Origin of the sequence: Pseudomonas sp. Je.1.5.c (genome assembly GCF_051129895.1) — a bacterium.
Classification (GTDB): Bacteria; Pseudomonadota; Gammaproteobacteria; order Pseudomonadales; family Pseudomonadaceae; genus Aquipseudomonas; species Aquipseudomonas urmiensis.
Window position 1 is genome coordinate 1 of record NZ_JBCPSP010000021.1, and the last position, 57,671, is coordinate 57,671.

A 57,671-nucleotide genomic window follows, 5' to 3' on the forward strand; every position below is an offset into this window, starting at 1 on the left:
TCGCCTTTGCCGCAGACTTCCAGGCGCACCCGTACGTGGTCGCCCAGGTAGATGAACTCGGCCACCCGCCCGGAGAAACGGTTGACGCAGCTTTCACTGTGGCCATTGAGCCGTACGCGCTCGGGGCGGATCGACAAGGTCACCGGATCGCCCGCCTCGCCAACGTTGACCGCCAGCGCCTCGACCCGCTCGCCACGCGCCAGCTGCACCTGGCAACGCTCGCCATTGCGCGCCAGCAGGGTGCCGTTGAGGCGGTTGTTCTCGCCGATGAAGTTGGCGACGAAGGTGTTGCGCGGCTCTTCATAGAGGGTGCGCGGGTCGGCGATCTGCTGGATTTCACCTTGATGGAACACCGCCACACGGTCGGACATGGTCAACGCTTCGCCCTGGTCGTGGGTCACGTACACCACGGTTACGCCAAGGCGCTGGTGGATGTGCTTGATCTCCATCTGCATGTGTTCGCGCAGTTGCTTGTCGAGCGCGCCGAGTGGCTCGTCCATCAGCACCAGCTGTGGCTCGAACACCAGCGCACGGGCCAGGGCCACCCGCTGTTGCTGGCCACCGGAGAGCTGGCCTGGGTAGCGCTTGGCGAAGGCATCGAGCTGGACCATGCCGAGCACGCGCTTGACCCGCTCGCTGATGTCGGTCTTGCTCAGGTTGCGCACGCTCAAGGGGAAGGCCAGGTTCTCGGCCACGGTCATATGCGGGAACAGCGCGTAGTTCTGGAACACCATGCCAATGTCGCGCTTGTGCGGCGGCACGTTGTTGATCGAGCGACCCGCCAGCTGGATCTCGCCAGCGGTGGGCGTTTCGAAGCCGGCTAGCATCATCAGGCTGGTGGTCTTGCCCGAACCGGAAGGGCCCAGCAAGGTGAGGAACTCGCCCTTGCGGATGTCCAGGTTGAGGTCTTTGACGATCAGCGATTCGCCGTCGTAGCTCTTCTGCACACCACGGAAACTGACCAGCGTCTCGCTGGTGGCAGCGTTCGAATTCGCCTCGCTCATGCCTGCACCTTCTTGTTGGATGACTGCGTGAGTGAAGGTTAGAGAAGGCGCAAGTGCCCGCAAATCGGGGGTGCTGAGAGAATGCCATCATCCAGTTGGAAGATTGCGTGTAGGGATTGCCCTACAAGGCTGACGCCCACAGATAAATCAATGGCTACGTGGGAGCGGGCTTGCCCTGCGATAACGCCGGCGCAGCCTCCTCTATTGCCTGGCTTTGCGCCATCACGGGGCAAGCCCGCTCCTACGGGTATGGGGCGAGCCGGGAACCTGGCCATGTCGCAAGCAGAACACTCACACCAACTTGTGCTCCATGGCGTACTTGACCAGCTCGGCCAGCGAGTTGACCTTGAGCTTCTGCATCAGTCGCGCCTTGTGGGTGCTGATGGTCTTGCTCGACAGCGCCAGTTGCTGGGCGATGTCGTTGACGTTGGCGCCTTGGGCGAGGCGCTCGAAGACCGAGAACTCACGTTCCGAAAGCAAGGTATGCAGCGGCCGGGTCTCGGTCAGGCCAACCTCGAAGACCATCCGGTCGGCCAGCGATGGGTCGATATAGCGCCCGCCTCCGGCTACCCGGCGAATAGCGGTGAGCAACAGCGCCGGATCGCTGTCCTTGGTGGCATAGCCAGCGGCGCCCGCTTTCAAGGCGCGGGCGGCCATCTGCGCTTCATCATGCATCGACAACATCAGGATCGCTGGCGGGTTGTTCAACGCGCGAATCCGCGGGATCGCCTCCAAGCCATTAACCCCAGGCATGGAGATATCCAGCAATACCACTTCACAAGGGGTGTGGCGCAGGGTCTCGAGCAGTTGCTCGCCATTGCCGGCCTCCCCCGCCACCTGCATGTCCTTGGCCAGGCCGATCAACTGCTTGATGCCTTCACGAACTATGGTGTGGTCTTCGGCCACCAGCACTCGAATCACGCTTACTCTCCTAATCCAGAGGAATGCTCACGCTCAGGCTACTGCCTTCACCTGGCTCACTGTCCAGAGTCATGCTGCCGCCAAGCATCAGGACCCGCTCGCGCACTCCCACCAGGCCAAAGGACGTTGGCCTGGCCTGATCGGTGCAAAATCCTACCCCATCATCGATGATGCTCATGCGCAGTACGTCATGCTCGTGCACCAGTTCGATCTGCACGGTATGAGCCTGAGCGTGGCGCATCACGTTGGTCAATGCCTCCTGGAGGATGCGAAATAGCCCCGTGGCCTTGGCGTCACTCAAGGCTGGCAGATGCTCCGGCACTTGCACCAGGCAAGGAATCTGCGTGCGCGCCTCGAAACGCCGCGCCTGCCATTCGATGGCCGAAGCGATGCCCGCATCCAAGATCGGCGGACGCAGGGCGGTGGCTACGTCACGCACCAGCTGGAACAGCTGGGCGATCAGGCGCTTCATGCTGGTCAGGCGTTCGTTGAGCCCAGGGTCGAGTTCGGCATAGGCCAGCTCGCACATCGACACCTCTAGCTTGAGCACGGTGAGCATCTGCCCCAGCTCATCGTGTACCTCTCGGGCGATGCGCGCCTTCTCTTCCTCGCGCACGCTTTCCAGGTGCGCCGACAACTCGCGCAACTGTCCTTGGGATTGCGCCAGGGCCAGCTCGGCCCGCTTGCTCTGGGTGATGTCCCAGACCACACCGTCCCACACCACCCGGCCATCGGCCAGGCGCCGGGTACTGGCCTTGATATCGGCCCAGCGCTGCTCGCCCTGGCGGGTGAGGATGCGCCCCTGCCAGGACCAGTCCTGATTGTTGGCCAGGGCCAGGTCCTGGACGCGGTGATAGTCGGCGCGGTCCTGCGGATGGACCAAGTTACGCAGGCCCATCTCAGGGTGTTGGATCACTGCCGGCGCGTAGCCCACCAACGCCTCGCTGCCTTCACTGATGTAGGGAAACTCCAGATCGCCCTCGGCCGGATCACGCTCCAGGCGGAACACCAGCCCCGGCACGTTGCCAGCGATGCCCTTGAGCCGCGCCTCGCTTTCGCGCAGGGCGGCCAGGGCACGGCGGCGCTCGGTAACATCGGTGAGGAACACCACCAGGTACTCGGCATCGCGAAAACGCAGAAAGCTCAGCGACAGGTCGACCGGCAGCAGGCTGCCGTCGGCGCGCAGGCACTGGCTTTCGAACTGCTGGGCGCCGCCATCGCCGGTGCGGGCACGCTTCCACAGTTCAAGCCAGCGATCCATTTGCAGATTCGGCTCGAAATCGATCAACGGCCGCTCGAGCAGTTCGCCTTCGCCATACCCCAGCATGCGTTCTGCGGCATGGTTGGCGTAGCGCACATGACTGTCCCAATTGACCCAGAGAATGCCCACGGTGCTCTGGTCGATAGAGAACTGGCTCAAACGCAGCGCTTCTTCCCGCGCCTGGCGTTCATGCAGGTTATCCCTGGCCGCCAGCAGGCTGCGCTCCAACTGCCGCTGCTGGCGACGCTGCCAGACCAGCGTGGCGATGGCGCACAGCAGCAGCATGCCGAACAGCAGCGCCAAATTCTGCCAGAAGCCTGTGCTGTCACTCAGGCGCGGATACTTCGGTTGCAGCCAGCGCTGGTGCAACTGCTCCAGTTCTTTGGCTGGCATGGCCTGTAGACCGCGCTCCAGCACATCGGCCAGTAACGGCCAATCACGCCTGGAGCCAACCCGCAGCAACTGTGGCAGGCCGATATCGCCGACCACCGCCAGATCACTGAACTCACTCTCGCGCGACAACCGGCTGAGCTGGGCCTCGTCCAACACGGCATAGCTCGCCTGCCCGCCAAGCAGCAACTGCAGGGCCTGGCGTTCGTTAGGTACACCCTGCAAGTTGAGGTTGGCGTAGTTGCCCCGCAGGTAATCGGCCAGGGCGCTGGGCATGCGCACCGCAACCCGCTCACCCGCGCCAAGTTTTTCAAGCTCGACCGCCACCGCGCCGGTACGCGGGCCGACCATCAATTGCGGGACGCGCATGTAGGGATCGCTGAACAACCACAAGCGCAGACTGGCTGGGGTTTGCGTAAGGCCTGGGGCGAAATCGATCTCACCGGCCTGCAGCGCATGCTCCAGCGCCGCTTGGTCGGCGAAGTTGCGCCAGGTCAGATCCAGGCGCAGCGCCTGGGCCAGCCAGTTGACCAACTCGACATTGGCCCCATATAGCTGCTGCAGGCGCCGGTCGAACTGCGCGTACGGCGCTTGCAGCACCAGGCCAACACGTAGGCTGCGATGCTCTTCCAGCCATTGCTGCTGGTCCGGTTCCAGCGCCACCGTCGGCGCAGGCGTGGGCCTGGCCAAAGCGATCAAGGGCAGGCACAAGCAGCCGATAACCAACAGGCGACGCATTCGCTTCATCTCTACGCTCGTCTTGGCAAGCGCGGCCATCACTCGTGGCCGTCGCGGACAAATACTATTAGGCTGCCGGTATCATTCTGGCCTTGGGTTGATTCATGTTGACACTTTATCGCACGACGCTGGCAATGTTCTGCCTGGCCTCGATCCTACCGCTGGGCGCACAGGCCGAAGACGCCGAAAAGGCCGCACCGGCCGCTGAAGCTGCCGCCCCCAGCCCGCGCGCTGCGCTGCTCGAACGTAGCCAGGAAGATGCCCAGGCGCTCGAACGCCGGGTGGCCAAAGCTGAGCAGCAAACACTGCAAGCCGGTAACGAGAGTTTCCTGGCATTGTGGAAGCCGGCCAACGACAGCGACCCTAAAGGTGCGCTGATCATCGTGCCGGGCGCTGGAGAAAATGCCGATTGGCCAACCACGGTCGGCCCTCTGCGAAGCAAATTCCCTGATGCGGGCTGGCACACCCTGAGCGTGAGTCTGCCGGACTTGCTCGCTGACAGCCCCCAGGCGCGCGTCGAGAGCACGCCTGCGCCGCAGCCTGACAAAGGCACTGGCGAAAGCGCTCCAGCCAAGGACACCCCTGCCGATGCCAATGCCAATGTCGCCCAGGCCACCGCGCCCGAGGCCGATACCGCGCAGAGCACCGATGCCGTCGAGGCCAGCGAACACAACGATCAGGCCGACGCCGAGCGGATCTTTGCCCGGCTGGACGCGGCCGTGGCCTATGCCCAGGAGCAGAAAGCCCGCAGCATCGTGCTGTTAGGTAATGGCAGCGGCGCCTATTGGGCGGCGCGCTACCTGAGCGAAAAGCAACCGCCGCAGGTGCAGAAGCTGGTGATGGTCGCGGCGCAGACCCCGGCCCGGGTGGAGCATGACCTGGAGAGCCTGACGTCGACGCTCAAGGTGCCAGCCGCCGATCTCTATTACGCCACCCGTACTGGCGATCGGCACGCAGCCCAATTGCGCTTGCAAGCCAGCAAGCGGCAGAAGGACAGTCAATATCGGCAGTTGTCGCTGATTGCCATGCCAGGCAACAATGCCGCAGAGCAAGAGCAGCTGTTCCGGCGGGTTCGAGGATGGCTGTCGCCGCAGGAGTAACCTGGCGGATTCAATGGCCTCATCGCGGGGCAAGCCCGCTCCCACGCCGAATTTTCTATACGGGGGGGCGTGGGAGCGAGCTTGCCCCGCGATAAGGCCAGCAGCGACCACCCAGGCCCTACAACCCACGACGCTTGCGAATCAACGCATAGGCCTGATGCAGCTCCCGGGTTTTCTCGGTCGCCTCGCGCACCTGCGCCTCACTGGCGCCATTGCCCACCAACTTGTCAGGATGGTGCCGGCTCAGCAGGCGCCGATAAGCCTGTTTGACCTTGTCCCCCGCGGTATCCGCCTCAACCCCGAGCAGGCGCAACGCCGCCGCATAGGTCAAGGTCGCGCCCTCGGCGGTGGTCTTGCGCGGTTCGTACTCCAGCGACAGCGCTTGCGCCTGGCGCCGACTCAGCCCCAGCTGTTGCCCCCAAGTCAAGACCAGATCACGCTCCTGGCGCCCGGCCTTGCCATCGGCCCACACCATCCGCCAGCACGCACGCAGCGTACCTTCTGCGGCATGTGGCTGCTGCTTGATGCGGTGCAGATAGCGGCCTAGCCGGTCCTTGCCGGACTTGCCACGATTGAATGCGGCAATCGCCCGCAATCGGGCTGGCTCGGCCATGTCCAGCCGCGCCATCTCCTGACGCGCCTGCTGGATATGCCCGTCCGCTACCCGGCCATCGCTCTTGGCCAGCCGCCCGAGCAGCACGAACAACAGCTCTTCATCGCGCAGCGCCGGGCGCCCGCCCAGGCGCTCGCGCACATCCTCCCAACCGCGCAGCCGCAGGCGTCGGTCCATGGCCTGACCTAGCAAGGCGCCCAGCAATGCGCCAGGGATACTGGCCACTGCAAAGCCCGCTCCAGCACCAATCACTGTGCTCGGCCACCACATGTCAGGCGCGCTCGCCAATCAAGCGCTCAACCTCGGCCAAGCGCTCCAGGGTGCCAACGTCGACCCAGAGGCCGCCATGACGTTCACCGGTTACCTTGCCCTGGGCCATCGCTTGACGAAGCAACGGCGCCAGTTTGAAAGCACCAGGCTGGCAACCTGCGAACAACGCCGGATCCAGCACCGAGATGCCGCTGAAGGTCAGCGTCCCCGGGGCATCGTCGCCATCGACCACCTGCGCGCCCTGCAAACGGAAGTCGCCCCGGCCGTGGTGCCCTGGGTTGTCGACCAGCACCAGATGAGCCAAACCCTCGAGCGGTTTATTCAACTGGCGAAAATCGTAGTCGCTCCAGACATCGCCGTTGACCAACAGAAACGGCGCCTCGCCCAGCATCGGCAGCGCCTTGAAGATTCCGCCACCGGTCTCCAGCGGCTCGCCTTCGGCCGAATAGCGGATGGTCAAGCCAAAGCGGCTGCCATCGCCCAGGTGATCTTCGATCTGCTGCCCCAGCCAGGCGTGGTTGATCACCACTTCGCTGACACCGGCTGCAGCCAGGGCGCGCAGGTGATACTCGATCAGCGGCTCTCCCGCCACCGGCACCAGTGGTTTTGGAGTGTGCAGGGTCAGCGGGCGCATGCGCTCACCCTTGCCCGCCGCCAGGATCATTGCCTTCATGGACGAGCTGCCTTCAGTTCAGCGATCAGTGCACCCAGCTCAGCCAATTCCGGCCGGCGGCCGATCACTTCATCTATATAGGCGAAGAAACGCGGAACGTCGCCGAGGTAACGCGGCTTGCCGTCGCGGTGGCAGATGCGCGCGAAGATACCGATCACCTTGAGGTGACGCTGCACGCCCATCAGGTCGCTGGCGCGGTGAAATGCCGCGAAATCGGATTGCACTGGAATGCCAGCGACCCGCGCCTTCTCCCAGTAATCACCCAACCAACCCTCTACCCGCGCCTGCGGCCAGCTGAGGAAAGCATCCTTGAACAGGCAGGTAATGTCGTAGGTGACTGGGCCGTAGACCGCATCCTGGAAGTCCAGCACGCCAGGATTGGGCTTGCTGTGCATCAGGTTGCGCGGCATGTAGTCGCGGTGTACCAGCACCTTGGGCTGAGCCAGAGCGCTGTCGATCAACAGTTGGCTGACGCGCTGCCAGGTAGCTAGCTGCGTTGCAGTCAGGGCGACACCGAGCTCGCGGCCGACGTACCACTCTGGGAACAGCTCCAGCTCACGGCGCAGCAAGGCATCGTCATAGCTGGGCAGCGGCGCGGTCATGGGCAGGCGCTGCAAGGCCAACAGGGCGTCGATGGCATCGGCGAACAGGCCATCGGCATTCTCAGAGTTAATAATGTCCAGGTATGTCTGGTGGCCGAGATCGCCGAGCAACAGGAAGCCGCGCTCCAGGTCCTGGGCATGAATCAGCGGCACATGCACATCGGCGCTGGCCAACAAGTGGTCGATCTCGACGAAGGGACGGCAGTTTTCCTGCGGTGGCGGTGCATCCATGACCACAAAGCTGCGATTGGCGCCCTGCCAGCGGAAATAACGACGGAAGCTCGCGTCACTGCTGGCGGCGGTTAGAGTACCTTCGGGCACCTCGCCCCAGCCGTTTATCTGGAACAGGGCGAGCAGTTGCTGTTTGAGCCAGTCTTTGAGCAGTTCAAGGCGTAGATCATGATCAGGCATTACAAGGGTCTCCGACGGCCCTAGCCGTCAAGCGGGTCATGCTTTATTATCCAGCATCTTTTTCAGACCATCGAGAGGCGTGCGGCCCCACACGCGGGCAGATGGCACGCAGGAAGCCCGGACTAATAAGATGGCATTGAAATCCCCCGCGTTTCGTAGAAAGTTTCCGTTGTTGGTCACTGGCGGTTTGCTGGTACTGCAACCACTGGCCACCTCGTACGTGGTGGCTGCCGAGCAGTTTGACTGCCAAGTGTCCGCCTCCGGTGGTTGGGACTGCAAGCCCAAAACCTCTGTCAGCAACTTGCCGCCGCGCCCTGTGCACGATGGCGCTGCGCTCAGTTCCGGCACCGAAGCCGAGGCCACTGAAGTCGGCGCCGATGGCGAGCCCAAGCCGATGCTGGTCACCGAGGCCAAAGGCCGTGGCCTGAAAACCCGCAGCGAAGACTACAGCCATCTGGACTGGGTCCCGCGCGAGAAGCTCACCGCTGCCCAGCTGGCCGAGACTGGTCCGTACTGCGCTGGCGCCTATGTCGAGCCGATCCGCCCTGGCATGGATGACACCACGCCCAAGGACGAGTCGCCGACCTATATCAATGCCAAGGTCTCCAAGTACCAGCAAGAGCAGCAGATCGCTACTCTGGCCGGTGACGTGGTCATGCGCCAGGGCAGCATGCAGGTCGAAGCCGACGAGGCCAACCTCTACCAGACCGAGAACCGTGGCGAGCTCAAGGGCAACGTCAAGATCCGTGACAACGGCTCGCTGGTAGTTGGCGACGAGGCGCAGATCCAGCTCGATACCGGTGAAGCCCAGGTCGACAACGCCGAATACGTGATGCACAAGTCGCGCATCCGCGGTAACGCGCTGTACGCCAAGCGTGGCGAGAACGCCATCATCCGCCTCAAGGATGGTACCTACACCACCTGTGAGCCTGGCAGCAACGCCTGGCAGCTCAAGGGCAACAACATCACCCTGAACCCGGCTACCGGCTTCGGTACCGCGACCAACGTCACCCTGCGGGTCAAGGATTTCCCGGTGTTCTACACACCGTACATCTACTTCCCGATCGACGACCGTCGCCAGTCCGGCTTCCTGCCACCTTCGTTCAGCACCAGCAGCGACACCGGCTTCATGCTGGTCACGCCGTACTACTTCAACCTGGCGCCGAACTACGACGCCACGTTGTACCCGCGCTACATGACCAAGCGCGGCTTGCTGATGGAAGGCGAGTTCCGCTACCTGACCAAATCGAGCGAAGGTCAGTTCGGTGGCGCCTACCTGAACGACAAGAACGACGATCGTAAAGACCAGACTGACTACAAAGAACAGCGCTGGATGATCAACTGGCAGCACAAAGGTGGCCTCGATGAGCGCCTGATGACTGAAGTCGACTACACCGACATCAGTGATCCGTTCTACTTCCAGGATCTGGAGTCGGATCAGATCGGCGTGGAAAGCCGTGATGTGGTCAACCAGCAAGGTGCTGTGACTTACCGTGGCCAAGGCTACACCGCGCGTTTGAATGCGCACGCCTATGAAATGGCGACGCTGTCCCGGATCACCCCATACGACAAGCTGCCGCAGATCACCTTGGACGGCATGCTGCCATACCATCCGGGCGGCTTCGATTTCAGCTACCAGACCGAAGCTGTGCGCTTCGATCGAGACCTGAGAGACGACTTCGTCTTCGATGAAGATGGCAACCCGGATCTTTCCGCAGGCGCGCCAGGCCGTCGCCTGGATGAAAACGTCTTCGGTCTGGCCCGTGCCAACGGCACCCGTCTTAACGTTGCGCCCGCTATCAGCTTGCCCATGGAAGCCAGCTACGGCTTCATCAAGCCGAAGCTGAAGTACGTCTACACCCATTACGACCTTGATCTGGACGGTGAAGGCAAGGCAGACCTGGCTGCTGCCAGCGATGCCACCCGTGACCTGCGCGGCGATTTCTCGAGCAGCCAGGACCGTAGCGTTCCAGTCTTCAGTGTCGACAGCGGCCTGTACTTCGACCGCAATACCCAGTGGTTCGGCAAAGATTACCGCCAGACTCTGGAACCGCGCTTGTTCTACCTTTACGTCCCATATAAGGACCAGAAGGACATCCCGGTATTCGACACCAGCGAGAGCTACTTCAATTATTCCTCGCTGTTCCGTGACAACCGCTTCAGCGGCTCTGATCGCATCGGCGACGAGAACAAGCTGTCGCTGGGCGTGACCAACCGCTGGATCGAAGAGAACGGCTTCGAGCGTCAACGCATCAGCGTCGGCCAGGCGTTTTACTTCAAAGACCGCAAGGTGCAGATGCCAGGCATCGACTGGCGTACTCGCCAAGACTCGCAGTCGGACGTCTCGCCATACGCGCTGCAGTACCAGTTTGCCTTCAACCGCGACTGGCGCCTGAACGCCGACTACAACTGGGACCCGGACACCCGCAGCCCACGTTCGGGTAGCGCGATGTTCCACTACCAGCCGGAAGACGAGCCGAACAAGATCGTCAACCTGGGCTACCGCTATCGCAACGACTTGGTGCGCTACGACTCGCTCACCGGCACCTGGCAGGTCGGCGGTGGCGACTATGGCACCCCAGGCAGCCCGAACTACGTCAAGGATTACTACAAGATCCAGCAGCACGATTTCTCGGTCATCTGGCCGATCGTGCCGCAGTGGAGCGTCATCGCACGCTGGCAGCATGACTACAACCGCAACCGCACCCTGGAAGCCATGGGCGGTTTCGAGTACGACAACTGCTGCTGGAAACTGCGTCTGATCAACCGTTACTGGATCGACTACGACGACTTCAGCCAAGCACTTCCACAGAACGAAAAAGGCGACCATGGCATCTTCCTGCAGATCGTGCTGAAAGGCCTCGGTGGCGTGGTGGGCAACAAGGTCGAATCTTTCCTCGACGAAGGCATTCAAGGTTACCGTACACGTGAAGACCAAGCTTATTGATCGTCTGCGCCCGCTGATGCTGGGCGCTGTAATGCTGAGTGGCGCGGTGCATGCCGCGGTACAACCTTTGGACAGTGTCGTGGCCATCGTCGATAACGACGTGGTCATGAAGAGCCAGCTGGACCAGCGCGTCCGTGAGGTCGAGCAAACCATCGCCAAGCGCGGCGGCGGCACTCCACCTCCGGGCGCACTGGATCAACAGGTCCTGGAACGCCTGATCGTCGAAAACCTGCAATTGCAGATTGGCGAACGCTCGGGCATCCGCATCACCGATGAAGAACTGAACCAGGCCATCGCCACCATTGCCCAGCGCAACGGCATGTCGCTGGATCAGTTCCGCGCCGCCCTGGCCCGTGACGGCTTGTCGTTCGAAGACGCTCGCGAGCAGGTCAAGCGCGAGATGATCATCAGCCGTGTGCGCCAGCGTCGGGTAGCTGAGCGCATTCAGGTTTCCGAGCAGGAAGTGAAGAACTTCCTCGCCTCGGACCTGGGCAAGATGCAGATGTCGGAAGAGTACCGCCTGGCCAATATCCTTATCCCAACCCCGGACGGCGCCAACTCGCAAGCCATCCAGGCGGCCGCTGGCAGGGTTGGCGATATTTACCAGCAGCTCAAGCAAGGCAAGGACTTTGGCCAGATGGCCATCGAGCATTCGGCCAGCGAGAACGCCCTGGAAGGCGGCGAAATGGGCTGGCGTAAAGCCGCCCAGCTGCCGCCAGAGTTTGCCAAGCTGCTCAGCAGCATGGCCGTTGGCGACATCTCCCAGCCTCTGCGCATACCTAGCGGCTTCCTCATCATCAAGCTCGAGGAGAAGCGCGGCGGCAGCGAAAGCGTGCTGCGTGACGAAGTGCACGTGCGCCACATCCTGATCAAGCCGAGCGAAATCCGTAGCGAAGCGGCCACCGAACAACTGGCCGAGAAACTCTACGACCGCATCCAGAACGGTGAAGACTTCGCCACCCTGGCGAAAAGCTTCTCGGAAGATCCAGGTTCGGCGCTCAACGGCGGCGACCTCAACTGGGTCGATCCGAACAGCCTGGTGCCAGAGTTCCGCGAGCAAATGGCCAATGCCCAGCAAGGCCAAGTCACCAAGCCATTCCGTACCCAGTACGGCTGGCATGTGCTGGAAGTGCTGGGCCGTCGCGCCACCGACAGCACTGAACAGGCTCGCGAGCAACAAGCCCTGACCGTCCTGCGTAACCGCAAATACGACGAAGAGCTGCAGACCTGGCTGCGCCAGATCCGCGACGAAGCCTACGTTGAGATCAAGCTGCCTGGCGCTGACCAGGCCGCCCAGTGAAGCCCCTGCGCTTCGCCGTCACGCCCGGCGAGCCCGCTGGCATAGGTCCTGACCTGTGCCTGCTGCTCGCCACCGAGGCCCAGCCTCATCCCCTGATTGCCATCACCAGCCGTGACCTGCTCGCCGAGCGGGCCGCGCAGCTGGGGCTGGCGGTCAGTCTGCTGCCGGTAACCCCCGACACATGGCCCGACCAGGCAGCGCCTGCCGGGAGCCTCTACGTCTGGGATACGCCACTGGCCGCAAGCGTGGTGCCAGGGCAGCTGGACAAAGCCAACGCGGCGTTCGTACTGCAGACCCTGACCCGGGCTGGCCAAGGCTGCCTGGACGGACACTTCGCGGGCATGATCACCGCCCCGGTACACAAGGGCGTGATCAATGAAAGCGGGATTGCCTTCTCCGGGCATACCGAGTTTCTCGCCGAACTGACCCACACCAGCCAAGTGGTGATGATGCTCGCCACCCACGGCCTGCGCGTGGCACTGGTGACCACTCACCTGCCCCTGCGCGATATCGCCGATGCCATCACTGGCGAGCGCCTGGAGCGGGTCACGCGCATTCTGCATGCTGATCTGCGCGACAAATTCGGCATTGCCATGCCACGCATCCTGGTGTGCGGGCTTAATCCGCACGCCGGTGAAGGCGGCCATCTGGGCCGCGAAGAAATCGACATCATCGAGCCTGCACTGCAACGCCTGCGCAATGAAGGAATGGACCTGCGCGGCCCACTGCCTGCCGATACCCTGTTTACCCCCAAATATCTGGAGCACTGCGACGCGGTGCTGGCGATGTACCACGACCAAGGCCTGCCGGTACTCAAGTACAAAGGTTTCGGCGCGGCCGTCAACGTCACCCTGGGCCTGCCGATCATCCGTACCTCGGTTGACCACGGCACGGCTCTGGACCTTGCCGGCACTGGCAAGGTCGACACCGGCAGCCTGCGCGTCGCGTTGCACACCGCCTACCAGATGGCCGAGAACCGACCATGAACGAGCACTACCAACACCGGGCGCGCAAGCGCTTCGGCCAGAACTTCCTGCACGACGCCGGCATCATCGACCGCATCCTGCGCGCCATCCACGCCAAGCCCGGTGAGCACCTGCTGGAAATCGGCCCAGGCCAAGGTGCCCTCACCGAAGGCCTGCTGGGCAGCGGTGCGCAGCTGGACGTGGTCGAGCTGGACAAAGACCTAGTGCCGATTCTTCAGCACAAGTTCGCCGGTCGCGACAACTTCCGCCTGCACCAGGGTGACGCGCTGAAGTTCGACTTCAATCAACTGGGCGTGCCGCAGCGCAGCCTGAAAGTCGTCGGCAACCTGCCCTACAACATCTCCACGCCATTGATCTTCCACCTGCTCAGCCACGCTGGGCTGATTCGCGACATGCACTTCATGCTGCAAAAGGAAGTGGTCGAGCGCATGGCCGCAGGCCCAGGCGGCGGTGATTGGGGCCGCCTGTCGATCATGGTGCAGTACCACTGCCGGGTCGAACACCTGTTCAACGTCGGCCCAGGGGCGTTCAACCCGCCGCCAAAAGTCGACTCGGCCATCGTGCGCCTGGTCCCGCATGAAGTGCTGCCGTTCCCCGCCAAGGATCCGCTGCTGCTTGAGCGGGTGGTGCGCGAAGCCTTCAACCAGCGCCGCAAGACCCTGCGCAACACCCTCAAGGGCCTGCTCGACAGCCAGGCCATCGAAGCCGCTGGCGTAGACGGCAGCCTGCGTCCCGAGCAGCTCGACCTAGCCGCGTTCGTGCGCCTGGCCGACAAGCTGGCTGAGCAACAGCCGAGCAACTGACCGCGACTGATCGCGGGGCAGCCCCTGCCCCGCGATCGACTGCCCAAGGGCAATAGTTCCACAACTGGCTTCCAGCCCCTCCAATGGCCTAGACTGCATCCATTGCCGCAATTGCGTGTTTGCTCAAGGCCCTTGCATGTCCGACCCCCGCTATCAGATCGACGTCAGCGTCGTCACCCGCTATCTCAAAGAACAATCCGATCCCGACAACGAGCGTTTCGCCTTCGCCTACACCATTACCGTACAGAACAACGGCACGGTATCCGCCAAGCTGATGTCCCGGCACTGGCTGATTACCAATGGTGATGGTGAAGTCGAAGAGGTTCGCGGCGCAGGCGTAGTTGGCCAGCAGCCGCTGATCGAGCCGGGCCAGAGCCATACCTACAGCAGTGGCGCTGTGATCAGCACCCGCGTCGGTGCCATGCAGGGCAGCTACCAGATGTTCGCCGAAGACGGCAAACGCTTCGACGCCGCCATCGCGCCGTTCCGCCTGGCCGTACCCGGGGCCCTGCACTGATGGCTGTGTACGCTGTCGGTGACCTGCAAGGCTGCCTGCAACCGCTTAAATGCCTGCTCGAACGTGTGCACTTCAACCCTGCCGTCGACCGCCTGTGGCTGGTCGGCGACCTGGTCAATCGCGGCCCTGAGTCGCTGGAAACCCTGCGCTTTTTGTATTCGATCCGCCAATCGCTGGTATGCGTGCTGGGTAATCACGACCTGCATCTGCTGGCCGCCTGGCACAATATCGAGCGCCTGAAGAAAAGCGATACCCTGCGCGAAATTATCGAAGCGCCCGACGCCGACCAACTGCTCGACTGGTTGCGCCAGCAGAAGCTGTTGCATTACGACGAGCCGCGCGGCGTTGCCCTGGTGCATGCCGGCATTCCGCCGCAATGGACCCTGGGTAATGCCTTGGAGCTGGCCGCAGAAGTTGAAGAGGTGCTGCGTGACGATGCCCGCCTGAAGCTCTACCTGGATGGCATGTACGGCAACGAGCCGAACAAGTGGAGCAACAAGCTGACCGGCGTCGAGCGCCTGCGGGTAATCACCAATTACTTCACCCGCATGCGCTTCTGTACCGCCGAAGGCAAGCTCGACCTCAAGAGCAAGGAAGGCCTGGACACCGCGCCCAAAGGTTACAAGCCCTGGTTCGCCCACAAAGACCGCCGTTCGCGCCACGTGAAGATCATCTTCGGTCACTGGGCGGCCCTCGAAGGGCGCGTTCATGCGCCCGGCGTGGTAGCCCTGGACACCGGCTGCGTATGGGGCGGTGCCTTGACCTTGTACAACGTCGACAGCGGCGAACTGCACCGCTGTGACTGCGCCGACGACGGCACTCCACGTCAGCCAGCACAACCCACTAGAATGAACGATCAGTCCTGAAGGAAACCGCCCCCATGAGCGAATTCAAGCGCATCCCTCCCGAGCAGGCCCAGACCCTGCGTGAGCAAGGTGCGGTGGTCGTCGACATTCGCGACCCGCAAGCCTTTGCCGCTGGCCATATCAGTGGTGCCACGCATCTGGACAACCACTCGGTCGCCGATTTCATCCGCAATGCCGACCTCGACAAACCCACCGTGGTGGTCTGCTATCACGGCAATTCCAGCCAGAGCGCAGCCGCCTACCTGGTCGGCCAGGGCTTCTCCGAGGTCTATAGCCTCGATGGCGGCTTTGAGCTGTGGCGTGGTACTTATCCGGCCGAGATCGCCCAAGGCAGCACCGAATAATTTTTTCATTTCCCTCGCAGCCCGCGTCCCGTGCGGGCTCGCGCCAGACCTGACGAACGGTCGTGGCAAACTTCTGGGCCTTGCGCCCTTGACCTCTCGTAGAACCAACTATCCTTAAGCCCAGGCCATCCAAAAAGGGGAGAGCCGGTACACCGGCGTGCGGGTCATCGGTAGCGTTTCAAGGGTGTTCTGGGGGGTATACAGCAATCGGCGAACCCGGTTGCATGCCAGCATCAGCTGACTGATCCGGCGTCGGCTCCACGTATCGAGCGAGGTGACGTCATGAGTATCTTTAGCCACTTCCAACAACGTTTCGAGTCAACCCGCCAGGAAGAACTCTCGCTGCAGGAGTACCTTGAGCTGTGCAAACAGGATCGCAGCGCCTACGCTTCGGCGGCCGAACGGCTGTTGATGGCCATCGGTGAGCCGGAACTGATCGACACCTCGAGCAACTCCCGACTGTCGCGAATCTTCTCCAACAAAGTGATCCGCCGCTATCCCGCGTTCGAAGACTTCCATGGCATGGAAGAATGCATCGACCAGATCGTCTCGTACTTCCGGCATGCCGCGCAGGGCCTGGAAGAGAAGAAACAGATCCTCTATTTGCTGGGCCCGGTGGGTGGCGGTAAATCGTCGCTGGCGGAAAAACTCAAGCAACTGATGGAGAAAGTGCCTTTCTACGCGATCAAGGGCTCGCCGGTCTTCGAGTCGCCATTGGGGCTGTTCAACGCCACCGAAGATGGGGCCATTCTCGAAGAAGATTTCGGCATCCCGCGGCGCTACCTCAATACCATCATGTCGCCTTGGGCGACCAAACGACTGGCCGAATTCGGGGGCGATATCAGCCAGTTCAAAGTGGTCAAGCTGTACCCTTCGATCCTCAACCAGATTGCCGTGGCCAAGACCGAGCCGGGCGATGAGAACAACCAGGATATCTCCGCGCTGGTGGGCAAGGTGGATATTCGCAAGCTTGAGGAATTCCCGCAGAACGACGCCGACGCCTACAGCTATTCGGGCGCGCTGTGCCGGGCCAACCAGGGCCTGATGGAATTCGTCGAGATGTTCAAGGCGCCGATCAAGGTGCTCCACCCACTGCTGACCGCCACCCAGGAAGGCAACTACAACAGTACCGAAGGCCTCGGTGCGATCCCCTACTCCGGGATCCTGCTGGCCCACTCCAACGAATCGGAGTGGCACACCTTCCGCAACAACAAGAACAACGAGGCGTTCATCGACCGGATCTACATCGTCAAGGTGCCGTACTGCCTGCGCGTCAGTGACGAGATCAAGATCTACGACAAGCTGCTGTTCAATAGCTCCCTGGCCAAGGCCCATTGCGCGCCTGACACCTTGAAGATGCTTGCCCAGTTCACTGTGCTGTCGCGCCTCAAGGAGCCGGAAAACTCGAATATCTATTCGAAAATGCGCGTGTATGACGGGGAAAACCTCAAGGACACCGATCCCAAGGCCAAGTCGATCCAGGAATACCGCGACTCAGCCGGCGTCGATGAGGGCATGACCGGCCTGTCGACTCGCTTCGCCTTCAAGATCCTCTCCAAGGTGTTCAACTTCGACCCCCATGAAGTGGCCGCCAACCCGGTGCACCTGCTGTATGTGCTGGAACAGCAGATCGAGCAGGAGCAATTCCCGGCCGAGGTGCGCGAACGCTACCTGCGCTTCCTCAAGGAATACCTGGCACCGCGCTACATCGAGTTCATCGGCAAGGAGATCCAGACCGCTTACCTGGAGTCCTACAGCGAATACGGCCAGAACATCTTCGACCGCTACGTGCTGTACGCCGACTTCTGGATCCAGGACCAGGAATACCGCGACCCGGAAACCGGCGAGATCCTCAACCGCATCGCCCTCAACGAGGAGCTGGAGAAGATTGAGAAGCCTGCCGGCATCAGCAACCCGAAAGATTTCCGCAACGAGATCGTCAACTTCGTCCTGCGTGCCCGCGCCAATAACAATGGCAAGAACCCGACCTGGCTGAGCTACGAGAAGCTGCGGGTGGTGATCGAGAAGAAAATGTTCTCCAACACCGAAGACCTGCTGCCGGTCATCAGCTTCAACGCCAAGGCCAGCAAGGAGGATCAACAGAAGCACAACGACTTCGTTACCCGGATGGTGGAACGTGGCTATACCGACAAGCAGGTGCGCTTGCTGTCGGAATGGTACCTGCGAGTCAGGAAATCGCAATAAAGCGGCAAGCTGCACGCCGCAAGCCGCGGGCTGTCCAGCGCAACGTTAAGACGATGCGCCACAGCTTGCGGCCGTGGGGGCTGCTGTTTCTTGCAGCTTGATGCTTGACGCTTGCAGCTGTTTTTAGCGGAGAGACCATGAGCTACGTTATCGACCGACGCCTGAACGGCAAGAACAAGAGCACGGTCAACCGCCAGCGCTTTTTGCGCCGGTACCGTGACCACATCAAAAAGGCCGTCGAAGAGGCCGTAAGTCGCCGCTCCATCATGGACATGGAACACGGCGAACAGATCAGCATTCCCGGCCGCGATATCGACGAGCCGGTGTTGCACCATGGTCGCGGCGGTAAGCAGACCATCGTTCACCCAGGCAACAAGGAATTCACCGCCGGCGAACACATCGCCCGCCCTCAAGGTGGCGCGGGCGGCGGAGGTGGCCGTGGCAAGGCCGGTAATTCCGGCGAGGGCATGGACGACTTCGTTTTCCAGATCACCCAGGAAGAATTCCTCGAATTCATGTTCGAAGACCTGGAGCTGCCCAACCTGGTCAAGCGTCACCTGGCCGGCACCGACACCTTCAAGACCGTGCGCGCCGGGATTGCCAACGAAGGCAACCCTTCGCGCATCAATATCATCCGCACCCTGCGCTCGGCCCATGCCCGGCGCATCGCGCTGACCGGCAGTAGCCGCGCACTGCTGCGCGAGGCCAAGGCCGAGCTGGCACGGCTGAAGGTCGAAGAGCCTGATAATTTCACCGACATTCAAGCCGTAGAGGCCGAGATCGAGCGCCTCAGCGCCCGCATCAACCGCCTGCCGTTCCTCGACACCTTCGACCTCAAGTACAACCTGTTGGTCAAACAACCCAATCCCAGCTCCAAGGCGGTGATGTTCTGCCTGATGGACGTGTCCGGCTCGATGACCCAAGCCACCAAGGACATTGCCAAGCGCTTCTTCATCCTCTTGTACCTGTTCCTCAAGCGCAATTACGACCGCATCGAAGTGGTGTTCATTCGCCACCACACCAGCGCCCGCGAGGTCGACGAGGAGGAATTCTTCTATTCCCGCGAGACCGGCGGCACCATCGTCTCCAGCGCGCTGAAATTGATGCAGGAGATCATGGCCGAGCGCTACCCGACCAACGATTGGAACATCTACGCGGCGCAAGCATCGGACGGTGATAACTGGAACGACGACTCACCGATCTGCCGCGAGATCCTCTCCAAACAGATCATGCCGCATGTGCAGTACTACACTTACGTGGAGATCACCCCACGCGAACACCAAGCGCTGTGGTACGAGTACGAGCGCATCGGCGAGTCTTTCCCTGACACCTTCGCCCAGCAGCAGTTGGTTTCGGCCGGCGATATCTATCCGGTCTTCCGTGAACTCTTCCAGCGCAGGTTAGCCACATGACCGCCAGAGCACAGAGACGCCAACCCATATCCACCGGGTCCGAGTGGACGTTCGACCTGATCCAGACCTACGATCGGGAAATCAGCCGGCTGGCCGAGCGTTACGCGCTGGACACCTACCCCAACCAGATCGAAGTGATTACCGCCGAGCAGATGATGGATGCCTACGCCTCCGTCGGCATGCCATTGGGTTATCACCACTGGTCCTACGGCAAGCAATTCCTCAGTACCGAAAAGTCCTATAGCCGCGGCCAGATGGGCCTGGCCTACGAGATCGTGATCAACTCAGATCCGTGCATCGCCTACCTGATGGAAGAGAACACCATGTGCATGCAGGCACTGGTGATTGCCCATGCCTGCTATGGGCACAACAGTTTCTTCAAGGGCAATTACCTGTTCCGCACCTGGACCGACGCCAGTTCGATCATCGACTACCTGGTGTTCGCCAAGCAGTACATCGCCCAGTGCGAAGAGCGCCACGGTATCGATGCCGTGGAAGACCTGATCGACTCTTGCCATGCCCTGATGAATTACGGCGTAGACCGCTACAAGCGGCCTTACCCGATCTCCGCTGAAGAGGAACGGCGCCGGCAGAAAGAGCGTGAAGAACACCTGCAGAAGCAGATCAACGACCTGTGGCGAACCATCCCCAAGGGGGCGGAGAAAGGCAGCGACCGCGACGATGCGCGCTTCCCCGCCGAACCGCAGGAGAACATCCTCTACTTCATTGAAAAACACGCTCCGCTGCTCGAGCCCTGGCAGCGCGAGGTAGTGCGCATCGTGCGCAAGATCGCCCAATACTTCTATCCACAGCGCCAGACCCAGGTGATGAACGAAGGCTGGGCCACCTTCTGGCACTACACGCTGATGAACGACCTCTACGACGAGGGCCTGGTAACCGAAGGCTTCATGATGGAGTTCCTCCAGTCGCATACCAGCGTGGTGTTCCAACCCGGCTTCGACAGCCCGTACTACAGCGGCATCAACCCCTATGCCCTGGGCTTTGCCATGTACACTGACATTCGCCGCATCTGCGAACATCCAACCGAGGAAGATCGCCGCTGGTTCCCCGACATTGCCGGCAGTGATTGGCTTTCTACCATCAAGTTCGCCATGAGCAGCTTCAAGGACGAGAGCTTCATCCTGCAGTACCTGTCACCCAAGGTGATCCGCGATCTGAAGCTGTTCAGCATCCTCGATGACGATCAGCGCGACGACTTGCTGGTGCCTGCGATTCACGACGAATCCGGTTATCGGGTCATCCGCGAACAGCTGGCTGCGCAATACAATTTGGGCAATCGCGAACCCAATGTGCAGATCTGGAGCATCGACCGCCGAGGCGACCGCTCGCTGACCCTGCGCCACCAGCAGCACAACCGCAAACCGCTGGGCGACTCCACCGACGAGGTGCTCAAGCACCTGCACCGTTTGTGGGGCTTCGACATCCACCTGGAAACCGTACAGGGCGACCAGATCATGAAGACCCATCACATGCCGCCACGCGGCGAGCATGGCGAGGCCGGCGACTACGGACGCATGGACCTGGCCGTGGTTCATCACCTCTAGCCAAGCCCCTCCCTTGCTGTCGACAGGTTATCCTGTGGGCAGCAAGGGAGATTTAACATGCAGATTTATAAAGTTGGCGGCGCGGTGCGTGACCGCCTGCTCGGGCGTCCTGTCAGCGATGTCGACTGGCTGGTGGTGGGTGCCACTGTTGAACAGATGCAAGCCTTGGGCTATCGCCCGGTCGGGGCCGACTTCCCGGTCTTCATTCATCCCAAGACTGGCGAGGAATATGCGCTGGCGCGCACCGAGCGCAAGAGCGGGCGTGGCTATGGCGGTTTTACCTTCCATGCCAGCCCTGAGGTCACCCTGGAACAAGACCTGATCCGCCGCGACCTGACCATCAATGCCATGGCCGAGGATGAGCACGGCAGCCTGTGCGATCCCTACCACGGCAAGACCGATCTGGATAAGCGCATACTGCGCCACGTTTCCCCCGCGTTTGCCGAAGATCCTCTCAGGGTTCTGCGCGTCGCCCGCTTCGCCGCTCGCTATGCCCCGCTGGGTTTCAGGGTGGCTGAAGAAACCCTTGAGTTGATGCGACAGATCAGCGATTCGGGTGAATTGCAGGCTTTGACTGCCGAGCGCAGCTGGAAAGAGATCGAGCGCGCCTTGATGGAAGATCAGCCGCAGGTATTCATTCAGGTGCTGCGTGATTGTGCTGCGCTAAAACAGCTGATGCCCGAGCTAGATACCCTGTTGGATAGCGACCAGCGAACCTTGGCTGTGCTCGAACAGGCCGCCCTGCATCAGCAGCCCCTGCATGTGCGCTGGGCGTGTTTGACGCATGACCTGGGTGGAGCGATCAAAGCCATCAACCAACGCTTCAAAGCGCCGCGAGAATGCCAGGAGCTGGCCTTGCTCGTGGGTGAATGCCACGGCTATTGCCAACAGGACTACACGCTCAGCGCATCGAAGCTACTGGAGTTGCTGCAGAAGTTTGATGTGTATCGAAGGCCGCAGCGCTTCGAAGACTATATCGCGGCGTGCGAGATGATTGCTCGTGGGCGGCAACAGCTGCAGGAACAAGGTTATCCACAGGGCGCCTACCTACGTGCAGCAGCGCAAGAAGCCAAGGCGGTGGATGTGAAAAGTTTGGTGGAACGAGGCCTGACCGGGCAGGCGTTAGGCGAGGCGCTCAGGTCTGAGCGGCTGGCGGCGCTAGAGCGCTTTACCCAGGCTTGAGAATGCAATCGCGGGGCAAGCCCGCTCCCACGCCGCCCCCTCCAACGCCAACTTATCGCTGAAGCATACGCAGGAAGCGCCCGCGCTAGTGTCATCGCTGAAGCATAAGCAGGAAGCGCCCGCGCAGGAGCAACTACGTGGGAGCGGGCTTGCCCCGCGATAGCGCCAGTACAAGCCCAGAACAACTGCAGCTCAGCTCACGGACGGGTCAGCTGCAACCCACGCCATTCAAACGGCACTGGCGCCAATACCTGGTCGATGCTCGCCTCCTGCCACAGCTGCGCCATGCGCTTGCCCGCCCCCGGATGCAGCAATGTCGGCGCGATCAGCGACAACGGCCACAGCACGAACGCATTCTTCAGAATCTCCGCCCGCGGCAATACCAGGCCATCGAATGTGCCATGCAGATCGTCATACATCAGCACATCGATATCCAACGGCAAGCCCTTGCGATCCGGCGCATAGCGGCCATTTTCCGCCTCGATGAACTTGAGCCGGCGATCCAGCTCCAGCAGCGGCAGGTCAGTTTGGCCAGTCACCACCAGGTTGAAGAACGGGCCGCTCTTGATCCCGACTGCCTGGCTTTCGAATACCGGCGAGCAGCGCATGTCACGCAGAAAGCCCGCCAAGGCATCGAGCCCAGCGCACAGGTGCTTCTCACGCTCGATGTTACTGCCCAGCCCTAGGTAAACCGTGCTCACAGACATCCGCGCTCGATCTCCACGCCAACACCGCCACGGGCTGCCGGGACGGCGCCCGGCTTGGTCAGCTTCAGTCGCACCCAGGGAATGTGGAACTCGTCCATCAGCACCGCGACCAGCCGCTCGGCGAAGGTCTCGACCAACTCGAAGCGCGCCTGCTCGGCAAACGCCTGAACCCGCGCCGACACACTGGCGTAGTCCAGCGCCAGGCTCAGGTCGTCACCGGCCGCGGCTGGGCGGTTATCCCAGGCGAAGCTCAAGTCCAGGCGCAGGCACTGGCGAATATCCCGTTCCCAGTCATAAGCACCGATTACGGTATCGACTTCCAGGCCTTCGATGAACACTCTGTCCAAGCACTTCTCTCCACAGCACGACAAGGGCGACTGGCGCCGTTAGAATCAGGGCGTCCTCGCCCGGAATAGTTAGCATGTTTTGGTTATTGGCGCTGCTCGCCTACCTGCTCGGCTCTCTGTCCTTCGCCATCGTCCTGAGCCGCCTCAGCGGCAGCCCCGACCCTCGCTCAAGCGGTTCGGGCAATGCCGGGGCGACCAACATGCTGCGTTTGGCAGGTCGCAAAATGGCGATCCTGACCCTGCTGGGCGACCTGTGCAAGGGCATGTTGCCAGTACTGCTGGCCGACCTGGCCGGTTTGGGCTTGCAACAGCAAGCCTGGATTGGCCTATGCGCGGTGATCGGCCACCTGTTTCCGGTGTACTTCCGCTTCAAGGGCGGTAAAGGCGTAGCAACGGCGGCCGGCATGCTCATGGCGCTGTACTTTCCTGCCGCCCTGCTGGCCATCGTCGCCTGGGGCCTGACCTTCTACCTGACCCGCACCAGCTCGCTCGCCGCGTTGATCGCCACCCCGCTGACCCTGCCACTGCTGGCCTGGCGCGAGCCGGAAGCACTGCTGCCCATGACCGTACTCACGATACTGATCGTCTGGCGTCATCGCAGCAATCTACGCGACCTGTTCGCCGGACGCGAACGACATTTCTGAGCCATGCGCGTCAGCGGCATCGAGCTTCAAACCGGCGGCAACTGTTCCATCGGCCAGCGTGCCTGAACACTGATGGCCAGATCCTGTTTCTGTCCGGCCAACAGCCGCTGGCAACCCGCGTAGGCGATCATCGCACCGTTATCGGTGCAGAACCTGGGACGCGCGTAGTAGACGTTGCCCTTGATGCCGGCAAGCATGCTTTCCAGCGATTCGCGCAGCGCCTTGTTGGCACTCACGCCACCGGCGATGACCAGGCGCTTGAGGCCAGTCTGCTTGAGCGCACGCTTGCACTTGATGGTCAGAGTCTCAACCACCGCCTGCTGGAACGCCAGGGATACGTCGCAACGGGTTTGCTCGTTGTCGTCTCCAGCATCGCGGCACTTCTGCCAGGTATTGAGGGCGAAGGTCTTCAGGCCACTGAAGCTGAATTCAAGGCCAGGGCGATCAGTCATCGGCCGAGGGAAGACAAAGCGTCCAGGCACGCCCTGCTCGGCCAGCCGAGCGATTTCCGGGCCGCCTGGATAATTCAGGCCAATCAGCTTGGCGGTCTTGTCGAACGCCTCGCCTGCCGCGTCGTCCAGGCTCTCCCCCAGCAGTTGGTACTGGCCGATGCCATCGACCCGCACCAGCTGGGTGTGACCACCGGACACCAACAAAGCGACGAACGGAAACTCCGGTGGCTGCTCTTCGAGCATCGGCGCCAGCAGATGGCCTTCCATATGGTGCACGCCGATCGCCGGGATATCCCAGGCAAACGCCATGGCCTGGGCGCAGGAAGCGCCCACCAGCAAGGCGCCGACCAGCCCAGGGCCTGCGGTGTAGGCGATGGCATCGATCTCGGTGGCGACTGCCCCGGCTTCGTCCAGCACCTGGCGGATCAACGGCAACATACGCTTGACGTGATCACGCGAGGCGAGCTCGGGCACAACGCCGCCATAGGCGCGGTGCAGGTCGATCTGGCTGAACAGCGCATCGGCCAGCAGGCCGCGTTCACTGTCGTATAATGCGACGCCAGTTTCGTCGCAGGATGTTTCCAATCCCAGTACTAGCATGGGTCCGTGCCTTGTGGAGGCTGAATTCGAAGGCGCGCATGATAGTCCCCGTGCCCAGTGCCGACCAGCGGTTTTCGATCAGAGGCTTTGCATTCCGGCTAGCTAAGCGTTAACATCCGCAACCCTTGAAAACCGACGTTCTCCAGCGCATCTTTGTTTTGTCAGGAGTACGTCTACCCCGGTAACGAATGAAGGTAGCCCTGGATGCCAGCCGTCAAAGTAAAAGAGAACGAACCCTTCGACGTAGCTCTGCGTCGTTTCAAGCGCTCCTGCGAAAAAGCCGGTGTACTGGCTGAAGTGCGTAGCCGCGAGTTTTACGAGAAGCCGACTTCCGAGCGTAAGCGCAAGGCTGCAGCCGCAGTTAAGCGTCACGCTAAGAAAGTCCAGCGCGAACAGCGCCGCGCCGTTCGTCTGTACTAATACAGACGTTCAACGCAAAGCTTCTGCCCTGCCCGGCTAACCGCCGGGCCGATGGCAGCGGTTGTTTCAAACCTTAGGCGTCAGCTTGAGGCGCTCTCTGCGACTTGCAGTAGAGCAAGCTGCTTTAACACGTCAGAGCTGGTCCTAGACCAGTCGTGCCGTCCCTGTCTGGCGAGCCCTTGTGGCTGGCGACGAGCACACCTCCCTCGCTTTTCCCGTACCGCTGCACTCTCTCCCGCATACTTGCGTTAGCGATTAGACTTGCCAGTTGCCAGATGACGAGACTGTTATGGCCGGGCTGATTCCCCAGACTTTCATTGACGACCTTCTCAACCGCACCGACATCGTCGACGTGGTGAGTTCGCGCGTCCAACTGAAAAAGACCGGCAAGAACTACTCCGCCTGCTGCCCGTTCCATAAGGAAAAGACGCCCTCCTTCACCGTCAGCCCCGACAAGCAGTTCTACTACTGCTTTGGCTGCGGCGCCGGCGGCAACGCGTTGGGCTTCGTCATGGACCACGACAACCTGGATTTCCCCCAGGCAGTCGAGGAACTGGCCCGCGGCGCGGGCATGGAAGTGCCGCGCGAAGAAGGCCGGCGTGGGCACAAGCCACGCCAGCCGACCGATTCGCCCCTTTATCCGCTGCTGGAAGCCGCTGCCGAGTTCTACCGTCAGGCACTGCGCAGCCATCAGACCCGCAAGGCAGCGGTGGATTACCTCAAAGGCCGCGGCCTTTCAGGTGAGATTGCCCGCGACTTCGGCCTGGGTTTCGCCCCGCCAGGTTGGGACAACCTGATGAAGCACCTGGGCGCCGACAGCTTGCAGCAAAAGGTGATGATCGACGCCGGCTTGCTGATCGAGAACGCCGAGAGCGGCAAGCGCTACGACCGCTTCCGCGACCGGGTGATGTTCCCGATCCGCGACAGCCGCGGCCGCGTGATCGCCTTCGGCGGTCGGGTGCTGGGCGACGACAAGCCCAAGTACCTGAACTCGCCGGAAACCCCGGTGTTCCACAAGGGCCAGGAGCTGTACGGCCTGTTCGAGGCACGCAAGCACAACCGCAGCCTCGATGAGATCATCGTCGTCGAAGGCTATATGGACGTCATCGCCCTGGCCCAGCAAGGCTTGCGCAACGCGGTGGCGACACTAGGCACGGCGACCAGCGAAGAACACCTCAAGCGACTGTTCCGGGTGGTGCCGAGCGTGCTGTTCTGTTTTGACGGCGACCAGGCTGGGCGCAAGGCGGCCTGGCGCGCCCTGGAGTCGACCCTGTCGAGCCTCCAGGACGGGCGCCGTGCACGCTTCCTGTTCCTGCCCGAGGGGGAAGACCCAGACACCCTGGTACGCGCCGAAGGCACTGACGCCTTCCAGGCCCGCATCAACCAGCACGCGCAACCGCTGGCCGACTACTTCTTCGAGCAATTGAGCAACGAAGCCGACCCGCGTTCGCTCGAAGGCAAGGCGCACATGGCCACTCTGGCCGCGCCGTTGATCGAAAAAATCCCCGGCGCCAACCTGCGCCAGCTGATGCGCAATCGCCTGCGGGAAATCACCGGGCTCGATCCGCAGCAGATGGAGCAATTGGCACAAAGCGCACCAGCGCCCAGCGTGCCGGACTACGACCCTGGCTACGACTACGACGCCATGGCCAGCTACACCCCGGACTACGGCGATCAGCATCAGCCCGACTATGGCGTAGCTCATCAAAGCCATCAGGAACAGCGGCCATGGACGCCCAAACAGGGCACCGGCAAGAAACAGTGGGACAACAAACCCTGGGACAAGAAGGGTGGCAAACCCTGGCAACGCGACGGCCAACGCGACGCGCCGCCACGGGTGCCGGCACCGGTCGAACCGCCGATGTTATCGGCCCTGCGCACGCTACTGCACTACCCGCTGCTGGCCGGCAAAGTGGAAGACGCCAGCCATTTCGCCGACGAGGAACATGTTTACAACCAGTTGCTGGTGGCCCTGATCGAAGCCGCGCAGAAGAATCCTAAGCTAAGCTCAATGCAGCTGATTGCACGCTGGCACGGCACTGACCAAGGCCGCCTGCTGCGCGCCTTGGCAGAAAAGGAATGGTTGATCGATGCCGACAACCTTGAACAACAGTTTTTCGACACCATTACTAGTTTATCCGCCCGCCAACGCGAGCGCAGCCTGGAACATCTGATGCGCAAAGCACGTCAAAGTGAGTTGAGCACAGAGGAAAAATCTCAGCTTTTAGCCCTGCTGAGCCGCAATGTTCCCGCACAAAACCCGACCTCATCTGGCGCGTGAGGTCCTAGCTCGGGTATAATCCTCGGCTTGTTTTTTGCCCGCCAAGACCTTCAGTGGATAGGGTGTTATGTCCGGAAAAGCGCAACAGCAATCTCGTATCAAAGAGTTGATCACCCGCGGTCGTGAGCAGGGTTACCTGACTTACGCGGAGGTCAACGACCACCTGCCTGAGGATATTTCAGATCCTGAACAGGTGGAAGACATCATCCGCATGATCAACGACATGGGGATCAACGTATTCGAGACTGCTCCGGATGCGGATGCCCTGTTGTTGGCGGAAGCCGACACTGACGAAGCCGCAGCCGAAGAGGCCGCCGCAGCGTTGGCCGCCGTTGAGACCGATATCGGCCGCACGACCGACCCGGTGCGCATGTACATGCGTGAAATGGGTACTGTCGAGCTGCTGACCCGCGAAGGCGAGATCGAAATCGCCAAGCGTATCGAGGAAGGCATCCGTGAAGTCATGGGCGCTATCGCTCACTTCCCGGGTACTGTCGACTACATCCTTAGCGAATACGACCGCGTCACCACCGAAGGTGGCCGCCTGTCCGACGTTCTCAGTGGTTACATCGACCCTGATGACAATATCGCCGCACCGACCGAAGAAGTGCCGATTCCTGGCGCCAAGGCCGCTGCTGCGAAGGAAGAGGCCGACGACGAGGAAGAGGAAAAGGACGGCGATGACGAAGAGGAAGAGGCCGAAAGCGGTCCCGATCCGGTCATTGCTGCCCAGCGTTTCGGCGCGGTTTCCGACCAGCTCGTCATCACCCTCAAGGCGCTGAAAAAGCACGGCCGTACCCATGCCGAAAGCATCGGTGCCATGCAGGCCCTGGCTGATCTGTTCATGCCGATCAAGCTGGTGCCCAAGCAGTTCGAAGTGCTCGTCGAGCGCGTTCGTGGTGCCCTGGATCGCCTGCGTCAGCAAGAGCGCGCGATCATGCAACTGTGTGTTCGTGACGCTCGCATGCCGCGTGCCGACTTCCTGCGCCTGTTCCCAGGCAACGAAGTCGACCAGACCTGGAGCGGTGACCTCTCCAAGCGCAGCACCAAGTGGGCCGCCGCGCTGGGCGAGAAGAACGACGCGATCGTTGCCTGCCAGCAGAAGCTGGTCGACCTTGAAACCGAGACTGGCCTGACCGTCGCCGAGATCAAGGAAATCAACCGTCGCATGTCGATCGGCGAGGCCAAGGCCCGTCGCGCGAAAAAGGAAATGGTCGAGGCCAACCTGCGTCTGGTGATCTCGATCGCCAAGAAGTACACCAACCGCGGCCTGCAGTTCCTCGACCTGATCCAGGAAGGCAACATCGGCCTGATGAAGGCGGTGGACAAGTTCGAATACCGTCGCGGCTACAAGTTCTCGACCTATGCCACCTGGTGGATTCGCCAGGCGATCACCCGCTCGATCGCCGACCAGGCGCGCACCATCCGTATCCCGGTGCACATGATCGAGACGATCAACAAGCTTAACCGTATTTCCCGCCAGATGTTGCAGGAAATGGGTCGCGAACCGACCCCGGAAGAGCTCGGTGAGCGCATGGAGATGCCTGAGGACAAGATCCGCAAGGTGCTCAAAATCGCCAAAGAGCCAATCTCCATGGAGACGCCGATTGGTGATGATGAAGATTCGCACCTGGGCGACTTCATCGAGGACTCGACCATGCAGTCCCCGATCGATGTAGCCACGGTCGAAAGCCTCAAGGAAGCCACCCGTGACGTGCTCGGCGGCCTGACTGCACGCGAAGCCAAAGTGCTGCGCATGCGTTTCGGTATCGACATGAACACCGACCACACCCTCGAAGAGGTCGGCAAACAGTTCGACGTGACCCGTGAGCGGATCCGTCAGATTGAAGCCAAGGCGCTGCGCAAGCTGCGCCATCCGACCCGAAGCGAGCATCTGCGCTCCTTCCTCGACGAGTGATGACGAACCCCGGCCCAGGCCGGGGTTTTTCTTGGGCGCAACACTGCAAGCGCGATCAAACTTAAATCACCTCCCCCGCCACTGCCCGCACGATGCCCGTCTACACTCGAATTCAGACCATCTGACCGAGAGGCAGCCATGCCGAAAATGCCGGCCATTCTGTTGCTGATCCTGTCCATTTGGAGCGCAACGGCCGGCGCCCTTACCCTGACCGACGAAGAGAAAGCCTGGCTCAGCGAACACCCACAGCTGCGGCTGGGTGTCGACGCTTCCTGGCCCCCGTTCGAATTCCGCGATCAGGAGGGTCACTACCAGGGATTGGCCGCCGATTACATCGCCCTGATCCAGGAGCGCCTGGGTGTGACGCTCAAGCCGATCGAGCCCACCAATTGGAGCCAGGTCCTGGAGCAGGCGCGGCATAACCAGCTCGACCTGCTGCCCGGCATCATGTCGACTCCGGAACGGCAGAATTACCTGTCGTTCACCCGCCCGTACCTGGACTTCCCGATTGTCATCCTCGCCCATGAAGGCGGCCCGCAACCGCGTACCCTCAAGGACCTGTACGGCCTGAAAATCGCCGTGGTGCAAGACTACGCCCCCCACGAACTACTGCGCACTCATCACCCCGACCTCAACCTGGTGGCCCTGCCCAATGTCAGCTCGGCCCTGCAAGCGCTAGCCACCGATGAAGTCGACGCGGTGGTCGGGGATCTCGCTTCAAGCATCTGGAGCTTGCGCCAGCTCAAGCTCGATGGCTTGTACGTCAGCGGTGAAACGCCCTATCGCTATCAATTGGCCATGGCTGTGCCTCGCGAGAACAAGCAATTGGTCGGCATTCTGGACAAGGTCCTGGCCGACATGAGCAGTGCGGAAATCAGCCACATCCAGCAGCGCTGGGTAGGTAACGTGGTCGACCAGAGAAGCTTCTGGCACGACATGCTCCTGTATGGCCTGCCGGGCGTACTGCTGCTGGTAGCGATCCTCGCTGCGATGATCCGCGTCAACCGCCGCCTGAGTTCGGAAATCTCGCGGCGCATCGCCCTGGAGCAAGAACTGCGCAGCAGCGAATATCACTACCGCAGCCTGGTAGAGAGCCTGTCAGCGATCGCCTGGGAAGCAGATGCCAACGACTTCACGTACAGCTATGTGTCTCCGCATGCCGAAGACCTACTCGGTTTTGCCACCAACGAGTGGCTCAAGCCTGGCTTTTGGCGCAGCATCCTGCACCCTGAGGACGCGCTATGGGCGCAGGCCTACTGCGAAAGCGAGACCGCAGCAGGACGTGATCACAGCCTCGATTACCGGGTGATCCGCGCCGATGGCCATACCCTGTGGGTGCGCAACATCGTCAGCATGATCGAACACGGCCACCGACCGCTGATGCGCGGCTTGATGATCGACATCAGCGAGGCCAAACACACCGAAGATGCCCTGCGCCTGTCGGAGCAGAAGTTCGCTTCGGTATTCCAGCAATGCCCTGACATCCTGCTGATCGCCAGGCACAGCGATGGCTGCCTGCTTGAGGTCAATGAGGCCTTCGAGGAGCAAATCGGCTTGAGCCCCAGCGAAGTCGTCGGCCGCACGGCGACCGAGCTTGGCTTGTGGGGCGTTAGTGGCAGCGGTCCGGCCTTGCTTGAACGCCTGCATCGCGGCGGCATTCGCAACCTGGAAATGAGTTTCCGCCGAAGCAACGGCCAATTGTTCACCGGCCTGACCTCGGCCGAGACCTTTGATTTGGACGGCATTCCCGCCCTGGTGGTGGCAGTGCGCGACATCAGCCAGTTGAAAGAGACCCAGCAACAGCTGCAAACCTCCGAAGAAAAATTTGCCAAAGCCTTCCACGCCTCGCCGGACGGTCTTTTGCTGTCGCGCCAGAGCGATGGCCTGCTGATCGAGGTCAACGAAGGCTTCTGCCGCCTGACCGGCTACGACCTCAACCCAGCCATTGACCAAACCTCGCTGGACCTGGGCATCTGGGTCGACCTCAACGAGCGCAAGCGCATGGTCGACCAGCTCCAGCGTGATGGCTTCGTACGCGACTTCAGCTGCCATATCCGCCGCAGCGACGGTCAGATCCGCCTGTGCGAGCTGTCTGCGCGGCCCCTGCCGATTGGCGGCATCGACTGCATGCTGACCATCGCCCGCGACATCACCGAACGGCACCTGATGCAGGAGAAACTGCAGCTGGCAGCCACGGTGTTCGAGAACACCGCCGAAGGCGTGTTGATCACCGATACCGACCAGCGCATCAGCGCGGTCAACCGCGCCTTCAGCGAGATTACCGGCTACAGCGAGATCGAAGCCCTGGGCCAGACACCCCGCCTGCTTGCCTCAGGCCAGCACGACAGCGCCTTCTACGCAGCGATGTGGCACCAGCTGACAGCTGAAGGCCACTGGCAAGGCGAGATCCAGAACAAGCGCAAGAACAGCGAGCTCTACCCCAGCTGGCTGACCATCAGCGCGGTACGCAATAGCGACAGGGAAATAACCCATTTCGTTGCCGTCTTTGCCGATATCTCCAGCCTCAAGCATGCTCAAGCCAAGCTCGACTACCAAGCCCACCACGACCCCCTGACCGGCCTGCCCAACCGCGCCCTGTTCGAGAACCGCTTGCAGGCCGCCCTCACCTGCGCGCAGATCTCCAACCGCCAGGGGGCAGTGCTGTTCCTTGACCTGGACCGCTTCAAGCACATCAACGACAGCCTCGGTCACCCGGTTGGCGATCTGCTGCTCAAAGGCATTGCCCAGCGCCTCAAGGAACAAGTACGCGATGTCGACACCGTGGCCCGCCTGGGCGGCGACGAGTTCATCATTCTTCTACCTGGCCTGCACAAACCCAGTGACGCCAGCAGCATTGCCAACAAGTTGCTGGCCTGCTTCCACGCCCCCTTCCAGGCCGGCGAACATGAGTTTTTCACCAGCGCCAGCATCGGCATCAGCCTCTATCCGCAAGATGGCAGCGACGTCGCCAGCCTGATCCGCAATGCCGATGCCGCCATGTACCGCTCAAAAGCCAAAGGCCGCAACCGGGTCGAAGCCTACACCCGCGATCTCACCGCCCAGGCCAGTGAACGCATTGCCCTGGAGCACGAACTGCGCCGGGCCATCGAACGCAACGAGCTCAGCCTGTATTACCAACCCAAGTTCAGCCTCAAGACCCAGAACCTGGTGGGTGCCGAAGCGTTGATCCGTTGGAGCCACCCGACCCTGGGCGAAGTCCCGCCCGAGCACTTCATTCACCTGGCCGAAGAGAATGGCACCATCCTCCAGCTTGGCGACTGGGTGCTGGAACAAGCCTGCCGGCAGATGCACGATTGGAAGACCACCTACCAGCCCTTCGGCCCCCTGTCGATCAACCTGGCCGGTGCGCAGTTGCGTCAGCCAAACCTGGCCAAGCGCATTGAAAGCCTGCTCAAGACCTATCAGCTGCAAGCGGGAGACTTGCAACTGGAAATCACCGAAAACTTCATCATGAGCCAGGCCGAAGAAGCCCTGAGCGTGCTGCATCAGCTCAAGCAACTGGGTGTGCAATTGGCAATCGACGACTTCGGTACCGGCTACTCCTCGCTCAGTTACCTCAAGCGCTTGCCCCTGGATATCCTCAAGATCGACCAGTCCTTCATCCGCGGCCTGCCGGAAGACCCCCACGACGCCGCAATCGCCCGCGCCATCATTGCCCTGGGCCGCAGCATGCAGTTGACCATCATTGCCGAAGGCGTGGAGAACCAAGCCCAGCAGTACTTCCTTGCAGCCGAAGGTTGCGAGCAAATCCAGGGCTACATCGTCAGCCTGCCGCTACCGCCAGAGAAGTTCGCCGAAACCTTTCTTCGTATAGCACTATCGGATCTTTCGGATGGCACCCATTCAAATCCCTCGCTATAATCCCGGCACCTTCTGGGGCCTATAGCTCAGTTGGTTAGAGCAGAGGACTCATAATCCTTTGGTCCACGGTTCGAGTCCGTGTGGGCCCACCATGTAATTCAAGGGCTGCAGCGCTGCTGCAGTTTCGAGAGGGTGTTTTGGAATGCCTCCGAGGTACAGTTTCGGTACAGTCTGTACCGATGTCCTTCGGAGAACAGCATGGCAACTCTCGTAAAAACCTCTTCCGGTACCTGGAAAGCGGTAATCCGTAAAACCGGATGGCCTACAGCTTCGAAAACCTTCCGAACCAAGCGTGACGCTGAAGACTGGTCACGGCGAACCGAAGACGAAATGGTTCGCGGGGTCTACATCCAACGAAGCGGTTCCGAGCGGATGACGCTCGAGATGGCTCTCAAGCGGTATCTCGCAGAAGTCACTCCTACGAAGAAAGCCACCACCCAACGAGGCGAGATCAGCAAATCGAAATCGCTGATCGCAGATCTGGGCAAATATTCTCTAGCCGCGCTTTCGAGTGAAATTATCGCTGGCTATCGAGACAAGCGCATCGCAGCAAAAATCAGCAATAACACCATTCGGCTCGAGCTCGCCTTACTCAGTCATCTCTACTCGACTGCGATCAAGGAATGGGGAGTGGGCCTGACCTTCAACCCAGTCATGAACGTGCGGAAGCCAAGCCCAGGCGAAGGCAGGGACCGCCGCCTCTCTAAAGACGAGGAGGCTGCGCTTTTCAAGGCCGTCGACGCGCACAGTAATCCTATGCTCGGTTGGATTGCACGTATTGCACTTGAGACCAGCATGCGCTCTGGCGAGATAACCTCACTACGCCTGAACCAGGTCGATCTCGCCAAGCGGGTCGTTCGCCTAGCTGACACAAAAAATGAATCTGCCCGCACCGTCCCTCTCAATAAGAGAGCGACTCACGCATTCCGTGCAGCGCTGGAAAACGGAGTAAGACCATCAGGCTGCGCCCTAGTCTTTTTTGGTGAGCCGGGGAAAGATGGGAAGCGTAGACCCTATGCTTTTACCAAGGTATGGGGAGAGCTAAAGAAAAAGTTGGGCATGGCCGACCTGCGTTTCCACGATCTTCGTCATGAGGCAGTGAGCCGCCTAGTCGAGGGAGGCCTATCCGACCAGGAAGTCTCTGCGATCAGCGGCCATAAATCTATGCAGATGCTAAAGCGCTATACACATCTCAGAGCGGAAGACCTCGTGGGTAAGCTGGATGAGATGGATTAGCTAGCCGGCCAATTGGCTCAAAAAGTTTTCGCATGCGAAAACTTCCTTAGCCTTGATCAACCTCCACCGATCCACCTCACGTTCCTCATCCCACCTGATCATCAGGCCGTAGCCATCGTGGCACGGCCTTCACATGGAACAGCGTGCTTAGGTCGCTTATCTCCCACAAGCTCCGGGGGTGAAATGGCAACTCGTACAGACAGCAAAGCTGTCCGCGCACTGCACCCCTTCAGAGCTTTCTAAGAAGCCCCAAATTTATTTGGCTCTAGACTCGCAAAAACTCCGATTTTGGGGCAGTGCCTTCTCACTATTTAGGTTATTAGCCGACACGAAAGGATGTCGAAATGACTGCCAACCTAAATCACATTGAGAAGCAGCTCCTAGACCGATATGGCCCCCTCCTCACGAAGAAACAGCTCGCCGAGCTTCTTCACCGTAGCGAAAAAGGGCTGGATTACACCCTATCCCATCCTTCTGAGAGTGTTTTCGCTGCATCGCTGCACGCAATGAAGCTCCGTCTCGGTCGACTTGTCTATTTCCGCGCTTCCGACGTAGCAGGGCTACTGGTAGGGGGTGAATGATGCCGTTCGACTCCAGAGTAGATTTTGTTCCGTTAAGCCATGTGGATACCGTCGGATCAATCGAAAACACATTGACGAAGCGCATTGAGAGGTTGAGCCAGCTAGCCCGGCGGAAAAAACCTGCAGCAACATGCTCGCCCCTGGAAGCTGAACAGAGCGACTGCCCACTGCAGCAAGCTGATGACGTGGGCCATTCGTCAGCTGCGAATCTGCTTACTGAAACGAAGCCAATGACAAAGGAAGTTGAATCAGTAGCGGAGGTTGAATCAGTAGATTTGTGCAATCCAGCGCTGGACTACAAAAGTGCTCGCGACTGCCAAACCTTTATGCACATAGCCCTTTACCGCCTTTCAAAAAAGCAGACGCGCGTCGGAGCGATCCTGAAGTACGAACTTCCTGACGGCTACGTAGAGGTTTCTGCAGGGGCATATGGCATGGCTACGGTATGGGACTACGACATCGTGCTCGTGATGGTGTCGCATCTGATGGATGCCACGGATAGATACAGAGAGGGGTCGGGAGAGAAGCCAGGTAAGGTTTTTCGAGCAAAGATCAGCCAAATTCTTCGAATTACTCGCCGAGGCAACGGTAGCCGTCAAGCTGTCGAGGTGGAGGCAGCATTGGATCGTCTGCAGAGCACCACGATCAAAAGGGTTCGCAAAAAAGGCAAATTTCTCAAGGTAAGCGGCCAGGGGCTAATTGCCCGCTACGAAGTGGTTTCTCGAACAGACACTCAAAAGATCCAATCAGTGGAGATCGAGGCACCTGACTGGTTGTATAACGAGGTTGTGAATAGCAGGCGCCCACAGGTGCTTAAGGTCCATCCAGATTATTTTCTGCTCAAGTCAGGCATCGCTAGATTCATCTATCGGCAGGCTCGTCGTGCCGCGGGCTCAAACTCTGCGAAATGGTCGTTTCAATTGCTTTATGAGCACAGCGGAAGCTCCGGGACGCAAAGCAAATTCTTTCACACTTTGAGATGCCTCATCGAAAGCGACAGCTTACCGGAGTACTCCATCCAAGAAGTAGCCGGGAAGAGTGGGCCTCAACTGGTGATGACACGCCGCTATCTGGGGAATGACCAATGAGGTCACGACTCTGCGCCGCCTTGATCACAGAGGCGCTATACGGGCGGCGTCAATTGCTTGGTCAAACCGTCTATTAGGAATCCTTGGCACGAAGAATCACCGTCTATTAGGAACTCGTGACCGTCTGTTAGGAACCCGAAACCGTCTATTAGGAATTGCAGTTTCGCATAACCCACTGAAAACACTGGAGAAAACCGATAAATCACTGCCTAAAACTACTCTAAAAACACTAAAACCTTTCTCTTTCGTCGGGTGAACCCCGTTGCAGTTATCCACAGGCTACATGACTAGGTGCTGAAAGCTGCTCCACGCCAGCTTGGTCAACGTAGGTAAGTATCAGTAATTTCAGGCCGGAAATGGCCTAGCTCTTGGGAAACGACAACTCGCGCAATGTTGGAGTTTCCAACCAGGGCTTGAACCTCCCGGTGACGCTCCTGCGCGTAAGTGTGCCGTAACCCATGGGCACCATTGCTAAACCCCAGCGCTGCCTGACTTGCACAGGAGAACGATTGCGACCAGCTCTGTCCACCTGCAAGATCATAGTAAGACTTGTAGTGTATTTTCCGGTCCTTACGATCGACCGGCACTTGAAGCCGCAGGCTTTCTAAACGCTTCGCAAGATGCTCAGGCACACTGACCTCCCTAATAAGCCCGCCCTTGCCGATCACCGTGTACCGAATCCCCTCTCTAAATTTTTCTTGAGCCGCTGGCCGATCATCCATAGGGCGCTCAATGGCCAACCTAATAGTCAATAGTTCATGGGCTCTCAACCCTGCTGCGGCTACAAGCTCGGTGCTAAACGCATTACGATCAGACTGGTGTGCGAGAATACGCCCCACTTGTTCAGCCGTATAATTACGGCTTTTCAATTGCTGCTGCTTTTCCGCCTTAATGACCGCCAATCGTTGCTTATCGCTGAACGTACCATTCTGCCTCAAAACTGCCTGGAGGGCTTGGCGATCACGATCCAATGTTTTCTGCCCTACAGCTTTCGCACGTTCATAAAGATACGCCTTTGCAGCTCTTGGAGTTAATTGATGAAGTGCCCCCCTACCCGTGATACGAAACCAGTCGGCTGCAAGCTTCAAGCTACTCTCATAGCTTAGGGAAGTTCCCAGCCCGGAGATACGCCCGGAGTTGAACATCGCTTTGCTTAGTCCCTTTGCTTGACTGGCTCCTTTTGCAAATGTTCTCTGCGCCTTGGTAGAGTTTGGCTTGACTTTCTTGCTCACGAATCACCTTGATAATTCTGTAAACCGAGCTAAGGGAGGTTTCAACTCCCTGCGACTTCAACTCGACTAGTATTTCTCTCGGCTTCAGTTTGGACTCGAAATAGTAGTACTGGATTAGCCCCTTATATCGGTCCAAATTGCGTGAATATGACCGACACTGCAACCTCAAGGACACTTCCTTCTTATGGCGGGCGTAATCACTTCCCGAGACGGATCTTGAGTGCTCAAGGTTTGCTGCAAGAGAACGCTTATAAGACCTGGCAATAGTGGCCATGGAGGCTCTTACCTGGTATTTCTCCATAAGCCAGAGCTGAATCATTGATAGGGTATAGCGCTGAATGCGCAACGAAAGAATTTCTGCGCTATAGCTTGCAATTTTACTACGCATAGATGAAGTGCCTTGCTGTAAGTTACAGCAACCACTTTAAGCCATTGAATTTCAGCTGCAACCCAAAAGGGGCGCTCAAAATTCTCAGCCGTGGTTCCGATATCCAATGGATACCTAGCCCCTGTTTTTCAGTGTCGGACTTATCAGGCATCAGATGGATATACCACCGTGCCGATGCGCTTACGCACTCTCACTGTTGCTTCGCTGTCTAACCGACAGAGTTCGAAAGGAAAATCCTTTGCCAGGTTTACGCGCCTGGTACAACTCAATTTTCATGTCAGAGTTAGACAGTAGATCCTCAAGCGCTGAATCGAAGCAGGTTCAGCGCCTAGCCGGTGGAACACCTTGAATCCTTGGCCAGTCAGATCAAGGTTTACCAGACAGCATCAGACGCATTAGCGACATCAATGTCTGGTAGGCGAGGCAAGGGGCAGCAATAGCTGCCGCGTCGCCCCGCACCACTCACTTAGAATTGAAATGCAATCCATTAGAAGAAGCACGAAATAGCGGCCTCTCTGTGAGCTGAGTTTGCGTGGCAAGCTCGGGGTGCAGTTCGATATTGCTAGCTTGAGACATGAGGGTCAACACCGTTTATGGATTGTCACTTCGATTTTGCACTTGACCGCGGAACGCGGCTCTGTCTGGAGTGTTGAGCGAAGCGAATCACCCTGACAGAGCCGCGTGCTTCGCACGCTGCAGCGCGTAGAGCGCTGCACGTTCAGCCTAAGCTGAACGGATATCGAGCGGTGAGCTAGCTGGCAAAGGTCGGTGAAATCCGATGGGGTGTTTTGGCTTGCGGTTTATTTCCTTTGCTGCAAAGTGGAGCTTGATTCGTTTACAACCTAAGGAAGCTTGAGTGAAGGTGTTCAATTCTGAGATTAGTAGAACGAGACTGGCGACACTGGTCATTTTGGTTGTAGGGTTCACTGTCCTAGAAAACTACGCTTATGCGGAGCACGGCCTAGCGTGGGCAGGAGTGTTTTTCATTGCCGGCGTGACTGCAATAGTTACGGTTATACCTAAAAAAGACCATTCCACTACCGAGGTTTGACTTATGGGGGATGTCGGCAATTTTGGATGGCTATTCCAAAGCGGCTTAGATGCGATGATTTCTTCGCTTCTATCAATGGGCGCAAAACATGCGGAACTGGCAGAGAGTGTCCGCCAGCTCGCGCGCTCGGTACCTTATCTTTCGTTAACCTGGATCCTTTGGAATTTGGTCCGCGGTAAGCCTACCAGCATACCAGTAGGGGTTTTCATCACGTCGCTCTTCGTGTTTATTGCATTGCAAAAGCAGACCGTGACCTTTCCTGGCCGCGCTAGCATAGAGATGACAAAAGGCCAATCATTCGCGCTAGAAATTGTTCTCCCAACCTATGAGAAGCTCGTTCAAGTTTATCGAACAAAAGATAATGGACAATCTGCACTGATGATCGCCGATCTTACAGAGCGCGAAATCAGCCCGTTTATGGGAAGCGATTTAGCGAAGCTCATGAAGGACTATAAGCAAAACTGCGAACCAGGCCCTAATGACTCAGCTCAAGTCCCTGATACGACATGGCAAGCTGTCGGTTTACGAGGCGGCGGTGCACTTGGGGTTCCAGATTCTCAAGTCTCAATATTCAGCAGTTCCACTGCCGACAAGCTAGCTGGTCTGAATTTTTCATGGTTCCCTCAAATACGACAAGCAATGGCGCTAATTGATACATATAAAGCGGGCGATCGTAGAGAGGCTGGCAAAGCCGCGCTTCAAAAATTTAATAAAGACAAGTGGGTTACCGGAAATAGGTATTTATTACCTAGCGAAGCAGGATGGAAATCGCGATTATCAGGAGGTGTTGATGAACCTACTGGCTACCTTAACCCTTGGAAGGTAGAAAATGGATCACTAGCTGACCCAGCATTGTTATCAGAGCCACCGAATGTAACAAATCGATATTTCGTTCCAGAGAACTGCTATGAAGCTTATCAAGCGGCGCAAGCAGGTGCTGAAGAGGGATATCGGGCAGTGGGAGAGCGTATCCGCCCTTCTAATTTAGCTCCCAACGCCGAACCATCGATTGTAGCTGGCGTCCGAGCTTGGTCGAACATTGTCAATAAAAGCCTAAGCTCAATTTATCCAGGCTCTGAGAGCTCAAAATTTGCAGGAAAAGTCCTTGAGAACTCCTCAGAGGCAGTAGGTGCACTCAATGAAACTAAAGGTGTCCTCGCGACAGTGGATCTAGCTGCAAAGCTTCCGTGGTTTGTCTATCTAACAGCGATGGGCCAGGCCGCACTTATTCATATATTTCCTCTAGTGGCTCTATTAGCGTGTGTTTTTGGTATAGAGATACTACTCTACTGGATAAGACTGCTGGTATTTACTTACTTATCGCTTCTATTCGCCGAGGGCATTCTATATATAGTAGCTAGCCAGTTGGCCAAAATAAGTTTCCTACAAGCCGCAACCGCTATTAGCAGTTCCGGTACGCCTCTGGATATCGATGGCATGAGAGGAGTATTAGCAGGAGGTGCAGGTTTCGTGATCTTGGTGGCAACCTGGGCAGCGGGAGCGATTCTTAGGGTTCAAACGCTGCCAAAGACCGACGGTGCTAGCAGCTTCACTCAGCTAGGAAGCATAGCTGCGTCTGTTGTTGGCTCAGTAACAGGTGGATTGGCAAAAATGGCTGCACTCAAGACCACTGGTTTAAAGCAAGAGCTACTCCGGGCCAAAATTCAAAAAATACAGAGCTCTGGAGGATCACCTGGATCTTCAGCCGGCGGCTCCCCAACTAGTAAGCCAACCAACACGCCGGCGGCTTCTCGCCAGAGTCGTGAGTCAGTTGGTCAACGACTGGCTCGGCCAACTACTGCCGGTCGATCAGAAGATCAGCAGAAGAATCGCACGACTCGGGCCGATCGCGCTGAAAAGCGTCGTTCGCTCCTCAGTCCCTCGGACAGACCGTCATGAGAACCGCCACATCATTTCGGGGAAAGAGGTTCTGGCACACAAAACCCCGTGATTCGATGCAGGCTCGCCCAGTATGAGAGCATCCTCCATGAGCTTTACATTCGATTACTACCTCACCGCTACCTGCTGCGAAACCTGGGATAACCCCATCGACCTGAGGTATCTGTTCGACGGTCTCGCCCCGTGGCCGGGATTGGTGTGGGTCATACGTGGGGACGAGTATTTCCTGTCTCCGCAGCTGACCGGGATCGGTGCTTATGAAAGGGATGAATTCGTTCCAATCGAAATTCGGCTTTTTGAGACGCCATCACTGGACACTTTGACCTTGTACCTAGTGACGGCAGAGCTGAATCGGCGAAACGGCTTCGATGACCGGGCCGCTGAAATCCACGAGGTACAGCTGCAAAGTTTGATCAATAAGCTACCCGCAGCGACGGTGTCCTACGTTGGGAGAGCATGAAATGACCTCTTCCCGAGCTGTCGTGGCATGGCTTTTTTCTATCGTCCTTTCGCATCCCCTAGCGGAAGCGCTGTCCCCTTACATCCCGTTGTTCACTCCTCACAAGCTTTACCTGGCCCTCCTGATGCTGATGACACTGCTCGCTATCTACGCGCAACGCAGGCAGCAAAAAGGGCTCAGAGATGAGTTCTGGTGGGTGTTTTTGGGGCTCACAGTCGCCTTTCTTTTGTCTTGGTACTAATTGGTAGGAGCTGACCTTGCAGCAACGTCAGAAAATTTTTTGGGTATTGATGGGCTGTGCCCTTGTGTTAACGCCTTGGGGAAAGGTGCTGGAACTCGCTTCTACAGATGTGAGCGGTTACTACATCGGTAGCAGCACCGTGAGCTCTGGCTACAAAGTGCTTAGGTTAGACAGCTCGGGGCAAGGGAGGCTGTACTCCTACGATCCCATGAAGTTTGGAATCCTAAATTCTTACCCTTTTACGTATTCGTCCAGCTTGCTGAGCATTACCGTCGAATTCGATGACGGAAACCAGACGACTCTCTCCCAAGGCTTATGGGGGCTGGAAGGGCAGCTCCATTGTACGAAAGGCGATTGTGGAGGAATGGCTAATGTAAGTCGCATAGGTGAGAGCGTCGCGGATCTTCCTGCGGGGTTTCAGCGCGCTCTATCAAAAAGAAATTATTGATTGATCAATACTTATCTGTTGACGATTTCAGGTAAAACGATATCATCAATCTCGCAGCGCTTCAGAGTAGTAGAAGGGTAAAATCCAAAAAACTCTGCTGCTGGTGACAGGGGGAAGACCTACGGGCTGCCCCCTGCTCCAATTCTGATGTGTGACCTATGTCCTTAATTTTTGAAGCTGACCTTCGCCGATACCTAGCTGCTGGGCTTGTTCGAGGTATTTCAGCCCTTCGTACCAGCGAAGGGTGGTCGCTACGTATCCAATTGGGCTCCGAATTGACGTCGTTGCGCCTGCAGCGCGGTGGCCAGCGCACATTCAAGAGCCTCGACAAGCTGGCAGCCTTCCTTACCGGCCTCGGGCTTGAGCAATTAAATGTCCAGCTCATGAATTCAGTTGACGAGGGCTGAGCGAGCTTCTGCCACGCAACCTGACCACAGAGAATGAGCGGCGAGATCATGTCCCTGGAGATAGCGTGATGTTAGGAAAACTAGGTTGCCTCTTCGGCCTCTGTGTAGGGCTAAGCGGTTGCGGCAATGCTTTTGAGGGTAGCTATCGAGCTATGGAAGGCGTAATTGGGCCACTGGTAGCGATCGACGTGAAGGGCAATAAAGCCACAGTGGTTAAGGTCGACCCCTTTCGCAAACTGATCCTAAGCGAACAAACCTGGGTAGCAGAAAGAAAAGGTGAAAAGCTTCTGCTTACGGACCTCAAAGGAAAGACATTTGCCTTCAACCGCTCGGTTGATGAGAAAGGTTTGGAGTGCCTGAATTGCGGACTCGGCACAGGCATGCCTGGCTCATGGCAGCAGTTTGATCCAAACAAGTAAATTCATCAGCAAGCTGAGACATCAATGAACGACGGTTCGCTGTTCTATCGCGGTCAGGCTCACCTCCGATCGCTGACTGGACATCCTAGGAACACCAGGCCACGGAAAATGCGCCAAGCATTACTCTGGAGCACTGCGTACGACTCTGAACGTCGATCCTTTGCTGTAAAAAGATGAAGGGGTGCTAGACTCCTCGCGAGGTCTAGCACCCCGGCCTTGCACCACCATAGCCCTGACCAGTCAAGACTCGACCCTCAGCTGGTCCAGGGCTTTTCATTCTGAGGGCACCGAGGTGGGTGGATCAGCACTCGATGCCCATGACTCTTCTCCTGGCGATCCGCATACGGCCTCCTCTAATCAGGTCTTCGCCTTAGCCTTACACCACCACGGCCCCAGCCGGTCAAGACTCGACCCTCAGCCGGTCCGGGGCTTTCATTTTGAGGGCATCGAGGTGGTGGATTAGCACTCGATGCCCATGACTCTTCTCCTGGCGATCCGCATACGGCCTCCCCTTGCAGGTAATCACCTTAGCCTTGCACCACCACAGCCCCAACTAGTCAAGACTCGACCCTCAGCCGGTCCGGGACTTTTATTTTGAGGGCATCGAGGTGGGTGGATTAGCACTCGATGCCCATGACTCTTCTCCTGGCGATCCGCATACGGCCTCCCCTTGCAGGTCTCTACCTTAGCCTTGCACCACCACGGCCCCAGCCAGTCAAGACTCGACCCCCAACCGGTCCGGAGCTTTCATTTTGAGGGCATCGACGTGGGTGGATTAGCATTCGATGCCCATGACTCTCCTAAGCACTAGCCTTAGACCTCCCCGTACGTTTGGGCTTGGTGGATGGCGCTGGCGGCGGTGGAGCTGGTATGGATGTGTTCGACGCTTGTGTGGAAGCTGCAGCAGCGGCCGCCGCTGCTACCTTCTCTGCTTCCTTGAGTGCCGCCCAATAGGTGCGTGCTGCCTCAACATCGCCAAAGGCACCGATCTCGGGAAGCCGCTCGATGAAGCGGCTATACAACCCATCCTGAACCTTGCCGTGGCTGCGCATCCATTCGACCGCTACGTTTGGGTTGGTGAGCATCACGTAGTGGAATTCACCTGACGCGCCTGGCTTGGTAGTAATGAACTGCAGCTCTCGTAGCTTTTTCATCCGCCGGCGCCAGGTATCCACAGCCCGCTCTCCGAGAAAGCCCGCTTCAGCAGCAAATGTGCTGGGATTCTCAATGGTGATGACCGGATGATCGGGCATACGCGCCCATAGACAAAACAGCACGTGGCCGGCAGGCTGTCCTTTCGAATCAGCATCGATGACTTGCATGGCAATCGGCAACGTCCGGGGAATCGTGCTAAAACCATCGTGGGTTTTGCGCGTCCATTTCCACGATTCAGGCATGTCGGGGAAGTGCACCTGCATTAATTGCTGGGCACGCTCCGCCATGGTTAAGCGGCGTTTAGCTGACTGTTTTGCGTTGGCCATTTTGCAGCCCTCATTCGATTTCTGTTGGGCTCAGTTTCCCGACATCGGCTGATGATGGCAAACCGTCATTGAGCGCTAATATCACGCATCTCCAAGCACATGAATGAACGATACAAGCTACTCAAATGCATGATATGAGCCTAGCTCAGACAATCGAATTGCGCGATATCGCTCATAAAATGCTTACAACCTACTGAATTTCATAATTTTATTTTTGGTTTTCGGTGCTCGGCGTGCTGAATGTACTCGGCGTGCTCAGTGTCCTCGCCGTGCTGCAGGGTGTAGGGTGTGGGAAGAGGGGCTTCACGATATGGGGTCGGCCTCGATTTTCTTGCTTATGGGTACACCTAGTAGCGCACTTTGAAGGTTGGGGAGTCTTCTGGCCGCTGCTGACGGCGGTCGTAGATCCGGGTAGTACTGATATTGGCATGGCCCAGCCAAGCCTGGACCTTAGCAATGTCGGCTTCATGCTCCAGGGCATTTGTGGCCGCGGTCGCACGCAGACCATGCACACCCAAACCCGCGACCTCGATCCCGGCGCATTTCGCATATTTTCCTACCAAGGTGTAGATGCCATTGGCTGTAATGCCGGTGCCGGTTGAGCGTCCCCGCAACGGTACAAACAGCGGCCCCTGGGGCTCGAGCAAGTGATGACCGGACTTTTCTAAATAAGCATGGATTCGCTCGGCGGCCACAGGATGCAGCGGCAAGAAACGCAGCTTTCCACCTTTGCCCAAAATCCGCAGGTGCTTGATACCTCTCCGCTCCTGCAGATCGCTCAGCTGCAGCTGCGCACATTCCTCACGACGCAGGCCGTGATACAGCAGAACAGCGAGAATGGCCCTATCGCGTAGCCCCTTGAGCGAGTCCGCCGATGGCGCATCCAGCAGCGCTTTCGCCTGGTGGTCCCCCAGAGCCGGTGTCTTCCCTTCATTCGTTTCAATCCTGGGCCGCTTGACCCCATGCACTGGATTGCCACCGGCGACAGCATTGCACTCCAGCAGGTGATCGAAAAGGCTGGCCAGCGCGGCTAGCTTGCGACGGATGGTCGCTCCGGCCAGTCCACGCTGCTCGAGCTGAGCACGCCAGGCTAAGACATGCGCCCTGGTGACGACGCGGAACTCATCAGCTTCGGCTAAGCCAACGAAGCGGCAGAAGTCTGCAAGATCACCCTGGTAGGCACGACGCGTACGAGGATTATCGATGTTGGCGAACCACTCGACCGCCGCCGGCACTTCAGCCAGATGCTGGAATTCCGCGGCGGTTAAACGGCGGGCTTGCCGGGTGACAAGTCTCGTCACGTCAAACCCCTCCCCAGTTATTCCGATGAACCTCGCGGCACCGATGCACAACCTGCTCTACAAACGGATTGCGTGAGTTGGCGTGAATCCAACCTTTCTCAAAAGGAGGAAGCGGCCCATCGGTCTCCAGAACGGCGTTCAATTCCAACGAGAGCAAAATCAGCGTTTTGAATGCATTAGGCACCTGATCTGCTTCGAAGGATACCCACCGCTGCCTCATGGCTTTTTCAGCCTTCCCAGCACGGTCCCATTCTGTGGTTTTGTGATGAACAAGCGCGTTACGTGCCGCTACCAGTCCTTTAAGCCCATTAATGGCCGGACCATCTTCGCGAAGGGCTCGACCACACACCAGTCGCGGGATGACGAGCCATTTGCCAACCACATCCAGCTTATCCAGCGTTTTCGCCAGAGTTTCGCCCAGCTGAATGAGCGCAAATTCGTAGGCCGCCGCTTCGAGGGCCATCGCAGAAAACACGATGGTTTTGAGCCCGGCCACATTTTTCCTGGCTTCCTGTTGGTCGTAGGCAGTCGAATCGCTAGGCCATTGTGGCTTAGGTATCGGATTACCCTTCTCGTATAAAAAACAGCCGAAAGCCTCTTCCGCAATTTCTGCGTAGGTCTCCACCATGGAATCGACAATGACCCAGCTATCGCGAACCTGGAACGGTTCCCTTGAAGTCATCGATCACGTCCCTCTAATAATTGTTGATAACGTATTTTATCACCAATTTCCGTATCCTATGGATCACACGTGATTTTCCAGCGACATCAACCTAAGAGATAAATCATCGCTTATTCATTCAGCAGTAGACGCCGTGTTCTATACGATACAAATGCTCCATCACCAGCTCATATCCTCGCGGCTCCTCTAGAAGGCTGCATGGGGAACAACGACCAAGCCCTATGGCCTTCTCTATGAACCATCTCTCAGAAAGGCGGCGGTTGCCCAGTACCTGTTCCGCATAGAGCAAGACCTCGGCACGCCTACTCATGAACATCTGGTGCGATAGGCTCCAGCACCTACCAGAAACCAGTCTGACAAGCTCAAAATCTAGGGGTTTAACGTTAGATCTAGCTGCCATCCTCATACCCTCGCTCCCCGGCCCATGGGACGTCTCCATCCGCTTTATGCGGCAATAGATTAATGCGCGAATATCGTAGGATTTGTCTCCTGGCTCTCAGCCACATACACATCGAGCTCATCACAGAGGCCCTTGCGCTTGACTCCTAATCTAGCTCCTTCAGAGCCACCGCAAATCGACTGATTACTCACTCAAGCATGGGTAGCAGGAATTTACGTAAATTTATCTCTCGGCACCCACGCGAAATTTGTACTCACTTCGCTCGTTGCTGCCTGCGCTGCGACAGGCTGACCTATGACTCATGAGCAGCCGGTACCAGTAGCAGCTACATCTCATCCTGTGTCCATCACCGGTCATCTGCCATTAGCGCTGGCTTGAGCTCGAGATGGTACGATTACGGCAATCGAACCGGCAAAATTAATTGAGAAATCTTCTAAAACCCCTTTTAAAAAGGGCTATAGACGAGGGAGCCAACCGGCAAATGGCATTTACACCGTTCATTCGTCAAGACAAAGCCCCAGAGGAGCTGCAGGACCAGGTCGTCCAAATCATGCGGCTCGATGCGGCTCTTCACGCGAAGATTCCTGGCCCATTGCGCGTGCCTATGATGAATCTCCTGCGGGTAGTTAATTCGTACTACAGCAATAAAATCGAGGGAAACTCAACAGTACCGGCAGACATTTTGCGCGCCGAGGACTCCCTACAGGAGCTCAACGGCGCGAAAGACTTACAGGAGATTAAGCGCCACATCGAAGCTCAGCGCCGGCTAAACGATGAACCGATCGACAAGATTGAAGTATGTACGAAAGGTGCAATCTCTCGTTTACACCGCGAATTCTACAACGGCGTACCCAACGAAATGCTGGATATTCAGCTCAACGATCGAGGCGAAACCATCCGTATGGTTCCCGGTGAATTCCGAGAGATTGGGGTTCGCGTTGGCCAGCACATACCACCAACCGTCGAGCAGATGCACTCACACCTCAATGACTTTGAGCGCGTGTACCGTCTGGACTGGATTCATGGCCTTTCACGCTTCTTTGCCGCTGCAGCTTCACACCACCGATTGATGTGGATTCACCCGTTCATGGATGGCAACGGTCGGACCGGCCGGCTATTCACAGACCAGTACCTCAAGGCCGCCGGCCTTGGTGGATACGGGCTATGGTCAATGAGCCGCGGATTCGCCCGCAACGTCGCCGCCTATTACGAGATGCTTAACGCGGCTGACCACCCTCGCAAGGGCGAGCTGGATGGTCGTGGCGAACTCTCGGACAGTGGTCTGTTGCGCTGGACTACTTTCTTCGTCGAGACGGCATTTGATCAGGTGCAGTACTTCAACACACTACTCGAACCGGAAAGACTCAGCGAACGGATAGACGTATATTTCGAGATGCGGAGTCGTCGCGCGCTTTCTGACAGCAAAGGTGAAGCATTACCTGAATTGCGTATTGAGGCCCGGGATGTCTACAAGACGCTGCTCTACCTAGGCGATCAGCAACGCGCCGATATTCAGGCTCGGTTGGGAGTCGGCGAGCGCACTACACGCAGCCTACTGAGCCAAATGGCAAAAGAGGGTTTGATCACGTTGGACGGTCGCAAGCCGGTATCTCTAAGCCTCTCCCGACACTCGATCGAGTTCCTGTTTCCATATCTGTGGTGAACCATGCCTGGCTCTAGACATCATTCTCCAAGAGATAGCCATGCCGTTAAGTAGGCGAGATAGGAAAAGCGAAATCCTCGCTAAGGGCAAGGCCAGAATCCTAGACACGGGAGGTTTTCTGACGCCTGAACAGCTAGCCATGCGTTTTTCCAGCCAGTCAACGTTCCCCCCATCAGTCCTAGAAGAATGGAAGAATGAGAATCGTATTTTTTCGATCGAGCAGGATGGCCAGATCCTGTATCCGGGCTACGCATTTTCCCCCAATGGTGAGCTGCTTATAGGCTTGAAGGATGTACTCACTGTATTGGGTACTACCAAGGAAGGTTGGGTGTTGGCTCTCTGGTTTGGGAGCTCCAACAGCTATCTTGGAGGCGCTCTTCCTCGCGACGAATTGAGCTCAAATCCAGACTGTGTGCTTTCCGCTGCTGTTAACGAGCTTCAGGGCGCTCAACATGGGTAGCCATTCCGGTTTGCTCGGGAGAGCAACCGGACCGAGCTACACACGTTTGCCCACGCTACTACACCAGCGAATTTCTTGCGCCCCCATACGCTGAGGCCGACTCCCCTGGGAAATACCACTGCAATGACGGAGGCCCTCGACCGCTGTGCTGTGCACTGTAGGAGCTCGCGCCAACCCTCTCCCGCTTGAAGCTTTCCAGCAGATAATAGAGAGTTTGAGCCATACGGTTCATGAGTCCCCGTTGCACGTTTAGCGCAGCGGTTGCTGTTTCATCTGAGAGGAAAAGATGCGTAAAGTTTTCTTGCTGTCCGTTATGGCAGGGATGCTCGGCGGTTGCGCCCTGCCACCCCAACCTCCATCACCTTACGAGGCCTACCTAAAACGTGAGACGGCAGTAGTGCCGCTACGACCTTACGTGGAGTCGACTAAGGTTCCGATTTACGGCGACTCGTCGAAACTGCTGGATTTCGCCGATGAGCTAGGCGGTGGCCAAGGCAAATATGAGACGGATGCTGCGTACCAGCAGCGCGTCTCGGCGCTCAGTCTATTCTCAGTTATTTCCACCATTCCCGAGAACAACATCGAATTTGATAAGCAAACAGGTGCCATCAAATTCTCGATGATGCTTCTGCCCAGCGATTGCCCTGGCGCCAAGAATTACAGCTACATGGCCCCCGTATGCTATGGGTTGTGGTTACCTGAAGTCCGCAAGGTAATGGATCACTATGAGGGCCAGAATGGCTACGGAGCCAAGGCAGGCGTGGACGTTATCAAAGTGAAGCGGCCAATGCTGGTACTGCCCCCAGTCAAACCACCTTCGGCGGTACCCATTGCCCGCATCAACGGTTCTTTGCGCATCACTCCGGAGCAACTCGCCAAAGAGAGAGACGACCTACGGCTCGCTATCAATCTCGAATCGGTTCCCCAGCATCTTCGGATGACTACCAATTATTCGCAGGCGACGATTCAAAACCAGCGTGAGCTTCTGATTGATAACTACATTTTCGACATCAAGATCGCGGGCGTGAGCGTGGTGAACATTAAAACCCACCAGGTCTATTCCGACAAATTCGATATCACCATCCGCTAACCTTACCAGCACCATCCGGTCATGACGCCAACATAGCGTCATGACCACTCCCCTCCCTGCTTGACCAAGGGTTGTCCTGCTGTTCAACCCCCAAATTGCCCCCTGCCAGCTCCTGCCGGCAGCAAGAGGCTGTCTCACCATCATGGACGCAGTAACCCTCGCAAAATCAGCATCCATCGTATCCGTCCGGCCAACACACCTTCAGCGGAGGCGTCAGGAAGGTGTGTTGGCCGGACGGATACCTTGACTATTGTGAATTCTCGACAAATCTACTGTCCACATTTCATGGAATGTGGACAGTTGTCATTCAGGTAGTCCGCAGCAGTCAATGGGTATGTTCCAGGCACCCTATATCAGCAGAGCGGGAATCTGCCGTGTCGTATTAAGGGTTATGACCGGGTCAGTCTAGGTGATACGAACTCACACGGACCTGTGGGTCCGGCCCGTCAGCGATGGGGTCAGGGCGACCTGCCCCCTGCTCACGCAACCCGGCAATCAAACCGTCGACGGAGCTTGTGCCACCGGCACATCAATTTGAGGTGAATCGACTACCGGGGGAGTTCCCAACAAAGAACCCAGCCCGGGATAGGAGTAGGCCCAGTTCTTCTTGGCGCCCAAGATGCCCATGATCGTCAATACAATCAACGCAATCAGGACAATCGAGTGGGCTATGACCACAGCAAAATAGCCGGTCATAGACAGTACAAGAAGGTCGGCGAGAAAGATAACGTTGAAAAACGCCTGTAGAGTGAATGCTTGCTTGCAAGCCCATACTTTCTTTGGGTCTTTAGCATTGAGCGCCCAGCGAATAGCAATAGCTACGGTGCCTATGGGGATGAGGGGATAGAAAAAACTCATCAAGCCAAGCAAGCCAAGCAAGTGAGTACCAACTGCATGATCCCACTTGCCTAGCTTGCCAAGAAGCCAGGCAGCGCCGCCGATGATCAGTACCGAACCCACGTAACCAGCTACGGCAACAAAAAGGTGGCCGAGGATGTGATCGCCGAAATCGTACCAGAAATGTTGGCTCGAACCATGGGCTTCAACCAGCACTGCCGCGAGGATGGAAGTGAGCAGCCCCCCAAGTATGATGCCTACACGCCCACCCGTAGATTTAACGAAGTGCAGTGCTATCAGGACGATGAGTGCGATTACGCCTGCGCACAACAGGGTAATAATTCCATATGGTGGCATAACAGTTCCAAACTATTAGTGAGAGTATGAAGGCTGGTGAGGCTAGCTCTGGCGCATTCGCTCCGTGCCCGCAAATGACTCGCCTTTCATCGTCAGTTGGAGTGAGGAGGTTACGTTTTCCCAGTGTCCTGTGAGTGGGCAAGAGGAACCGAAGTGCCAAAACAAAGGCGTCATTTTGCCATCATTGACTCGTGGTCGCCATTGATCTCCCTAACTATCCACTCCGCGCGAACCGAATCCGGCCACAGCAGCGGTAGCGGCATCCAGTCGACACTGGACACGGTTGATGGCAACACTGGACATCGTTGCGCCAGGCTGCAGGCCTACCTGAACGACCTGGGCTTTGAAAGGTTTCGGATAAGAGCTTCGTTGGCGCATGGAGATCCTGGCGATAAGGGTGATCGCGTCCGCTTAAAAATACGCGGACACCACCGTCCTTAAAGAGGGAGTTCGGAAGGTGAGTTCACCGGACGCTTACCTTTTTTGCACCGTTAAGCTGGCTATGGTGCAAACGGATAGTGATTTTGCCTCATTGCTGCAACCAGTGCTTTTAGGGTGCCCCATTGGGAAATGACAGGGGGATTTTGGGCAGTTTAGAGGTGGCTTATGGGTAGGTTCCAAGCACCCCTGTATCAATAGAGCGAGAATCTATTACGCTCTGGGAGGGGTCATGATCGGGCTAATTCAGGCATTTTTGAGGGCTACAGGGGGTGTTTGGGGTGATGTAGGGGTGCTTTGCGGGAATTAGAGGTGTGTTCGAAACCCCTGCTTGGGTCAAAAACAGCAAAAATGGTCCCCGAAGCTTGGAAATGTCTTAAGTAACGTCGCCCCAAGCATGGAATGGCTATTGGCCACCTGGATCCCGGTCTCAGTAGCTGCCGCTTTGAGGGATAGGCTCATCGATATGCAGAGAAGCTTCGATCGTGGTTGGTAGCCGCCCACTCATCCCATAACACCTGCGACCAGTGGCGCTGGCACTACTGCCCGGGTGTACTTTTCTTGATAGAGGGACCTGCGGGCTACCCTCAATTTAAAGTCCACGGAAGGAGGAGTTATGCCAACGATCTCCTTGGAAGGATTCACTCATGCTGCCTGCAGGGCCGATTTTGAGCGAAATCAAGAATGGCCCGACACACCTGAGAATCGTCGCTTGCTGGCCGGCTATGAGACCGCATCCAGAAATTCGTCGATGTATGCCAGAGCAGCGCTGAAGGCCGAAAGGGAGGAATCACCCAACACTCATAAGTGTAAAGCCCAGGCCGCATACTGGGAAACGGTGGCTGAGACGCTCGAAGCGGTGCTGAGTATGGTGATCTCGGGGGGAGATGAGGAAATTGCGCTTTCAGATCCCTGGTATTACGGAGGGCCGATATCCACTCAACAATAACAGCGTCATCCTTTCTTATGAGACGGGCCAGCAGCAGCTCGAATCGGTCTCAGCTCTATCGCGCCATTAACCAGCTCGACACTCAGCAAATCACCAAGCCCCACGTTCAGGGCTATTAGAACATCTTGGGGAAGGTCAATAATAAGGTCGCCGCTGCCATCACCCGGATCCTGGCACTTCACAGTCGTGCGCACTGGCTTGCTCATGGGCATTTCTCCGATTAGGTAAACCCGTCAGGCGGCAATGGAGCACCAACCCCTAACGCTCGAAGCAAGGCGGGTAATAACACCCCGGCGGCTCCAGTCAGCATTATTTCGTCTGCCGCGTCCAATCCAACGTCTTCAAGATTTACATGGATCACGGTAGCCCCGGCAGCGAGGGCCATGTTCGGAATATCAGCAGCCGGCATGACGACGCCGGAGGTACCAACTGAAATCAGCAAGTCACAGTTTTTCACGAGTCGTACCGCTGACCGCCACGCGCCCTCCGGTAGCTTCTCCCGGAACCAGACCAGTCCAGGACGAAGTTTTCCATTGCATCGGACACAACGAGGCGGCTCGATCAATTGTCCTTCTTCAGGAATCCCCAGCTGGGCTGGCGTTAGCTTCCCGGGTCGGTGGCAGGCGAAGCACTTGACGTCCATCAGACTGCCATGAAGATGAACAACCTGACTGGAGCCAGAGCGTTCATGCAAGTCATCAATGTTCTGGGTGACGACGGATACCTCCCACCCGGCATTGCTTAGCAGGGGAATGGCAAGATGGGCCGCATTGGGTTTTGCTTGTCCAACCTGGTGTCGTCGCCATAGATACCAGCTCCATATGAGAGCTGGGTTTTCTCGAAAGGCAGCCGCTGTTTCGAGACGCTCAGGGTCGTGCTTTGTCCAAAGTCCCGTCAATTTGTCGCGGAACGTAGGTATTCCGCTTTCTGCGGAGATGCCGGCACCCGTGAAAAAAACAACCTTCTTGGACGCGCGCAAGGCTTCGGTAGCTCTCTGCATATTGCTCATCTGCGCACCTTGCTTCCACTGGAATCACTCGCTTCCAAGCGTCGGTTTTGAATAGAGGTACTCGTAGGGAGAAAATCGCCCAGCAGCGCCGAATAAGAGACTGGCAGTGAAAAGCTCCATAAACTCTATGGCTTCCTTTTGAGCATAACGCTCGTAATAAGCACGCTGTGTTAGAGGCACCCTAGCGCGATTCTCGAGGCATACCCTGACCATCTGGGCCAGGATGTAGCCGCGAACGTCATATCGGGCGTCCACTGCTTTGAGCACTGTTGCAAAGCATGAGTGGTACACGAGCCTCGGGCCATCAGGAATTCCAGGTGTCTGTCGGTCTGTCATTTTCAGCTCCTGAAATGTCCTTCAGCGGTACGTTACGTTTGGAGGTAGCTGCAGGCAAGCCCGCTTGATCGCCAGACACCTACACGTTAAAGGTACGTTGGCGGTACAGTCCCCAGCCTTACCTAATTTGCCTAACCTAGCAAAAACTCCGTATTAACAAGGGCTTAGCCCTGTTGTACCCTGACAGTCCCTAGCCTAGACTTATAAGGCCTCGGGGTGTCATTCTGTGACTCATAATCCTTTGGTCCACGGTTCGAGTCCGTGTGGGCCCACCAAACAAACGACAAAGCCGCGCATTTGCGCGGCTTTATCGTATTTGCTGTTCAAGAGCCTCGCGTGAGCCGAATAACGCATCTAATCGGCTCACGGCACCAGCGCCTACGTTAAAGATCGCGCAACAACAGCGTCTTGCCAAAGTTGCGCAGTGCTTGGCTGTACTGGCGGCGCCAGTTATCCCGCCAGTACGCCGCATCGGGGTATTTCCCATCCAGACAGCGCACCGCAATGATGTCGCTGGAGGCGATTTCTTCAGGCTGCTGCTGGCTGAGCATGGGGAAGGCCATATAGGCTTTGAAGCGTTTGGACAGCACCCGGTCGATAGCGACGTTATTGAACGGCGCCTCTTCAAGCAGACGCTGGCAGCCACGGGCAGAGAGGATGTAGGCGTGGGTGCCCCTGGCGCGTACGCGGGCTATGCCGCGGGTCCAGGTTAGCCAGACCTTGCCCAGGTTGGCGCCGAGGTAGAACAGCTCAGGGTCGCGGCGCTGGAAAAACCTGTTGATCTGCTCGACCTGGATCGGGTCGAAGGTAAGCAGGGTGGCGTCGTCTTCAAGAATCAGGATGCGCCGGTAGCCGCGGTCGAGCGCCGCTCTGGCGCATTTCATGTGAGAGTCGAAACAGCCGCGCTCGGGGCTGTATTGGTCGCGATCCACCAGCATGAACTCGATATCCAGCCCACTTGCAGCAAACTCTCGTTGCAATAACTCGCGACGGTCGCTGCGTTCCTTGAGGCTGATGCAGAAAACGCCGTCGATCTGCAGACGGCTCAGGTCCTTGTGTTTGGTCATCCCTTCCATCTCTCGAACAGGTGAATCTTCACCGACGCTAAGGCGCCTCGGGCCACGGTTTGCTCCAGCCGACCTGCTCACTTTATTGCTTAACTTCAGGCCTGCCGTTGTCGTTCTACTCCATCTGTGACGCCTGCAACATTGCGACGATTTCCCTGGCAAAGACCTGCGTGGCAAACAGGCCTACTCCCTGAGCTTAGACCTGAAACCATCTTTGCTCGTTGGATAGGCCAACCCATGCGCAATAAGCGCTGTTCAACCGCCTTGCTCTAGGTGCAAAGGGCTGACTAGTCTATGGCCTTCTGAACAGAGAGCCGTCATGCCAGACTCCCGTCAAATCGCCCTCGATGAAATCGACCGCCAGCTCATCGCGCTACTACAAATCAACGCCCGTGAAAGCGTCGCCACCCTCGCTCGCCACCTGGGCATTGCCCGCACCACGGTCAATTCGCGCCTGGCGCGACTGGAGAAGAGCAAGGTTATAACCGGTTATGGCGTGCGCTTGGGCCAGCGCCTGATAGGCGGTGGTCTGCAGGCCTATGTCGGGATCAAGGTGCAGCCGCGATCGGGCAAGGATGTGGTGCGGCGCATGAGCGCCATGGGCCAGGTGCAGCAACTTTGCGCGGTGAGCGGCGAGTTCGACTATGTGGCGTGGCTGCACAGCGATTCTCCCGAGCAACTGGACCAACTGCTCGATCAGATCGGCAGCCTTGAGGGCGTGGAGAAAACCACCACCTCGATCATCCTCAGCAGCAAAGTGGACCGCGGGCAGCCGGGCTGACTAATTGCGCCTGGGCATCAACGCTCCATCGCGTCGAGCACCGCGTCAGTCAGGGCTTTGATCGCCTCGGCCGAATGATGGATCGTCCAGATCAGGCCGCTGTGTGATTCCGAAGCATGGTGTTGGGCGTAATCATCGGCGATCTGGCGGATACCGTTGGCCAACAGACTGGCGTGGACCAAGGCGTCAGCGGCGTCGATACCCGAGCTTACGTGGAACACTGGCGGATGGCTGGATTCGCAGGTGCTGAAAGGTTGTTCGGTGGTCGGGTTGAGTTTGAGGGGTGGATCGGGAACGATCTTTTTCACAGGGTTAGCCTCCATAGCCGATTCAAGGAGACCACTACCCATCCCTTCTCACGGAAATGGGTGGCAGCCGTACACGGGGTGAGAACCGGCGTTCGTAGAGGCCAATGACTCCGGCCAGGCAAAGCCTGCCCATGCACAGCTGCCATAACAGCATGCCTCTACGAATAACCGACGGGTTCTCACGCCCGATCACCGATATACGGCGATCCCGTGAAGGTAGCGATGAACTATTTCCCGCACAGCCAGACCGAGGCGATAGCGCGCGTAGGATACGTCCTGACATTTTTGTGGTCTGTAGGAGGCTTCCTAGCTAAGTGCGGTTCTCCACATAGGCACGGCTGCCCCAGGAAATTTTTCGAAGCCATTTTGACGTTACGCGTCATTGGCACAGGTGATTAACATTGCCGACCTCTGCACACGAGGTTGTAGCAATGAAACGAGATATTTTCACTGAACTGCACGAAGGAATCGCAGCTTTAGCAGAAATGCGAATCGCAAAGAGCAAGCTGCCCCCCAGAGGTAAACCCTCCAACCAAAGACCATCACCCACATTCGTCATTAAAACCAAATCGGCGTCTAAATGACGACCTATCGATCATATCGACATCATGTTGAGTCTTAATTACGAACTACCTCCCCTCTAAAATCACCTCCAGGCATTTCCTATACTCAGGCTCCGCCCCTCGCGCAGCCCCTGGCAAGGTCATCACATGAACAACAACAATCGCCACCCCGCCGACGGTAAAAAGCCGATCACCATCTTCGGCCCGGACTTCCCTTTTGCCTTCGATGATTGGCTGGAACACCCGGCTGGCCTGGGTAGCATCCCGGCCGCGCGTCATGGTGAAGAAGTGGCGATCGTGGGCGCCGGCATCGCCGGGCTGGTGGCGGCCTACGAGCTGATGAAGCTGGGCCTCAAACCGGTGGTCTACGAGGCGTCGAAGATGGGTGGGCGGCTGCGCTCGCAGGCCTTCAACGGCACCGACGGGATCATCGCCGAGCTGGGCGGAATGCGCTTTCCGGTATCGTCCACGGCGTTCTACCACTACGTCGACAAGCTGGGCCTGGAAACCAAACCCTTCCCCAACCCGCTCACCCCTGCCTCACGCAGCACGGTAATCGATCTGGAAGGCCAGACCTACTACGCGGAAAAAGCCGCCGACTTGCCGGCCCTGTTCCAGGAAGTTGCCGATGCCTGGGCCGACGCCCTGGAAAGCGGTGCGCGCTTCGGTGACATCCAGCAGGCCATCCGTGACCGCGACGTGCCTCGCTTGAAAGAACTGTGGAACACCCTGGTGCCGCTGTGGGACGACCGCACTTTCTACGACTTCGTCGCCACCTCCAAAGCCTTCGCCAAACTGAGTTTCCAGCACCGCGAAGTGTTCGGCCAGGTGGGCTTCGGCACCGGTGGTTGGGACTCGGACTTCCCCAACTCGATGCTGGAAATCTTCCGTGTGGTGATGACCAATTGCGACGACCACCAACACCTGGTGGTCGGCGGCGTCGAGCAAGTGCCGCAGGGCATCTGGCGCCATGTGCCGGAGCGTTGTGCGCACTGGCCTGAAGGTACCAGCCTGAGCTCGCTGCACGGCGGTGCACCGCGCACCGGCGTCAAGCGCATTGCCCGCGCCAGCGACGGCCGCCTGGCAGTCACCGACAACTGGGGCGACTGCCGCCATTACGCGGCGGTGCTGACGACCT

The 57,671-nt window shown here is 58.3% G+C and carries 49 protein-coding genes and 1 tRNA gene (1 of these 50 running past the window's edge); 30 read left to right on the plus strand and 20 right to left on the minus strand.

What is annotated here, in order from left to right; all coding sequences use genetic code 11:
- The 3 genes from AAZU54_RS16000 to AAZU54_RS16010 all read right to left on the minus strand — a co-directional run.
- Positions 1-1,004: ABC transporter ATP-binding protein (locus AAZU54_RS16000; protein ID WP_434727373.1), on the minus strand; the 1,004-nt coding region annotated here is incomplete at its 3' end.
- A gap of 291 nt (positions 1,005-1,295) precedes the next feature.
- Positions 1,296-1,925: a response regulator gene (locus tag AAZU54_RS16005; RefSeq protein ID WP_264235361.1), complete on the minus strand. Its 630-nt coding sequence runs from the start codon at positions 1,923-1,925 to the stop codon at positions 1,296-1,298.
- A gap of 10 nt (positions 1,926-1,935) precedes the next feature.
- Positions 1,936-4,323 (minus strand): PAS domain-containing sensor histidine kinase, encoded by a 2,388-nt coding sequence (locus tag AAZU54_RS16010; RefSeq protein ID WP_434727374.1) that lies wholly within the window; start codon positions 4,321-4,323, stop codon positions 1,936-1,938.
- Positions 4,324-4,418: 95 nt separating this feature from the next.
- Between AAZU54_RS16010 and AAZU54_RS16015 the strand changes: the two genes are divergently transcribed.
- On the plus strand, positions 4,419-5,414 hold the full coding sequence (locus AAZU54_RS16015; RefSeq protein ID WP_434727375.1) for an alpha/beta hydrolase family protein: 996 nt from the start codon (positions 4,419-4,421) through the stop codon (positions 5,412-5,414).
- A 118-nt stretch (positions 5,415-5,532) separates the two neighbouring features.
- Here AAZU54_RS16015 and AAZU54_RS16020 read toward each other — a convergent pair whose 3' ends face one another.
- The 3 genes from AAZU54_RS16020 to AAZU54_RS16030 are packed head-to-tail and all read right to left on the minus strand — an operon-like array spanning position 5,533 to position 7,983.
- A complete protein-coding gene (locus AAZU54_RS16020; protein WP_186552675.1) occupies positions 5,533-6,297 on the minus strand; it encodes a TerB family tellurite resistance protein in 765 nt (254 codons plus the stop codon).
- 1 nt (position 6,298) lies between these two features.
- Positions 6,299-6,970 carry an N-acetylmuramate alpha-1-phosphate uridylyltransferase MurU gene (murU, locus tag AAZU54_RS16025; RefSeq protein WP_434727376.1) on the minus strand — a complete coding sequence of 224 codons (672 nt, stop codon included), beginning with the start codon at positions 6,968-6,970 and terminating at the stop codon, positions 6,299-6,301.
- Complete coding sequence (locus AAZU54_RS16030; protein WP_434727377.1) at positions 6,967-7,983, minus strand: aminoglycoside phosphotransferase family protein; 1,017 nt, start codon at positions 7,981-7,983, stop codon at positions 6,967-6,969. The genes murU and AAZU54_RS16030 overlap by 4 nt, the downstream gene beginning before the upstream one ends.
- A gap of 130 nt (positions 7,984-8,113) precedes the next feature.
- Between AAZU54_RS16030 and AAZU54_RS16035 the strand changes: the two genes are divergently transcribed.
- The 11 genes from AAZU54_RS16035 (at position 8,114) to AAZU54_RS16085 (ending at position 22,110) form a co-directional block, all read left to right on the plus strand.
- Positions 8,114-10,930, plus strand: a complete 2,817-nt coding sequence (locus tag AAZU54_RS16035; protein WP_434727378.1) for an LPS-assembly protein LptD — start codon at positions 8,114-8,116, stop codon at positions 10,928-10,930.
- Positions 10,911-12,230 (plus strand): peptidylprolyl isomerase, encoded by a 1,320-nt coding sequence (locus tag AAZU54_RS16040; RefSeq protein ID WP_186552679.1) that lies wholly within the window; start codon positions 10,911-10,913, stop codon positions 12,228-12,230. Before AAZU54_RS16035 ends, AAZU54_RS16040 begins: the two co-directional genes overlap by 20 nt.
- Complete coding sequence (gene pdxA / locus AAZU54_RS16045; RefSeq protein ID WP_312153875.1) at positions 12,227-13,216, plus strand: 4-hydroxythreonine-4-phosphate dehydrogenase PdxA; 990 nt, start codon at positions 12,227-12,229, stop codon at positions 13,214-13,216. The genes AAZU54_RS16040 and pdxA overlap by 4 nt, the downstream gene beginning before the upstream one ends.
- Complete coding sequence (gene rsmA / locus AAZU54_RS16050; RefSeq protein ID WP_186552681.1) at positions 13,213-14,019, plus strand: 16S rRNA (adenine(1518)-N(6)/adenine(1519)-N(6))-dimethyltransferase RsmA; 807 nt, start codon at positions 13,213-13,215, stop codon at positions 14,017-14,019. Before pdxA ends, rsmA begins: the two co-directional genes overlap by 4 nt.
- A gap of 136 nt (positions 14,020-14,155) precedes the next feature.
- On the plus strand, positions 14,156-14,536 hold the full coding sequence (gene apaG, locus AAZU54_RS16055) for a Co2+/Mg2+ efflux protein ApaG (protein WP_186552682.1): 381 nt from the start codon (positions 14,156-14,158) through the stop codon (positions 14,534-14,536).
- Positions 14,536-15,402 carry a symmetrical bis(5'-nucleosyl)-tetraphosphatase gene (locus AAZU54_RS16060; RefSeq protein ID WP_434727379.1) on the plus strand — a complete coding sequence of 289 codons (867 nt, stop codon included), beginning with the start codon at positions 14,536-14,538 and terminating at the stop codon, positions 15,400-15,402. The genes apaG and AAZU54_RS16060 overlap by 1 nt, the downstream gene beginning before the upstream one ends.
- A 14-nt stretch (positions 15,403-15,416) precedes the next feature.
- The gene (glpE, locus tag AAZU54_RS16065; protein ID WP_186552684.1) at positions 15,417-15,746 is read left to right on the plus strand and encodes a thiosulfate sulfurtransferase GlpE; all 330 of its coding nucleotides are present in this window, start codon (positions 15,417-15,419) and stop codon (positions 15,744-15,746) included.
- A 282-nt stretch (positions 15,747-16,028) separates the two neighbouring features.
- Positions 16,029-17,951 (plus strand): PrkA family serine protein kinase, encoded by a 1,923-nt coding sequence (locus AAZU54_RS16070; RefSeq protein ID WP_186552685.1) that lies wholly within the window; start codon positions 16,029-16,031, stop codon positions 17,949-17,951.
- Positions 17,952-18,088: 137 nt separating this feature from the next.
- Positions 18,089-19,363: a YeaH/YhbH family protein gene (locus tag AAZU54_RS16075; protein WP_186552686.1), complete on the plus strand. Its 1,275-nt coding sequence runs from the start codon at positions 18,089-18,091 to the stop codon at positions 19,361-19,363.
- Entirely contained in the window at positions 19,360-20,928 is a 1,569-nt protein-coding gene (locus tag AAZU54_RS16080; protein WP_186552687.1) for a SpoVR family protein, read from the plus strand. The genes AAZU54_RS16075 and AAZU54_RS16080 overlap by 4 nt, the downstream gene beginning before the upstream one ends.
- A 57-nt stretch (positions 20,929-20,985) precedes the next feature.
- Positions 20,986-22,110: a multifunctional CCA addition/repair protein gene (locus tag AAZU54_RS16085; protein ID WP_392463668.1), complete on the plus strand. Its 1,125-nt coding sequence runs from the start codon at positions 20,986-20,988 to the stop codon at positions 22,108-22,110.
- 197 nt (positions 22,111-22,307) lie between these two features.
- On the opposite strand, the gene folK is transcribed toward AAZU54_RS16085, so the two are convergent.
- The gene (gene folK, locus AAZU54_RS16090; protein WP_186552689.1) at positions 22,308-22,817 is read right to left on the minus strand and encodes a 2-amino-4-hydroxy-6-hydroxymethyldihydropteridine diphosphokinase; all 510 of its coding nucleotides are present in this window, start codon (positions 22,815-22,817) and stop codon (positions 22,308-22,310) included.
- On the minus strand, positions 22,808-23,164 hold the full coding sequence (gene folB / locus AAZU54_RS16095; protein ID WP_186552690.1) for a dihydroneopterin aldolase: 357 nt from the start codon (positions 23,162-23,164) through the stop codon (positions 22,808-22,810). The genes folK and folB overlap by 10 nt, the downstream gene beginning before the upstream one ends.
- A 74-nt stretch (positions 23,165-23,238) precedes the next feature.
- Between folB and plsY the strand changes: the two genes are divergently transcribed.
- Positions 23,239-23,808 carry a glycerol-3-phosphate 1-O-acyltransferase PlsY gene (gene plsY / locus AAZU54_RS16100; RefSeq protein WP_186552691.1) on the plus strand — a complete coding sequence of 190 codons (570 nt, stop codon included), beginning with the start codon at positions 23,239-23,241 and terminating at the stop codon, positions 23,806-23,808.
- Positions 23,809-23,834: 26 nt separating this feature from the next.
- On the opposite strand, the gene tsaD is transcribed toward plsY, so the two are convergent.
- Positions 23,835-24,860 (minus strand): tRNA (adenosine(37)-N6)-threonylcarbamoyltransferase complex transferase subunit TsaD, encoded by a 1,026-nt coding sequence (gene tsaD / locus AAZU54_RS16105; RefSeq protein ID WP_186552692.1) that lies wholly within the window; start codon positions 24,858-24,860, stop codon positions 23,835-23,837.
- A gap of 204 nt (positions 24,861-25,064) precedes the next feature.
- Between tsaD and rpsU the strand changes: the two genes are divergently transcribed.
- The 7 genes from rpsU to AAZU54_RS16140 all read left to right on the plus strand — a co-directional run bounded on the left by rpsU (position 25,065) and on the right by AAZU54_RS16140 (position 36,266).
- Positions 25,065-25,280, plus strand: a complete 216-nt coding sequence (rpsU, locus tag AAZU54_RS16110) for a 30S ribosomal protein S21 (RefSeq protein ID WP_002551877.1) — start codon at positions 25,065-25,067, stop codon at positions 25,278-25,280.
- Between the two features lie 289 nt (positions 25,281-25,569).
- Positions 25,570-27,561 (plus strand): DNA primase, encoded by a 1,992-nt coding sequence (dnaG, locus tag AAZU54_RS16115; RefSeq protein ID WP_186552693.1) that lies wholly within the window; start codon positions 25,570-25,572, stop codon positions 27,559-27,561.
- 67 nt (positions 27,562-27,628) lie between these two features.
- Complete coding sequence (gene rpoD, locus AAZU54_RS16120) at positions 27,629-29,479, plus strand: RNA polymerase sigma factor RpoD (protein ID WP_186552694.1); 1,851 nt, start codon at positions 27,629-27,631, stop codon at positions 29,477-29,479.
- 138 nt (positions 29,480-29,617) lie between these two features.
- The gene (locus AAZU54_RS16125; RefSeq protein WP_312152177.1) at positions 29,618-33,361 is read left to right on the plus strand and encodes a bifunctional diguanylate cyclase/phosphodiesterase; all 3,744 of its coding nucleotides are present in this window, start codon (positions 29,618-29,620) and stop codon (positions 33,359-33,361) included.
- Positions 33,362-33,376: 15 nt separating this feature from the next.
- A tRNA-Ile gene (locus tag AAZU54_RS16130) sits at positions 33,377-33,453 on the plus strand.
- Positions 33,454-33,559: 106 nt separating this feature from the next.
- Entirely contained in the window at positions 33,560-34,597 is a 1,038-nt protein-coding gene (locus tag AAZU54_RS16135; RefSeq protein ID WP_434727380.1) for a site-specific integrase, read from the plus strand.
- 577 nt (positions 34,598-35,174) lie between these two features.
- Positions 35,175-36,266: a replication initiator protein A gene (locus AAZU54_RS16140; protein ID WP_434727381.1), complete on the plus strand. Its 1,092-nt coding sequence runs from the start codon at positions 35,175-35,177 to the stop codon at positions 36,264-36,266.
- A gap of 320 nt (positions 36,267-36,586) precedes the next feature.
- Here AAZU54_RS16140 and AAZU54_RS16145 read toward each other — a convergent pair whose 3' ends face one another.
- Complete coding sequence (locus AAZU54_RS16145) at positions 36,587-37,498, minus strand: site-specific integrase (RefSeq protein WP_434727382.1); 912 nt, start codon at positions 37,496-37,498, stop codon at positions 36,587-36,589.
- Between the two features lie 1,442 nt (positions 37,499-38,940).
- Here AAZU54_RS16145 and AAZU54_RS16150 point away from each other — a divergent pair.
- The 4 genes from AAZU54_RS16150 to AAZU54_RS16165 all read left to right on the plus strand — a co-directional run bounded on the left by AAZU54_RS16150 (position 38,941) and on the right by AAZU54_RS16165 (position 42,811).
- Positions 38,941-40,836, plus strand: a complete 1,896-nt coding sequence (locus tag AAZU54_RS16150) for a hypothetical protein (RefSeq protein WP_434727383.1) — start codon at positions 38,941-38,943, stop codon at positions 40,834-40,836.
- An 88-nt stretch (positions 40,837-40,924) separates the two neighbouring features.
- Complete coding sequence (locus AAZU54_RS16155) at positions 40,925-41,296, plus strand: hypothetical protein (protein ID WP_434727384.1); 372 nt, start codon at positions 40,925-40,927, stop codon at positions 41,294-41,296.
- A gap of 1 nt (position 41,297) precedes the next feature.
- The gene (locus AAZU54_RS16160) at positions 41,298-41,537 is read left to right on the plus strand and encodes a hypothetical protein (RefSeq protein ID WP_434727385.1); all 240 of its coding nucleotides are present in this window, start codon (positions 41,298-41,300) and stop codon (positions 41,535-41,537) included.
- A gap of 923 nt (positions 41,538-42,460) precedes the next feature.
- Positions 42,461-42,811, plus strand: a complete 351-nt coding sequence (locus tag AAZU54_RS16165; protein ID WP_204919052.1) for a hypothetical protein — start codon at positions 42,461-42,463, stop codon at positions 42,809-42,811.
- 800 nt (positions 42,812-43,611) lie between these two features.
- Here AAZU54_RS16165 and AAZU54_RS16170 read toward each other — a convergent pair.
- The 4 genes from AAZU54_RS16170 to AAZU54_RS16185 all read right to left on the minus strand — a co-directional run bounded on the left by AAZU54_RS16170 (position 43,612) and on the right by AAZU54_RS16185 (position 46,714).
- The gene (locus tag AAZU54_RS16170) at positions 43,612-44,292 is read right to left on the minus strand and encodes a hypothetical protein (RefSeq protein WP_434727386.1); all 681 of its coding nucleotides are present in this window, start codon (positions 44,290-44,292) and stop codon (positions 43,612-43,614) included.
- 347 nt (positions 44,293-44,639) lie between these two features.
- The gene (locus AAZU54_RS16175; protein WP_204919058.1) at positions 44,640-45,593 is read right to left on the minus strand and encodes a tyrosine-type recombinase/integrase; all 954 of its coding nucleotides are present in this window, start codon (positions 45,591-45,593) and stop codon (positions 44,640-44,642) included.
- Between the two features lies 1 nt (position 45,594).
- A complete protein-coding gene (locus AAZU54_RS16180) occupies positions 45,595-46,275 on the minus strand; it encodes a hypothetical protein (RefSeq protein WP_434727387.1) in 681 nt (226 codons plus the stop codon).
- 118 nt (positions 46,276-46,393) lie between these two features.
- Positions 46,394-46,714 (minus strand): antitoxin Xre/MbcA/ParS toxin-binding domain-containing protein, encoded by a 321-nt coding sequence (locus AAZU54_RS16185; RefSeq protein WP_434727388.1) that lies wholly within the window; start codon positions 46,712-46,714, stop codon positions 46,394-46,396.
- A gap of 442 nt (positions 46,715-47,156) precedes the next feature.
- Between AAZU54_RS16185 and AAZU54_RS16190 the strand changes: the two genes are divergently transcribed.
- The 3 genes from AAZU54_RS16190 (at position 47,157) to AAZU54_RS16200 (ending at position 49,888) form a co-directional block, all read left to right on the plus strand.
- On the plus strand, positions 47,157-48,338 hold the full coding sequence (locus AAZU54_RS16190) for a Fic family protein (RefSeq protein ID WP_434727389.1): 1,182 nt from the start codon (positions 47,157-47,159) through the stop codon (positions 48,336-48,338).
- 139 nt (positions 48,339-48,477) lie between these two features.
- Positions 48,478-48,798, plus strand: coding sequence for a hypothetical protein (locus AAZU54_RS16195; RefSeq protein ID WP_434727390.1), 321 nt, complete (start codon positions 48,478-48,480; stop codon positions 48,796-48,798).
- Positions 48,799-49,084: 286 nt separating this feature from the next.
- Positions 49,085-49,888 (plus strand): hypothetical protein, encoded by an 804-nt coding sequence (locus tag AAZU54_RS16200; RefSeq protein WP_434727391.1) that lies wholly within the window; start codon positions 49,085-49,087, stop codon positions 49,886-49,888.
- 495 nt (positions 49,889-50,383) lie between these two features.
- On the opposite strand, the gene AAZU54_RS16205 is transcribed toward AAZU54_RS16200, so the two are convergent.
- Complete coding sequence (locus AAZU54_RS16205) at positions 50,384-51,082, minus strand: hypothetical protein (RefSeq protein WP_434727392.1); 699 nt, start codon at positions 51,080-51,082, stop codon at positions 50,384-50,386.
- Positions 51,083-52,136: 1,054 nt separating this feature from the next.
- On the opposite strand from AAZU54_RS16205, the gene AAZU54_RS16210 reads away from it, so the two are divergent.
- Positions 52,137-52,469 (plus strand): hypothetical protein, encoded by a 333-nt coding sequence (locus tag AAZU54_RS16210; RefSeq protein WP_434727393.1) that lies wholly within the window; start codon positions 52,137-52,139, stop codon positions 52,467-52,469.
- A 5-nt stretch (positions 52,470-52,474) separates the two neighbouring features.
- Here AAZU54_RS16210 and AAZU54_RS16215 read toward each other — a convergent pair whose 3' ends face one another.
- The 4 genes from AAZU54_RS16215 to AAZU54_RS16230 form a co-directional block, all read right to left on the minus strand.
- The gene (locus AAZU54_RS16215) at positions 52,475-52,675 is read right to left on the minus strand and encodes an AbrB/MazE/SpoVT family DNA-binding domain-containing protein (RefSeq protein WP_434727394.1); all 201 of its coding nucleotides are present in this window, start codon (positions 52,673-52,675) and stop codon (positions 52,475-52,477) included.
- A 14-nt stretch (positions 52,676-52,689) separates the two neighbouring features.
- Positions 52,690-53,478, minus strand: a complete 789-nt coding sequence (locus tag AAZU54_RS16220) for an SIR2 family NAD-dependent protein deacylase (RefSeq protein WP_434727395.1) — start codon at positions 53,476-53,478, stop codon at positions 52,690-52,692.
- Between the two features lie 24 nt (positions 53,479-53,502).
- Positions 53,503-53,814, minus strand: coding sequence for a hypothetical protein (locus tag AAZU54_RS16225; protein ID WP_434727396.1), 312 nt, complete (start codon positions 53,812-53,814; stop codon positions 53,503-53,505).
- Between the two features lie 383 nt (positions 53,815-54,197).
- The gene (locus AAZU54_RS16230; RefSeq protein WP_392463680.1) at positions 54,198-54,881 is read right to left on the minus strand and encodes a glycosyltransferase family 25 protein; all 684 of its coding nucleotides are present in this window, start codon (positions 54,879-54,881) and stop codon (positions 54,198-54,200) included.
- A gap of 319 nt (positions 54,882-55,200) precedes the next feature.
- Between AAZU54_RS16230 and AAZU54_RS16235 the strand changes: the two genes are divergently transcribed.
- Positions 55,201-55,662, plus strand: a complete 462-nt coding sequence (locus AAZU54_RS16235; protein ID WP_186552697.1) for an Lrp/AsnC family transcriptional regulator — start codon at positions 55,201-55,203, stop codon at positions 55,660-55,662.
- A 17-nt stretch (positions 55,663-55,679) separates the two neighbouring features.
- Here the strand turns inward: AAZU54_RS16235 and AAZU54_RS16240 are convergent, their stop codons facing one another.
- Positions 55,680-55,970, minus strand: coding sequence for a DUF3077 domain-containing protein (locus tag AAZU54_RS16240; protein WP_186552698.1), 291 nt, complete (start codon positions 55,968-55,970; stop codon positions 55,680-55,682).
- A gap of 710 nt (positions 55,971-56,680) precedes the next feature.
- Here AAZU54_RS16240 and AAZU54_RS16245 point away from each other — a divergent pair.
- Positions 56,681-57,671, plus strand: the 5' portion of a protein-coding gene (locus AAZU54_RS16245) for a flavin monoamine oxidase family protein (protein ID WP_186552699.1). The gene runs 692 nt beyond the window's last position; only the first 991 of its 1,683 coding nucleotides appear in the window; it begins with the start codon at positions 56,681-56,683; the stop codon falls past the right edge of the window.

Bases quoted from the DNA above. Each gene is read 5' to 3' on its own strand.
- plsY (WP_186552691.1), top strand. From the start codon at position 23,239: ATGTTTTGGTTATTGGCGCTGCTCGCCTACCTGCTCGGCTCTCTGTCC.
- AAZU54_RS16015 (WP_434727375.1), top strand. From the start codon at position 4,419: ATGTTGACACTTTATCGCACGACGCTGGCAATGTTCTGCCTGGCCTCG.
- AAZU54_RS16080 (WP_186552687.1), top strand. From the start codon at position 19,360: ATGACCGCCAGAGCACAGAGACGCCAACCCATATCCACCGGGTCCGAG.
- AAZU54_RS16210 (WP_434727393.1), top strand. From the start codon at position 52,137: ATGCCAACGATCTCCTTGGAAGGATTCACTCATGCTGCCTGCAGGGCC.
- AAZU54_RS16070 (WP_186552685.1), top strand. From the start codon at position 16,029: ATGAGTATCTTTAGCCACTTCCAACAACGTTTCGAGTCAACCCGCCAG.
- AAZU54_RS16170 (WP_434727386.1), bottom strand. From the start codon at position 44,292: ATGGCCAACGCAAAACAGTCAGCTAAACGCCGCTTAACCATGGCGGAG.
- AAZU54_RS16205 (WP_434727392.1), bottom strand. From the start codon at position 51,082: ATGCCACCATATGGAATTATTACCCTGTTGTGCGCAGGCGTAATCGCA.
- AAZU54_RS16230 (WP_392463680.1), bottom strand. From the start codon at position 54,881: ATGACCAAACACAAGGACCTGAGCCGTCTGCAGATCGACGGCGTTTTC.
- AAZU54_RS16010 (WP_434727374.1), bottom strand. From the start codon at position 4,323: ATGAAGCGAATGCGTCGCCTGTTGGTTATCGGCTGCTTGTGCCTGCCC.
- AAZU54_RS16180 (WP_434727387.1), bottom strand. From the start codon at position 46,275: ATGACTTCAAGGGAACCGTTCCAGGTTCGCGATAGCTGGGTCATTGTC.
- AAZU54_RS16085 (WP_392463668.1), top strand. From the start codon at position 20,986: ATGCAGATTTATAAAGTTGGCGGCGCGGTGCGTGACCGCCTGCTCGGG.
- AAZU54_RS16140 (WP_434727381.1), top strand. From the start codon at position 35,175: ATGATGCCGTTCGACTCCAGAGTAGATTTTGTTCCGTTAAGCCATGTG.
- AAZU54_RS16235 (WP_186552697.1), top strand. From the start codon at position 55,201: ATGCCAGACTCCCGTCAAATCGCCCTCGATGAAATCGACCGCCAGCTC.
- AAZU54_RS16185 (WP_434727388.1), bottom strand. From the start codon at position 46,714: ATGGAGACGTCCCATGGGCCGGGGAGCGAGGGTATGAGGATGGCAGCT.
- AAZU54_RS16150 (WP_434727383.1), top strand. From the start codon at position 38,941: ATGGGGGATGTCGGCAATTTTGGATGGCTATTCCAAAGCGGCTTAGAT.
- rpsU (WP_002551877.1), top strand. From the start codon at position 25,065: ATGCCAGCCGTCAAAGTAAAAGAGAACGAACCCTTCGACGTAGCTCTG.
- AAZU54_RS16075 (WP_186552686.1), top strand. From the start codon at position 18,089: ATGAGCTACGTTATCGACCGACGCCTGAACGGCAAGAACAAGAGCACG.
- AAZU54_RS16030 (WP_434727377.1), bottom strand. From the start codon at position 7,983: ATGCCTGATCATGATCTACGCCTTGAACTGCTCAAAGACTGGCTCAAA.
- AAZU54_RS16035 (WP_434727378.1), top strand. From the start codon at position 8,114: ATGGCATTGAAATCCCCCGCGTTTCGTAGAAAGTTTCCGTTGTTGGTC.
- folK (WP_186552689.1), bottom strand. From the start codon at position 22,817: ATGTCTGTGAGCACGGTTTACCTAGGGCTGGGCAGTAACATCGAGCGT.
- apaG (WP_186552682.1), top strand. From the start codon at position 14,156: ATGTCCGACCCCCGCTATCAGATCGACGTCAGCGTCGTCACCCGCTAT.
- glpE (WP_186552684.1), top strand. From the start codon at position 15,417: ATGAGCGAATTCAAGCGCATCCCTCCCGAGCAGGCCCAGACCCTGCGT.
- tsaD (WP_186552692.1), bottom strand. From the start codon at position 24,860: ATGCTAGTACTGGGATTGGAAACATCCTGCGACGAAACTGGCGTCGCA.
- rpoD (WP_186552694.1), top strand. From the start codon at position 27,629: ATGTCCGGAAAAGCGCAACAGCAATCTCGTATCAAAGAGTTGATCACC.
- AAZU54_RS16060 (WP_434727379.1), top strand. From the start codon at position 14,536: ATGGCTGTGTACGCTGTCGGTGACCTGCAAGGCTGCCTGCAACCGCTT.
- AAZU54_RS16155 (WP_434727384.1), top strand. From the start codon at position 40,925: ATGAGCTTTACATTCGATTACTACCTCACCGCTACCTGCTGCGAAACC.
- AAZU54_RS16225 (WP_434727396.1), bottom strand. From the start codon at position 53,814: ATGACAGACCGACAGACACCTGGAATTCCTGATGGCCCGAGGCTCGTG.
- AAZU54_RS16190 (WP_434727389.1), top strand. From the start codon at position 47,157: ATGGCATTTACACCGTTCATTCGTCAAGACAAAGCCCCAGAGGAGCTG.
- AAZU54_RS16200 (WP_434727391.1), top strand. From the start codon at position 49,085: ATGCGTAAAGTTTTCTTGCTGTCCGTTATGGCAGGGATGCTCGGCGGT.
- AAZU54_RS16215 (WP_434727394.1), bottom strand. From the start codon at position 52,675: ATGAGCAAGCCAGTGCGCACGACTGTGAAGTGCCAGGATCCGGGTGAT.
- rsmA (WP_186552681.1), top strand. From the start codon at position 13,213: ATGAACGAGCACTACCAACACCGGGCGCGCAAGCGCTTCGGCCAGAAC.
- AAZU54_RS16135 (WP_434727380.1), top strand. From the start codon at position 33,560: ATGGCAACTCTCGTAAAAACCTCTTCCGGTACCTGGAAAGCGGTAATC.
- AAZU54_RS16125 (WP_312152177.1), top strand. From the start codon at position 29,618: ATGCCGAAAATGCCGGCCATTCTGTTGCTGATCCTGTCCATTTGGAGC.
- AAZU54_RS16020 (WP_186552675.1), bottom strand. From the start codon at position 6,297: ATGTGGTGGCCGAGCACAGTGATTGGTGCTGGAGCGGGCTTTGCAGTG.
- dnaG (WP_186552693.1), top strand. From the start codon at position 25,570: ATGGCCGGGCTGATTCCCCAGACTTTCATTGACGACCTTCTCAACCGC.
- murU (WP_434727376.1), bottom strand. From the start codon at position 6,970: ATGAAGGCAATGATCCTGGCGGCGGGCAAGGGTGAGCGCATGCGCCCG.
- AAZU54_RS16160 (WP_434727385.1), top strand. From the start codon at position 41,298: ATGACCTCTTCCCGAGCTGTCGTGGCATGGCTTTTTTCTATCGTCCTT.
- AAZU54_RS16195 (WP_434727390.1), top strand. From the start codon at position 48,478: ATGCGTTTTTCCAGCCAGTCAACGTTCCCCCCATCAGTCCTAGAAGAA.
- AAZU54_RS16165 (WP_204919052.1), top strand. From the start codon at position 42,461: ATGTTAGGAAAACTAGGTTGCCTCTTCGGCCTCTGTGTAGGGCTAAGC.
- AAZU54_RS16220 (WP_434727395.1), bottom strand. From the start codon at position 53,478: ATGAGCAATATGCAGAGAGCTACCGAAGCCTTGCGCGCGTCCAAGAAG.